The following is a 57,671-nucleotide window of genomic DNA, read 5'->3' as shown; positions in this document are numbered from 1 at the left end:
AAAGGGAAAGGGTATTTTACCATCGCCATAGAAGATCGATTGTTTCTTTACGGAACCTGTTCTCCTTACAAACGTTTCGAGTTACCAAACACAAATAAGGAAATCCAAACCATCCTCTTTGAATCCGAATCGTGTTTGCAAACCGTTCTCCGACTGAAAAAAAAACAAAATCTCCCAAACATTGTCTGGTTTGATCAAAACAACTCACCCTTTCAGAAATCCATGTTTATGGATGGAATCCAAATCCAAACTTCCGAGCGTTTGGGGCAAGAAATCAAAAAAGAGTTTAGCTTGTTTCGGTTTGACGGCAATCCAAAGGGAATTCCTTCTTTATTACGATCGCTTAAGGAAACAGAACAAAAGAAAATCAGAGAAACTTGGAAAGGATTTCTCATTTTGGATTTTCCCCTTTGGAAAAAAAAGGAAGCGAAAGAATGGATCGCCTACCAAAAACTACTTGGGATTTCTAACGCATGGAAAATCCTCATCGTTGAGGATCAATTTGAAATCCCCCTACTCCACGATCTCACAAATCCAAACCTTCTTTGAACAAAAAGGTATCCGTGCCCAAAAGAAATTTGGTCAAAATTTCCTCATTGATGGGAACATTGTGGAGTACATTGTCAATGTCGCAAAACCTTTGTTTGTGGAAGAGGATATATCCTTGGCCGAAATTGGGATTGGCCTGGGAACCCTTACCTACCCCATCCTGAGTTTGCAAAAACAAACCGATCTCTTTGAAATTGATTTTGCCTATATTCAATTGGCACAGGAAGAAATTTTACCTAAATTCCCAAAAGCAAATTTGTATGCGGGAGACGCCTTAGAAAATTTATTCCATATCTTCCCGAAACGAGTGTTTGTATTTGGCAATTTGCCCTACCACCTAACAACGGAAATCATCAATACACTCATCATCCATTGCCGTAAGTTCCAAGGTGGGATCTTTATGGTGCAAAAGGAATTTGCGGAACGACTTGTGAAAGAAACATCTTCCCTTTCCATCTTTTTGTCCGCATTTTGTGATGTGAAATACCTAAAAACGGTTCACAAAAACTGTTTTTTTCCTATCCCCAAAATCCATTCCGCTTTGATTTTACTCACTCCGAAATCAAAAGTTGGGAAAGAAGATTGGTCACCGAAAACGGAAGAGGAAGTGGCTCTTTGGTCTCGGATGTTACGCACCCTTTTTTGGGGAAAACGAAAACAAATCCAAGTGAGTTTACGAGAGTCCCCGTTTTCCGAGGATCCTAAATTTCGAGAAGCCTTGGGCCAGGCACTGGTGCAATCCGGCATCCCTCCGACCAAACGCCCGGAAGAATTGAACCATGAACAATTTCTGAATCTTGGTCAACATTTGCTTGACATTTTGTCAAAATGATGTCAAATCTATTCCGCTATGTTCGAGAATTTCCAAGCTCCTCAAATTGTTACCTTTGCCATCCCCGTTTTTTTCCTTTTGATTGGGATTGAGGTATATATCGGTTACCGTAAAAACAAAGACTTGTACCGGCTCAATGATTCCATTGCTGACTTAAGCACGGGGATTATCTCCCAGATCTGGGGACTTTTCCAAAAGGGAGTTGGTCTTTATGCTTATTTTTACATCTACGAACACTTTCGTTTTTTTGAATTCGCCATGACCAACCCTTGGGCTTGGGTGCTCTGCATCGTTGGCCAAGACTTTTGTTATTACTGGTCTCACAGGTTAGCCCATGAAGTGAATTTCCTTTGGGCGGGACATGTCATCCACCACCACAGTGAAGAATACAATCTTGTGGTTGCCCTAAGACAAACGGGACTCGGTGGACTTGTATCTTGGATTTTTTATGTTCCCCTCGCTCTCATTGGGTTTCACCCATGGATGTATTTGGCAAGTGGACAAATCAATTTGATTTATCAATTTTGGGTTCATACCAAAGCCGTCGGAAAAATTGGAAAGATTGGGGAATACATTCTTTCCACTCCTTCTCACCACAGAGTGCACCATGCAATCAATCCGATCTATATCGACAAAAATCATGGTGGGATCTTTATCATCTTTGATCGCATGTTTGGGACCTTCCGAGAAGAAACGGAACCCTGTGTGTATGGAACGGTAAAACCACTGAAGAGTTTTAACCCCGTTTATGCCAATTTCCATTATTATTGGGAACTCATCAAACAAGCCTTCCAAGCGGAGTATTTTTTAGATAAAATTTTGGTCTTTTTGAAACCTCCCGGTTGGATCCCAAGGCAAGGAAACAAACCGGCTGGATTTTTACCCATCCCAGAGGTGAGTCCCAAAACCTTCCAAAAGTATGATCCGAAACCAGCAGGCGAAGTGAAGACCTATACGACCACTTGGTTTGTTCTCGTATTACTCCTTTCCTTTGCCTTTTTATTGTTTGTTCCCAAATTCAGTTTAGTTTCCCAAATCCTCGTCACGATTTGGGTCACGCTGTCTCTTGTGTCCATCAATGCGCTCATTGAAAACAAAACTTGGGCAGGAGCTCTGGAGATAACGAGACTACTCTTTGGATTTTTAGTCCTCGGATACTTTGATGTGGGTTGGGCTTACTATGCAATTGGCATCGTTTGTCTTATCGTGGCAGGCATTTACCTCTACAGAACGGGACAACAAAAGACCCAAGCTGTGTAACTCTCTCCGTCCCACTAAAAAAGAGGGGGCACCCCAAGGAACTCGGGAACCTTACCCCTCTTTTTTCTAAAGAACAGGATCACAAAAACCGTGTTCCTGTTTTCTTCCTGCTTTTGAAAACCCTTCCGAAAGAAAACTGATCCCAATCCCAATCGAGATTCCGCCGATTCATGGCAGAACCATCGTTTTCACGGAATTTCTCCCTCGGAAAAGGAAATGACAGCAAACGGAATCACTTTCTTATGTCACATAAAAGCCATGATTGAGGCAAGTTGCCGACCTCTTCGCCTTGACCCGACGAGGGGTCGTGAGAATTTGGCATTGCACCATAGTTTTTGAGGCGAAATGAGATGAAGCGAAACCGCAGTTACTATATCATACTGGTCCTAATCCTCTTTGTCGTGACCTACTCGGCCTATGCGGCATACCAAAAACAAAAAAACGGTCCTGTTTTTTTAGACAACCATGTCTTCCAACGCTACAACGACCAATGGGGACTTTGGGTAGACCTGAATGTCGAGAAAAAAAGCCTTCTCGAGAAAGCATCCGAGTTCGGAATTCTTGCTAGCGAAGTGATGGAGATCAACCACCTCACAGAAGCGGAACTCAATCGTTTGAAACGATCTATTTTTTTCCCATACTCTGCGGAATACATGAGAAACCTCCAAGAAAAGGAACTCTTCCGCGAAACCATTGAATCTCCGATTGACCAATTCATATGGCCTGTTTTACCCAATAACAAATCAAGGATCTCTTCCCGGATTGGAAGGCGATGGAATACCTGGCATACAGGTCTCGACATTGCCATTCCTAAAAACTCCATCGTCCTAGCTGCGGCAGATGGTGTGGTGGAAGAAGCAGGACGTGGTGGCGATTACGGCCTTGCCGTCAAAATTTACCACCATGACATGAACCATTTCCACACCGTTTATGGCCACAACCAAGAGTTACTCGTAAAACCAGGTGATATTGTCAAAAAAGGACAAATCATTGCCTTCTCTGGAAATACGGGAAAGTCAACGGGACCACATGTCCACTTCGAAGTTCGATTTCATAATGTGTATTTGAATCCAGAAAACTTTCTCACTCCTTTTGAAGAAGGGATTGCCACAAACCTAGTTGGCTACGCAGACTAAGTTTTGTGACAAACCTTACCAAGAATAGTTGGACAGACGAAGTTTATGATCGTCTGACAACTCTTATCCCGAAAAAAACAGGCATTGTCTGTTTTGATTTTGATCATACTCTCATTCGAAATGATTTTGGCGAAAAAATCATGGACCAACTCATCATGGAAGGTCTTTCGTTTTTACCCAAAGATCTTTCTCCTTTTTTTCGTGACCAAACACTTTGGAAAGACCATACCAAACTCAGTCTCGCTGAAAAAGAACATTTGGTTTGGGAAGAATACACTTACCAATTAAAAGAATTTGGAATCGAACGAGGATACCGTTGGACTTGTTTTTTATTCCAAGGTCTTACCCACAAAGATTATTATGATGTGTCTCGCCGTGCCTGGGAACGGGTGAACCAACCTCACGAAGAGTCAGGTGTTTTCCCACAAGTAGAGATGAAAGACCTCATCCAGTATTTGAACCACCACAATTGGAAGGTGTTTATTGTCACTGCCTCTCCAGAACCAGGAATTGCGGCCATTGCTCATCATTTTCCTGTTTTAGAATCTCATGTGATTGGCATGAAACAAGTATTAGATGAAAACGGAAAATACACTCATGAACTCATAGAACCCTATACCTATGGAGAAGGGAAAGTGAGAGCCATTGAAGAACGAATTGGCGTTTATCCCGATTTGGTTTTTGGTGATTCCTTTAATGACTATCCAATGTTATGCAAAGCAAAAGAATTTGCTGTCGCCATCGACAAAGGAGATCCGAATTTTGTAAAAGCATGTTCGGAAAAAGGAATCCTCATCCAACCGTATTTTAATTTTCCAACACTCACCAAATGAATCGACTGTATTTAGTATCCAATTCCATCGGAAATGATTTAGACATTCCACCTCGCACCAAACAATTGCTAGAAGAAGCAGATTGGATTTTAGGGGAAGAACAAAGAACCACCTCTACCCTTCTCAAAAAACTAGGGATCACAAAACCCTTTGACCTTTTAAATGAACATACCTCTCGGACGGAGATGGATGAGATTGGAATGAAGCTGGCCATGACCAAAAAAACCTGTCTCATCTCCGATTCTGGCAGTCCAGGCCTCGAAGACCCTGGCAAATGGCTTGTTCCCCTAGCTTGGGAAATGGGTGTGGAAGTGCGTTCTGCTCCAGGGCCCACTGCCCTTGTTTCTGCTCTGACAAGCTCTGGGTTTGCGACCTCTCCATTTTTATTCCTTGGATTTTTACCGAGAGAGGAAAAAGAAAGAGAGAGAACCTTAAAACAATACCTGGGTCTTGGCATCACGCTTGCCTTTTATGAAACGCCCTACAGAGCCAAACATTGTTTGGAAACTTTGGCAAAAGTCCTACCCCATGATCGTCGGATTTTCCTTGCCCTAGGAATCTCTTTCGCACACGAAACTTCTTACCGAGGCAGTGCCAAAGAAGTCCAAAAAAAATTCCCCCAAGGAATGAAGTTACCTCCAGTATTTATCATCGAAGAGAAAAAAGAAAGACCCAAACGTTAGTTTCTTGACAGTACCTCTGTTATATTGGACGCTTGGACAATGGTTAGTAAAGTAGAACAAAGTAGTGACGGATTAGATCCACTCATTTCAGAATCAGGCGACTATATAACAGACGTCGTCAAAGAAAACCTGAAACTCATCCGCCACACCAAAGGATTTTCCTTGGACAAACTCGCAAACCGATGTGGTGTGAGCCGAGCGATGTTGTCCCAAATTGAACAAGGGAAATCAGTTCCAACCATTTCCGTTTTGTGGAAAATTGCAAACGGACTCAATGTTCCTTTTTCGGAACTCTTAAAAGAAAAAAACCAAGACGGTATCCATATTCTAAAAGCCGAAAACTCCAAAGTTCTCTATTCTAACTCAAAAGTTTTTGCGAGTCGTGCCCTATTTCCTTTTCTAGGTAATCGCAAAACAGAATTTTATGAACTCATTTTGAAACCGGGTGGCCATGAAGTGGCGGAACCACATAAAACAGGAACCACAGAAAACCTCGTCGTAGTTTCGGGAAAACTCCGTTTGCGAGTGGGCGAAAAGGTAGTGGAACTCGAACCAAAAGATTCTGTGTTTTTTAAAGCAGATGTTTCTCATGAATATTCCAATCCAACCGACCAAGAAACCTTAATGTATTTGGTCATGGATTATACGGATGAAATAGGTTAAGTTTGGAATACCGAGAACTCAAAGTTAATTTACCCAAAGAACTCTCTGATTCGTTTTACGAACTCTTAGATTCTTTACAATGTGTAGGTTATTACGAAATTCTTTTTGATGGAGAAGCTCCAAAAGAAAAAGACCAAGGTCTTATTCGCGACAATACCAATATTCGTATTTACTTACAAACGGATGAGGTAGAAAAAGAATTAAAAATTATAATTTTTTTAAAACTTTACGCACCTAACAATTCCAATTCGGAATCTCGAATCATTGAAACAAGGGATTACGAAGAAGCATATAAAGAATATTATAAACCGTTCCCAATTGGAAATAAACTTTGGGTGATCCCTACTTGGGAAAAAAACGAACCAAACACCATTGCTCTTTGGAAACCAACAGGAGGAATTCCTTTATTTATCAATCCAGGTGTTGCTTTCGGAACAGGTCACCACGAAACAACAAAACTCATTTTAGAACATTTGGATTCTCTTTATGCGGAAGGTAAGTTTTCTTTTTTATCTGCTTGTGATGTAGGAACTGGATCTGGAATTTTATCCATAGGCCTTGCCAAGTTTGGAGTGAATAAAATTTTTGCTTTGGACATCGATCCCAATGCCGTGAAAGCAGCTTGGTCAAACTGGACAGAAAACGAATACCCCAAAGGGTTTCAATTCAGCGTAGAAGAGTCTGGCATTGATAATCCAAAATTATCAAACCAGTCCTATAACTTGGCAATTGCAAATATCACATTTGCTGTGCTTTCACAAAACATCCGTCATCTGGCAAAAATCAATGCACCTCGAATCATTTTTTCAGGTATCATCACCGAAAAAAAAGATGAATTTTTAAGTTTATTACAAAGCCACTTACCAGGCAAACTTCTCTACTCCAAAGAATGGAATGAGTGGTGGGTCCTAGATTGGCAAAGAAATTAATCTCGGTTTAAAAACTTAATCAAACTGACTTGATTGCCTTTTTCGTTGTATTCAATCCGATCGAATACAGATTTTGTCATTAGAATCCCACGACCATGTTGGACATGAGCTTCGTTCATTTCATCAATGGATTTATCCATATGTTTTTTATGATCGAATCCTCGTCCTTCATCCGTGATTCGATAAGCCACATATTCATGGCTAAAGGAATATTCAATTTTCACTTTTTTATGGCGGTATCTTGGGTCTTCCTGGCGTTTTTGTAAAAACTCCAAATAATTTCCTTCCATCAGAGCATGGGATTTTTCATCAAAACTAATGTTTAAATTCCCATGTTCTACGGCATTGATGATGATCTCTCTCACAGAAGATCGAATTTCCGTTTGTTCAATTGTGGTAAGGTATTTGGAAAGTTGCGCTGTAATTTTTTGAGAAACAAGCTCTGCATTTCGCAAATAATTGTTCATCGAAATTTCAATTTTTTCTGATTCAATGAGTTGGATGATGGTGTCTTCATATTCAGGAGACAATGTCATTAACACTTCCCTCGTTTCTTCAAAATCAATGTATTGGATCCGACAAACCATTTCTTTTGGTTCTTTTACATACTTTTGAGAGAGTTCGGTTTTAAAATTGATCGCAGATCCTGTCATTTTCAAATCTGTCAGTTTATCATTCACAAACATGACATTGTAGTCGGATTTTTGATCACGGCCTGTATAGAGGATTTCCGTGATTTTTTTATCACGAAGGTCATCCAATCGATACCCAAGATGTTTTGACAAAGATCGATTGGCATTGATGATTTCAAAATTTTCATTCATCATCAAAATCACTTCGTCTGAACCTTGGAAAATTTCTCGGAATCGTTTTTCTGATTCTTCGATTTTGATTTTAGCATGAGATAAATCTCTTAGGTTTTCTCTGAGGCTTCTGGTTAAAAAATTAATCCTATCAGCAAGTCCAAGTGATAACAAAATGGTTTGTAAGGCTGTTCCCATTTGGATGGTCCAACGAGTGATATGGTTGTCTGATAAAAATCCCAAACTTTTTAAGGAATAAAGCAACACACCTAACAAAAAGAAAGCCCATGAAATCAAATAATAACGAGCCGTGCGAACATTTGCAAGATAGGTAAAAGTTCCACTATAAACCAGTAATAATGCTGTAGGAACCGTGAGTAATATGGACGTAACCATAGCAATGCGGTAACTTAATAAAAAGGTAACCGCAGAAAAAATGACTAATATTCCAACCCAAACCCAAATTAACTTAGATACTTTCGGTAAATATTTTTTTAAGCTCAGATAATTGTTCGTGAAGATGACACCCGTGATACAAGACAAACAAATGAAAAACGGTAAGGAATAATTTGCCCAAAACACCCAATTCGGCCAAATGTATTGAAAGGCAAAACCATTGTTCACCAAGTGAAAGAAAAAAATGGAACTTATAAAAAAGAGATAGAGTAAGTAACTTTTTTCATATGTGAAGATATAAATGAAAAAATTATAAGCAATCATCACAAACAAAATCCCATAAAAAATACCAAAGATCATTTGTTCTTTGTTTAGTTTTTCATAAAATTCCTTTTCCGTCCAAACTTGGAGAGTGAGTGGGATGGTGGATTCCGATTGGATCTTCAGGTAATAAACAGATTTTCCATTGGGTGGAGTCTCCAAAGGGAAAACCGGATTACGGTAGTCCACATTCCTTTCTGAAAACGCAAACGTATCACCGAGAGTTCGTTTGGAATCTTTTGGAAATGGTTCACCAAAAATTTGGATTTCATCCAGTAAGGGAAAATCAAATAATAGATTCCAACGCAGTAAGGTGTTAGTGGGGTTAAACACTTCCATTCGCACCCAAAAGATGGACTTGGAAAATCCTAAATTAGGAGAGTCTAGAATCTTAAACTCTTGGTCCTTGGCACCTGAGAGAATCTCTTCGTTTGTTAGGGAATGGGTTGGATCTTCGAATACCTGCACCTCTTTCCAAATGGACTCTCCAAACATTTCTGTTTTCAATTGGATGACAGGACTTGCGTGACTCCCCCTCGGCAAAAAGAGGAAACCGAAAATGATACAAACGAAGAATGGAATGGAGGATCGGGAGAAGGTTCTTGTATTTCGCATAAAAAGCCAAAATCAATAGATTCTATTTTAGTAATTTTTCTAGCCTTTTTTGTTTTGAGTGCTAAAATAGGGGAAAGTTCTATGAATCGAAAAACCTTCCTCAAAAATTTGACTATTACTGCCGCTGGAGTGAACCTCCTCTTTCCCAAGAAAAGCTTCGGACAATCCACAGGAGTTGTGACTGCAGAGACAAAACCTAGAACGAGTGGTTCCAAACGTGCCATCATTCTCGGTGGTGGACTTTCCGGCCTCTATTCCGCTTATTTACTCAAACAAACTGGATATGAAGTTATAGTGGTCGAACGAGGAGACTCGTTTGGCGGAAGAATCGCGACATATACCAATCCCGAATTGGGAATTCTACAAGACTTAGGTGGAGAATGGATTAGCGAGAACCAAACAGATATCAAAAGTTTGGTAAAACAATTGGGACTGGAACTTGTATCCTCTAGTATTGCAGAACGATTTTCATTAACAAAATCGAATCAAGAATTCCTTAAAATCTCAACTTCCTCCATCGACACTTTAGACAAAGTCATCGACTTACACAAGTCACTTGGGGCAAACCAAAAACAAGGTTTAGACAAAATCAATTTTTCTTCTTATGCTCGTTACCAAGGTCTCACAGAAGAAGAGATTCAATCCATGAATGATTTATACCGAGTGATTTTGGGAGCAGATTTAAACCAAATCTCAAGTGAGTCAGTTTTGGACGACCTCTCAGCCCTGCAATCTGCTCTGAAACCTAAATACCAAGTCAAAGCAGGTGCTTATCAAATCATTCAGTCCTTAGTCTCTCAATTAAAAGGTCAGGAACTTCTGACAGGAGAAATTGCGGTAAAAGTTTCCCAACAAAAAAACCAAGTTTCTGTGGAACTTCAGTCAGGAAGAACGATTAAAGGGAATTTAGTTGTTTGTACATTACCCGCCTCTTCTTTGTTAGATATCAAATGGACACCTACTCTACCGAAAGATTTCATTTATTCAGCACTCCGGATGCAAACAGGTAAAATTTCCAAAAATCTATGTTTTGTGAAATCAAATGCCAATCTTTCCAACTACTTTCAAACCACTGCCACTGCCGCAGAAACATTATATGTCTCTGATTTAGCAATTGGTCAAAATATAACTGCCGTTACCTCCATTTCCACAGGAGACAAGGCCTCCTTATTTGAAAAAGGAACTGATCGCCAGAAAAAAAATCTAATGACATCTGCATTGGAAGAAGTGGGAAATTTGAACTTACATGTAGAGAATCCGTTTCACTTTCATAGTTTTCAAAAAACAACAGGTAGGCCAGGATTTGTTTCCCTTTTCCCACCTGGAAGTTATGGAATCAAAGATGTATGGAATGAACCTTTCGAAAGAGTATTTTTTGCAGGGGAACATCTCGCATTACATACAGGAAGTATGGATTCGGCTGTTGCCTCCGCCATTCAGGCCATTAGCAAAACTTAACCCAGTTTCAATCCAAACAAAAAACGTAATGGTTTGGTCCTTTGGATGAAAAACTCATAGAGGATAAAACTTAGGCTTAAAACTACTAAATTGTGAAGGATAAATTTTTCCCAAACTGGGAGAGAGGACTCCTTCACAAAATAAGCAAACACAAGTGAGATGGGATGGTGGACAAGGTAAATTGGCAAACTTGCTTCAATGATATAACGTCCGAGTTTCCCATCTTGGTTTCCAAAACGAACAAAAACATCCACAAAAAACAAAGTCCAAATATAAGGCGATGCCACCCATAAAAAAATATGGAAAGAGCGATACCATGGGTTTGCATAAGAGAAGTAAATCCAAAGTGGATCATTGATTTCATACTCCATGAGTAAAAGAGAAAATACCAATGCCCAAAGAAACAAGGCAAATGGTTTGTAACGAGAAGAGGAAGTTTGGATTAAAATTCCTTTCCATTCATAACAAAACACCCCTGCGATAAAAAAAGAAAACTGATACGTAAAGGTAAGTTTAAAAATTCCGAAATAGGATTCTCCTTTTCCAAATTGGGTATGTGCACCTAACACGAAGAGAAAACAGATCACAAAAAGAATATAGAATCGGTAAGTAAAATTATGAACAAAATTTCCTTTTGCTAATTGAGAGATCCATTTGTGAAGAACTAGGTAAATCATACTAAAACAAAATAGATCCACTAAAAACCAAATGTGTGAATGTTGGAATTTTTCTTTCGTAAAAAATTGAATCAAAAAATCAACAAGGTCGAGACTTGGTATTTTGGATTTCTCCATTAGAAAATATTGGATTGGTGCCAAAAACAAAAGGCCAAACAATGTGGGAACAAGGACTCTTCGCAACCTACCGTCTAAATAAAATTTATTTCCCTTTTTTTGGACAACCATTGCGGAAAAAAATCCAGAGATCATATAAAACATGGGCATCCGAAAACTGTGGATCCAATAACAAAAATAGGATAAAATCGAACTCCTCTCTTGTGTTTGGATCGCATATTGGATGTCTGCGGCATACACAATGGCCGAGTGGAAAACAATTCCAAGTAATAACGCAAAAGAACGTAAATTGTCTAGGTAGATGAGTCGTCCCATTCCTCCATCTTTTTCTTGACGAAGAGAAAAAAACAGATTTTTTTAAATCATGACAGAACCTCCACTCGAGCCATTTTTCTCTGACATCGACGATGAAGAGATCAGGCGAGAACGAAAAAAAGCAAAAGATCTAAAAAACACTGCTTGGTGGAAAAACAAACGTTCTTCAGGGATTTGTCATTATTGTGGAAAAAAATTCAAAGTAGATGAGTTAACTATGGACCATCTAATTCCTCTTATACGAGGAGGAAAGTCTGTAAAAGCAAATTTGGTTCCTGCTTGCAAAGAATGTAATTTTAAAAAGAAACATAGCCTACCGTTTGAAAAGGAATTTTTCACGTAATGGAAACAAACAATTTTGGATTCCAAGCGGATGATTTTTTACCGAATCGAACCACAGAAGAAATCGATTTGGTGGATGAAAACGGGAATAGTTACCAATGGGAAGTATTTTATTCTTTTTCCTTAATGGGAAATGACTACTTGGTCTTTTTACCAACAACAGAACAAGAATATCAATTTGTGAACGTTGAAATGGATGATCCTGATTCAGATGTGCCAGGTTACATTGTGATGCGACTTGGCCAAGATGAAGCAGGAGAAGAAATCTTAGAAGAAATATTGGATTTCGATGAACTCGAAGAAATCCGCGAATTTGTAGAAGACGAAATTGGACTGGTTGGACAATTCCTCAACCGGGAGGAATGACTAAGGTTTCCCCTTTACTGACAACTTCTCCTTTTTGATTGCTCCATACAATTTTCATTTTCACTGCTTTCAGGCGTTCCATTTTTGCAGTCACTTCCACGAGGCATGTGATTGTATCTCCAAAATAAACTGGTTTCCGAAACTTGGTTGTGGTTTCTAAGGCAACTGTTCCAAGACCAGGTAACTTCATTCCAAGCACGGGAGCAAGTAAAGAAGCAGCAAGTCCTCCATGAGCAATCCTTGTACCAAAACTAGTTGTTTTAGCATACTCTTCATCTACATGTAATGGATTAAAGTCTCCACTGATCCCTGCAAAAAGATACACATCAGTTTCTGATATTGTTTTCGTAAACGATGCTCTCTCTCCAATTTGAATTTCTGAAAAACTTTTACCTTTCGCGTACATAAAACCTACAATGATGAATTAGATTTTGAATTCATTTTTTTGGGTGAAAATGAAAAATGATAAAAAACACCTTGGTTAGGACTAGAGATACAACTCACTTCTTTTCCGTTTAATTGACTTGATAACGAAAAAATCACGGACAATCCGATCGTTTCTGCTTTATGATAATCAAACCCTTCTGGAAATCCGATTCCATTGTCTCTGTATTTCAGTTCAAATTGATGATTTTCGCCCACTATAAATTCAATTTGAATCCTCGCATCTGGTTTTGCCACCTTGAAAGCATGACGAAAACTATTGGTTAACATTTCAGTGATCATAAGACCCATAGGGATCGCATCAATGATGTTAAACTCCATTTTTTGAATGTCGAGTTCAATCGAAATATCAGCTCTCATATACATGAGTTTGATATTTTCAACAAGACTTGTGATATAATCTACCGAACTCAGGCCCGATAAGTTTTTACCACTGTATAATTTTTCGTGAACCAGTGCAATGGCTTTGATGCGAACAATACTTTGTTCTAAGATATCAGCAGTTTCTCTAGGAGAAGAATACACCTGCAATTGCAAAAAAGAAATGATCACTGCTAAATTGTTTTTCACACGATGGTGAACTTCGGTAAGAAGTGTTTCATTTTCTTTTAAGGATTGTTCCAATTTCGTTTGGTTTTCCATGTAACTTGTCATATCGGAAATGACAGCTACTGCTTTGTTTGGACTCCCATCTTTAGAAGGAATGAACAGACGATGTTCCAAGGCCCATTTGATTTTTCCGTCGCTCATTTGGATGCGATACAGTAAACCTGTGTGGTTTTCTTTTAATTGGTTCATCCAAATATGAGACATACGAGCACGGTCTGCTTCAAACACACGATCGATCAAAAGTTGTGGATTTGCGATGATCTCTTTTGTTTTGAGATCAAATAAACGAGAAACTTGTTCACTTAGAAAATCAATTTTCCAAGTATCTAAATTGAAAACGATAACAGCGTCTTCAATCCTTTCTAAAATCACTTGGAATAGTTGGTCCGATTCAAATTTTTCGGATAATACTTTTTTTTGATTTTTTAATTCGCGAACAAGTAAAACATAAATCACAAATGCGGAGAGAGCAACGAATCCCCAACCTTTGAAACTTTGAATTTCTCTCGTGTCTTCTGCCGATTGGAAAAAAAGAGAGATGGCATAATCTGAAAAGTAAATCCAGAGAAACCCGAAAAACAAATAAAATATCGCAATTCGGGCTGCTGCTTTCACAATTTAGGCCAACTCCTGCAAGGTTGAAAAACGACTATGAACTGTTTCCTCAATCTTAGATCCCATTTCTCTGTAGAGAGCCCAGAGTTCCGTTAACTCATTTGGGACATATGGATTCAGGCGACTCATAGACATCAAATACTTACCCACAAGATAATACGAAAGTAAGTTCCGATCTATCATTTTTTCTTGCTTCGAATAAGATTCTGTCTTTTTATGAGTATCAATCTCAGATAAAAACAAGATCACAAATACAGATAATACATCTGCAAAGGCAAATTCAATGGATTGTTGTTTTTTACAATTCGATTCCCCATCCATTTTCAGAATGATTTCAAACAATAGGTTTTGAATGGAATCCGCTTGGTTTTTAGGAGATTCGATTCTCACAAATTCCTTTTGGAATTTTTCTTTCCCTGAATACAATGAGGAAATAATGGATCGTTGGATTTCACTCGTGCCTCCACCGATCGTCCCAAGTTTTACATCTCGGTAAAATCGTTCCACTGCGTATTCTTTCATGTAACCATATCCACCAAACAATTGTACGGTGTCTTTTGCTACATCTTCCGCAAGTTCCGAAGAAATCAATTTTCCCAAACTACTTTCTAAGGGAGATGGAATTCCTCTATCTTTTCGTTCTGCTACCCAATAGATCAATCTTCTGGCGGCTTGGATATAAACCCAATTGCGAACGAGGATATCTCTCATTCCATAAAAACTAGAAATGGACTTACCAAATTGGACTCGTTCATTTGCGTAACGGATCCCTTTGCGAAAACAAAACTCCATGGCTCCGGCAAGACCTGCCACAAACACAGTTCTTTCCCATTCCAAAGTTTCCTTTCCAATTCGCATAAAACCAGTGTTTAACGGTCCAAGCAAATTTTCTTTTGGGATCACCATATCTTCAAACACCAACTCTGCTGTCATAGATGTGTGATGACCAAGTTTTTTTAGGACTTTACTGACCTTAAAACCAGGTGTATGACTTTCCACAAGGAAAGCACTAATCCCCATTGGCCCTCTTCCTTTTTCGGAAGTCCTAGCCATCACCACAAACACTTGTCCGACGGGACCATTGGTGATAAAGGTTTTAGATCCATTTAGTTTCCAACCACCTTCCACTTCTTCCGCTCTGGTCAGAAGAGATGCAGCATCCGAACCAGATGCTGGTTCTGTCAGAGCAAATCCAGCCATCCACTCACCAGTCGCAAGTTTTGTTAGGTATTTGGTTTTTTGTTCTTCTGTTCCTTGGAAAACGATAGGCATGGTTCCGATCACCAAATGTGCTACCCAAGACAAACCAATTCCGCCATCAAGAGATCCTGAGGCAAAGGCATCCGTAGCGATAGAACATAACAAACAACTGGCTCCTTCTCCTCCATATTCTGTAGGAATAGTAAGTCCTGTTAAACCGGCTTTCGAAAACTCTTTCCAGAGTTCGTCCGACCAAATTTCTTTTTCATCTCTTTCTTCAGAAGAGGGAAATACTTTCTCTTCCGAAAATTGAAACACTGTATTGTAAAAACTTCGTTCCTCATCATTTAGATAAGGATTTAGTTTTGGGTTAATCATTGGTAAATTCCTTCAATTTGTTTTGAAAATACATCCGAAATGATGTTTCGTTTCATTTTAAGAGTTCGTGTCATTTCTACATCTGGATCAAAAGGTCTTGGAACCACATAGAAATTGTTAGCTGGAATCATTTCAAAGGACTTAAATCCATTTTCTCGTGAAATGATTTTAGAGATTTCAGAACGGAACAATTCTCTCACTTTTGCATTTGTATTCCATTCGATTGCTTTCTCTTTAGAGATTCCTTGCACTTTGGCTTCTACTGCTTCAAAATTAGGAACAATGAGTGCAGCGAGTGTTTTTTTGTCATGTCCTACTACCATCACTTGGTCAATGTAAGGGGATGTAAGTAATTTATCTTCGATTGGGATGGGTTCTACGTTTTCACCACCAATGAGAGCGATGGTATCTTTAGAACGACCAGCAAACACTAGTTCGTTTCGATGAGAAATCATCATCAAATCTCCCGTATCAAAAAAACCATCTGCATCAAACACAACTTGGTTGAGTTCAGGTCGTTTATAATATCCTTTGAGGATTTGTTTGGATTTAATCCAAAGTGTTCCTTTTTCACCAGTTTTAGTAAGGATTTTACCTGTTTCGTCTTTTAATCGAATGGAATATCCATCAATGGGAATTCCCACTGTTCCTTTTGTTGGTTTGGAATTGGAACGAATGGAAACCACAGCCGAGGTTTCTGTCATTCCATACCCTTCTAAAACTTTTAACCCAATGGCAGATAAAAATCCATCTACAACACTTGGTAATGCAGAACCTGCCGAAATACAGATACGAATCCTTCCACCGAGTGCTTTATGAATGGTGGAAAAAATTTTGATGCTAAGTAACTTAAACGGGGAAAGTAAAATCAAAATCAAAAAAGCATAACTTCGTTTGCAAAAGGAAACTAAAAAATTTGGTTTTTGAATTTCAAATTCAAATCCTTTAAACATCGCATAATACTTTGCCCAAGTTGCACCGACACCTAAAAAGAAATGGAATAATTTTTCTTTAAAACCACCTTCTTTGGCGACCTTAGCCATGATTCCATTATAAACAGATTCCCAAATTCGGGGAACAGAAGGAAATATAGTTGGACGAAAGTCTCGAAGATCATCCTTGAGACTTGTCATATTGGAAATTAAAAAATCCAAACCAAGAAAGATTCCTGCGTATTCAATCGCTCTTTCAAACGCATGCCAAGGTGGTAATAAACTGACTGCATTGTCATTGGAATTCATATCCAAACGAGCAATGGTATTTTGAATGGCAGTGATCCAACCTTTTTGGGATAACATCACTCCTTTCGGATTTCCTGTTGTGCCTGAAGTATAAATCAAAGTGGCAAGTGCATCAGGATCAATTTGTTTGAGCCTATCCTCTAAGTTTTGTTTTCCATTTTCCTTCCAAAGAGTTTTCCCCTTTTCTACGAGAGATACAATAGAATCCGAACCAGAAAGTAATTCCCCTTGTTCATTTTCTAATACAAAAATTTGTTTGAGATGAGGAAGTTCACCTAACAAGTCTTCGATTCTTTTTTTGTCTTTAGGTTTTTGAACCACAAGAAATTTGGCTTCAGAATGGTTGAGGATATATAAAATTTCTTCGCGGACAATGTCTGTTCCTCTAGGAACCACAACGGCTCCTGCAGAGAGAATCGATAGGTCGGTCCGAAGCCAATTGACGGATGCGTCACAAAAAAAACCAATTCGGTCTCCAACAGCAACACCAAGGTCGATGAAACCGAGAGTCAAGTGGTCGACAAACTCCTTCAATTCTCCAAAACTGATCCCAGGGAATTCAGTAGCGGACTTCCGTTTCCGAAACGAGATTTTGTTTGGGAAGGTAGCGGCGACGGTTTCCAATGCTTGGTAGAGATTTTGGTAGTTCTGGTTCATGGTTTTGCCTTTTTCAGTTCGTTCTTTTTACAGGAAATGTAGGATGGATAAAAAACCACTGTTCGTTTTTTGCAAGTTTTTTCTTATTTTTGACAAACTTTTCAGAAAGGTAGGGCATAATTATGTTCTTTTGGATCCATGACGGCCGAATTTCCCCAAATCCACCCTTAACGCAGACCGATCGTGTCCTAAAAGTCCACCCATCGGGAAAATCGAACCCAACTGAAATTGGTGACGGAGAACCTGGAACGACGCCCACGGGATCCTTTCTCCACCAAAACCCAAGGGATGCGTACAAAGAAGCCTCCCTTCCCACAGAAAAACCGGTCTTTTTCCTCCACGAAATCATGACGAGTCCCGTTTTTACCAAAGGGGAAGAGGAAACCATCGACCACTGTCTCGAGTTCATGTTTGAAAAAGGAATTCGTCATTTGCCGATCACAAACCACTTGGGGCAACTCGTAGGATTTGTTTCTGATAGAGATTTGCTAGAGAAAACAAAATCATACGAAAAGGAAATGCCAGTTTCAGATGCGATGATCAAACGAGTATTAGTTGGCTCTCCAGGTGCAGAAATTAGACAAGTGACAAAGGTTTTACTCGAAGAAAGAATTGGTTGTTTACCGATCGTAAATGACGATAATTACCCTATTGGAATCATCACTAGATCCGATTTACTTCGCCTTCTTTTGAAATATCCCAATTTGAGTTTGATGGTTTAAAAAGAAGAAAAGGATTTATATGATTTGGGATCTCATTGTTTTAGTTTTTTATTTTTTAGTAGTCTTTTATTTTGGCTTTCACTTTGCGAAAAACACACAAAAGGAAGATGATTTTTATCTAGCAAAAAAAGAAATCCATTGGGTCTTTTTAATGATCTCACTGGTAGCAACGGAAACATCAAGTTTAACGTTTTTAAGTATCCCTTCTTTATCTTACAAAGGTGACTTTCGATTTTTAGAAATTGCCATCGGTTATATTTTTGGTCGCACCATAGTCGCTTTATTTCTTTTGCCTTCCTACTTTTCCGGGAACACTATCTCTGTCTATGAATATGTAGGAAATCGATTTGGAACTTCCCCACAAAAAACGATTTCTTTTGTTTTTACCATTTCACGTCTATTAGGTGACGGGATTCGTTTGTATGTGAGTTCCCTACCTATTGCGTTTCTTTTGGAACGGATGGGTTTTCCTATCTCACCCGAAGGGTTAGGAATGATAGCGCTTACGATTTTGAGTGTTGTCACCATTATTTATTCTGTGTTTGGTGGCTTTCGCGCGATTGTATTTACAGATGTTTTACAATGGGTGATTTATCTTTTAGGTGGGATCTTTGCTCTCGGACTCATCTTAACGCAAATGGGAGAAACTACAATTATAAATAAAATCCAAACCCTCGATGCACTAGGGAAATGGAAGGTGTTTGTATTTGATTACAATCTAACAGGTGATAATAGTTATTTTATACTTTTTGCCATCTTGGGTGGTGCTTTTATTTCCATCGGTTCTCATGGAACCGATTTGATGCTCGTACAAAGAGTGATTGCGACAAAAAACTTACTCTCTGGCCAGAAGGTATTGATTGGAAGTGGAATTGTTGTTTTCTTTCAATTTTTAATCTTTTTGTGTATCGGTAGCCTTCTCTATGTTTTTTATGAAGGGAAATCAATTCCACCTGACAAAGTGTTTAGCCATTTTATCATTAACGAAGTTCCTTCTCCCTTTCTTGGGATTTTGGTTGCTGCCATCTTAGCCAGTGCCATGTCTACACTCAGTTCCACCATCAATTCCTTATCACTCACTTGGGCCAGGGACTGGGGAATGGACAAATGGTTTAGTCCAAGGATTTTGTCTTTGTTCTTTGGAGTTCTTTTATTTTTCGCAAGTCTGATTCCGTACTTCCTTGTGGAGACTTGGGAAAAAGGAATCTTAGAGATGGGGCTCACCATCTTTTCTTACACACTTGGTCCCTCCATTGCCGTTTTCTTCCTTGCAAAAGGGAAAAGGGATCTGCCTATTTCAGGATTTGTTTTCTCCCTACTTTTCCTTTTCAGCATTCTCCTTACCGTAGCCGTGGGCATCGGTTGGAAACTTTCCTTTACTTTGCTCGTTCCCATTGGGTTTTGTCTCTTGTTTGGATTTGTCAGTTTGGGTCGTTTATTAAAAAAAGTTTGACAGAGAATGAGTTTTCCCTTCGTCTAAAAGATAACAATGAAATCATTCGCACACATTGCCCTTCTCCTCCTCCTCGAAATCTTATAATTCGAGGGAGAGAGAGCTATGTGACAAAGCCCACTCCCAACCGGGAAGTGGGCTTTTTTATTTTTGGGTCCCCCGGTCGGAAGTGAGACGCGGATTGGGAGGAACCATGAAACCAAAAACCATTCACATCCAAGACGTTACCTTGCGGGACGGAAACCAAGCGTTAAAAAGACCATGGACCATCGATGAAAAAATCGAAGTTTTCGACTTACTTGTAGGTTTAAACGTAGACGGCATTGAAGTTGGATTCCCTTCTTCGAATGAAACGGAATTTTTTACCTGCCAAGTATTAGCAAAACGTGCGCCTAAAGGGAAACCAATTGCTGCTTTGTCGAGAGCCAATGAAAAAGAAATCACTGTCACCTGGGAAGCCATTCAAAAAGCAGACAAACCGAGAATGCACATTGTGTATCCTGTGAGTGACTTTTCCATTAAACACGTATTAAAGATTTCAGAAAAAGAAGTTCTTGAAAAAATAAAATCTTCGATTTCGTTTGCGCGAAAGATTGTAGGGCCAAATGTAGAAATCCAATTTTCTGGAGAACATTTTGGAGATGCGATCGAAAACTTCCACTTCACAAAAGATGCGTTTTTGACTGCCATTGAAGCTGGTGCCAATATCATCAATTTACCCAATACCGTGGAACGGTATCGACCTATGATTTTTGTGAATATGGTAAAAGAAATAAAAGAAACCATTGGAGATAGAGCCATCATCTCCATTCATACACATAATGATTTGGGAATGGCAACGGCAACGTCTGTGGAATCAGTGTATGTTGGCGCCGAACAAATAGAAGTTGCCCTAAACGGTCTTGGGGAACGTGCGGGAAATACCAATTTGTATGAAACGGCAATCGCCTTACACCAAAATGGTGAATCTTTAAACCTTAACTTCCAACGAATTTATCCCACGGCAAAACGAATCTCTGAATTAACTGGGATTCCGATTGGCGAAAAAACTCCGATTATCGGGGAAGATATTTTTTCCCATAGATCAGGAATTCACCAGGACGGTGTGACAAAAACGTTACACCAGTCCAAAGGCGCCTATCGAACATTTTCTCCTGAATTTGTAGGACGTGGGGACAAAGAAACCATCTCCTTCACGAACCAATCTGGTCATAAAGCGATCGAGTTTTTGTTGGAACAAAAAGGAATCCAAGTTTCCAAAGAAGAAATTCACCATTTGTTTTCACTCGCTAAATCGATTTCTTCTAGGGAGAATAATCGCGAAATCACCGAAGCAGAGTTAGTGGAACTTAGTCATTCGGTTCTTGCGGTTCAGTGAACAAAGAAGGGTTTTGTCCAGAGAAACTTAAGGCAACTCTTAGGGAATCATTGACAAATCTTTGTCAATCTGCCATAATTTCGTTTGGTTTTTCTGGAGGTATCATGGCAGAGACTCTTATCAAACAGGCACGAATTTTTGATGGCAGCACCAATCCATCGTTCATTGGGGATGTGCGGATCAAAAACGGTATCATTGAGACAATTTCGAAAACGGAATTGAGCCCAAACCCTGGAGAAACTGTCATCGATGCAAAAAACCAATGGCTAACCCCTGGTTTCATTGATTTCCATACCCATTATGATGCTGAGATTGAAGTAGCACCTGATTTATCCGAATCAGTGAGGCATGGGATCACTACGATTTCATTAGGGAGTTGTTCTTTAAGTTTGGCGTTAGGTGATCCGACTGATCTTGCGGATATGTTTAGTCGTGTGGAAGCAATTCCTAGAAAAAACGTATTATCAATTTTACAGAGTAAAAAAAATTGGAACTCTGCCATTGAATATAAAAAACACTTAAACGAATTGCCCTTAGGTCCCAATGTCACTTCATTTGCGGGTCACTCTGCCATCCGTGCCCATGTAATGGGATTGGAACGATCCTTAACCAAAGGAGAAAAACCAACCAAAGGGGAGTTAGATCAAATGAACCAACATCTAGAAGAAGCATTGGATGCTGGTTTTATGGGACTCTCCATCAATACACTTGTTTGGGACAAAATGGATGGATCTCGGTTTCGATCAAGACCACTCCCCTCTACCTTTGCCAATTGGAGTGAATACGAATTTTTAAATAAAACACTTCGAAAACGTGGAAAAATTTTCCAAGGTGTTCCCAATGTTTCCACCAAAATCAACGTATTGATGTTTTTAAAAGAAGCTTTTGGTCTTTTTAGAAAACCACTCAAAACAACCATCATTTCTCTTATGGATGTAAAGTTTGATCCAGGATTGTACAAACTGTTAGGTGTGATTGGTCGAATCACCAATACAATTTTCCGTTCTGATTTCAGGTTCCAAGCGTTACCAGAACCATTTGATTTGTATGCCGATGGAATGGATGTTGTTGTGTTTGAAGAATTTGCTGCCGGTGCAAAAGCCAATCATATTGAAGATGAATTGGAACGAAAACAACTGATGAAAGATCCAAGTTATCGATCTTGGTTCAAACGACAATGGACCAATTGGTTTTTACCTCGAGTGTTCCATCGTAACTTTCGAGAAACCAAAATCGTAGATGCCCCAGACAAATCACTCATCGGAAAATCAATTGATGATGTAGCAAAAGAAAGAGGAGTTCATTCCGTGACCGCCTTCTTAGATTTAGTCGCAGAACATGGAAACGATGTTCGCTGGTATACCGTCATGGCAAATCATAGAAAGGAACCATTACAAAAAATTGTTTCTTATCCAGATATCCTCATTGGTTTCTCCGATGCTGGTGCCCATTTGCGTGGGATGGCACATTATAATTTCCCACTCCGCATGTTAAAACTGGTTCGGGATGCAGAACTTGAAAACAAACCATTTATGACGATGGAAAAAGCGGTTCATCGTTTGACGGGAGAAATTGGAGACTGGTTTGGAATTGATGCGGGATATATCAAAGAAGGCAAACGTGCTGATTTGGTATTGATTGATCCGACGAAACTGGACGACTCTCTTGCGAAAGATGTAGAAGCTCCAATGCCGTTTATGGAAAATTTCAAAAGATGGGTGAGACGTAATGATGAAACGATCAAAAAAGTATTCATCAATGGAAAACTGGCCGTAGATTCTGGGAAACCGGTTACTTCTCTTGGGAAAGAAAAAGGATATGGAAGATTTTTAGAATCCCAAATTGGTGTGTAAAAAAGGTTTGAAGTTGGGTGCTGAATCGAATACATTCAGTATCCAACAAAAACCATGAAGACAAAATCCTTTCTCTCTCTCCCATTCCTTTTCTTTTTTTGCCTATTGATTCACGTTCAATGTTCTAGTATGAACCGAATGGATCGAGACGTTTCCCCTTCTCGGAACATGTCTGATGATTATGAAGAAGCAAAAATGTCTTCTGGTGTGTCTCCCTCACCTAAATCTGAATCCAAACCACAAGAAACAAAGTCTCCCAAACGATTGATGGTCTACACTGTGGTTGTCAATTTACAGTCCAAAGAAATTGAACCCAAGGTCACAGAGATCATCAAACTTGCAGAATCGTTTGGTGGATATGCTCTCCAATACAGTTCTCAAGGAACCATCCAACTGAAAATTCCACAGGAACATTTAAAAAACTTTTTACAGACCTTAAAAAAAGAATCTCATAATTATACAGAAGATGTTTCCGCAAAAGATGTAACCAAAGAGTATTTAGATACAGAAATTCGATTGGAAAATGCACAAAAGATGCGAACACGACTACTCGAAATTTTAAAGACTGCGAAAACCTTAGAAGAAACATTGAAGGTGGAAGCAGAACTGAATAAAGTATCTGAATCCATAGAACGATGGGAAGGAAAACTCAAATACCTTTCCTCCGCGGTCCAACTATCATCTGTTACCGTTCATGTCCGACAAAAATGGGAACCTGTTGTGCAAAAAGAATACAAACCAGGTCCACTTGGGTATCCCATTTATTATTTATACTTGGGTCTTGGAAAAGTCAAAGATGGAATCATTTGGCTCTTTGTACAAGAAATCCCAAAAGAAAAATAATCCTAATATTTAAATGAAACGAATTTTGATTTTTCATTTATTTCTTTTCTTTACTACCTGCCAACAAGGAAATGAAACCTATCCGAAACTCACTGGACCTGTGGTGGATCCCAGTGGGTATCTTCCCTTGGAAACCAAAGTCAAATTAGAGAACCTACTTCTCACAGAAGAAAAAATCACAACAAACCAAGTTGTGGTTTATATCACGGAAAAACTAAAAGAAGCCAGTATTGAAACAGAAGCCACTGCTGTTTTTGAACAATGGAAATTGGGCCAAAAGGATAAGGACAATGGTATTCTATTACTTTTAGCTCCGAATGACCGAAAGGTGAGAATTGAAGTGGGTTACGGATTGGAAGGAATCCTCACCGACTTAGTCGCCAAACGAATCATAGACGAGATAATTGTTCCCAATATGAAGATGGGAAATCCTTCTTTAGCCATGTTATCTGGCACGAGTGCCATCCTCGAGCAACTTCGAGTTGGTTCTCCCAAACTTTTCACTGATTTATGTCCAAACTCATTTAATGATCTGGCATCCGATTTACATCCAGACACAATTCCTTTCCTCAAAAAAGAAGTGAAACCTTTAAAAACTGTAAATTTTTATTTCTGCGTGGTGCCTGTGGAAAACCAAATAGGATTGGAAGCTGCGGCAAATCAATTATTTCTCAAAAGTCAAACAAAAGATCCAGAGAAAAAAACTATTGTTTTTGTTACATCACCTAACAACAACTTCATAGGTCATATCATCACAAGTCCTGAATTTCATTGGTCTCTGAGCCAAGCGAAAGTAAGAAGCATATTCTATAGTAAATATGAGGAAAGAAGAACTTCTGATTTTACGAATTTTACTTATCGTGCTTTTTTAGAACTGATAGAGCGTATCAAACACAATCAAAAAATTGTTTTGGATAAAGGGACTGGTATTTATGATCCGTATAATGTTTTGGCAAGTTATTCCTATAATAAAGCGGGAGAGATCATTCGAAGTTTAGAAACCCAATTTCATGTGGGGATTCAAATTTTATTTTTAGATACAAAATCAGATATTTCCCTCGAAGCAAAAAAATTCCACACAATCGCCTTTGGCAATAACTCAGGAATCACCCTACTCTATTCCTTAAACCAAAAACAGGTTTTTGTTTATACGAATACAAATTCGGTGATTCAAAATCCAAACAAAAACGAAAACCCAAAACCAATCGACAACCAATCCTTATCACAATCTGTATCCGATGCGATCGCACCCCATCTTAAAATGGAAGACATCGATTGGATGTGTATTCGCAGTGCAGAAGCCATTGATTACTATTTACATATGCTTCTCACTCAACCGAATAAAAACAAGGCAAATCATGAATCGGCGAGTGGATCACCTCCGCTCGGGATCGACAATGGTAAAGAACCACATGTGGTTTTTCAATGGTTTATGATTCTTATGTTTCTCGTACTCCTTGTAGGAATGATGGCTGGAGAAGGTTATATCTTCTTTTATGGAGTGTTTTATCTCGGAAGTGTGATCCTTCGTGCTAAGTATTCTCTCCTTCCAGAATCACCAAATCTTTACTCCATCGTATCTGTTTTTTTGGTTCTCCTTCCCACAACGATTGTTGTTTATATCTTTCGAAAAATTGGTTGGTCCGACTCAGTGAGTTCCTATTCCCAAGATTTCTTTTCCGGATCCTCGGGAGGAAGTTCTAGTTCAGGCTCCAGTTACCGCTCCTCAAGTAGCTCATATTCAGGAGGGGGAGGTAGTTCTGGAGGTGGTGGTGCGAGTGGAAGTTGGTGAATTTGTAACTTTTAGGATTTGATGAGACGCTGGGCCGATTGAATCATTTGTGCCTTCATTCTTTCGATGACTTTGCGGTCTTTCGTCAAAGCATACAAACGTAATCCACCCAAATAACTCATATACAATTCATAACTTAGTGATTTTACAAGATCTGCACGAAGATTGGGTTCAAACTTCAAAATACAAACTTCCACAGTCTCTAACACATGTTGTACGGCTCGATTTCTGTACGAGTCAAATTGATTCAAATGGGATATCTCCCCAGAGAATAAAGCAATGGGACAGTCTTTACGAGAAGTATTTCTTTGGTTACGAACAATGAAATTCACCCATTTGTCGATGAAATCAGACATATCATTTGCTTTACTTAATACTTTTAACATCACAATTCTTTGTTGTTCTGATAAATAATTTAAGTATTCAAATCCAATATCATCTTTTGACTTAAAATGATCATATAGAGTTTTTTTATAGGCTCCAGCTCGTTCTAATATTTCGGCAATTCCAGTCGCCTGGAAACCTTTCTCGCGAAACAAAGCAAAGGAACTTTCTAAGATTTTATCTTTTGGTTTCAAAATAGGTTCTCCAAGTTATTATTTCTCGACGTTTGGTAAATTTGTTTCTTCCGATGGCAATGGATATTCCATTACAACATTTCCCTTCAAATCAACAATTGATGATTTCCAATATAAGGAATTTTGTTTCCAAAAAATTTCTAAGGAACCAAAGTTTTCCTTTTGATAAGACTTTCCCAATTTCCATTCGGATTCATATTCTAATTGCAAAAATGGGAGGGGAAGGTTAAAAGAACTCGAAGTGATTTCCACTAACGTCCGTTCGCTCCCCGTCTTCAATTCATGGATCTCAGCAATATGGCGATCTCCCGATAAAATCACGAGGTCTTTTGTATTCGCCTTTTGTAAGGTTTGAATCAATTTTTCTCTTTCGTGTGGAAAATTATTCCATTTTTCAAAAGGTTGTTCGATTGGAATCACTTGGATACTCGAAACAAAAACAAGTAAATCGGAGGCCATAGCCAACTCCTTCTCTAACCAATTCCATTGTTCTTCCCCTAACAGAGAACGACTTGTATCGGAAGAAGGACGGTAATGACTTTTGCCCGTTAGATAAGAAAGATAACTTCTTTGTAAAGGAGACCGAAAGTATCTTGTGTCAGGAACAACGACATGAATTTTTTTACCATGAAAGGAAATCCAATAGGAATAAAAAATCCCTTTTTTGTTTTTGGTTCCTAACTGGATGTTTTTTGGCAAAAGCGGTTTAACATACGATAAAAAGATTGATTGCGATAATTCCCGATCTGGGTATTCAGCACCACTGTCGTTGATTCCATAATCATGGTCATCCCATGTGAACAAAAATTGGGAATGTTGCCGTAGAGACTTCCACTCTGGTCTTTTAAACTGTTTGTCGTAAGCAGGGATTTTGTCTTTTGCCGAAAGATGATCCGCATAAACAATATCACCGAGAAAAATCAGGTAATCAAATTTCTTCTCTAATATGGTTTTGAAAATAGGATTTTCTTTGTCTTGGTGCAAACAAGAACCAAAACCGATGGTTAAATTGTCTTTCTCTTTCGCAACAAGGGGACCAACTAAAAATAACACACTGAGCATTCCCACAAAAAGGGAAAATCGATTCGAGAATTTTATCATGGCAACGAAAACAAAACGGGATCTCACCCCTTGTATCTAAAGCCATCACTCACAAACGTCAATCGGAAATCATCACCTACCGAGACGGGAATAACCACCATAATAACTTCGATAGTACCTGGATGTTTGGCCCCAACCTCCCATATATGGTGTATAATGATAGTGACTCCTTGTGGGAGAATAGCCGTCAAAAGTTAGGCTACGAAAAAAAGACCCACGGTATAAAATTTCATTTTGGTAATAGGTTTCGTTCACAAAGGGAGAATACACAACACCCGTGATCTGCCATTCAAATTGTGATCCTTCTCCACTCACCGTAACTTCTGTTTCCTTATACATGCTCTTAGCAGACCGAAAATCTCCCACGGTACAGGGCTCCATTCGGCTAGGGACTGGACCCTCCATTAACACCAAACATTCAGAATTGGTTCCATACCTTTTGGAAAACCCAACGTCACTGACTCGCATTGGTTCTGCCGCCTCTTCCAGGATCGTATGTTTCGTATAGGTTTGCCTCCCAACACAGGAGAAACAAAAGAGACAAATCACCGTTATGTTCCGAATCATAGAATATTGAAACCACCTCAAAGATGGACTAAAATATACCCTGCTAACGAAGAAAAAGCGATGGTGGATATCCGCAATTGCGGATACTACCTATGAGATGACTCATGGAATCCCATCCAACCTTCTCATTTGAAAACAAAACCATTTTGCCACACAAGGTTCATTAGAGTTTTCGGAAATTCAAACGGTATGCTGATACAGAAGAAGATACCGCTCTTCCCTGGCACTGGTACAAACTTGGGTCCACAAGTCCTGAGGGAACGAGGGAATAGGTTTTCCCTTCCTCCAAGACCAGATTTTGAGACAAACTTGTTTTGGAGGAAAAAGCTTCCGTTGTATCATCCTTCACTGCAATATGAAAATCAAATCGAGTGGAACTACAATTGGATGAAGATAAGGTTTGTTTACCGACACTGGCTGTGACCTCGTATGTTCCAGAACTTTGCACTCGCATGGAACCATTCACTTGCACAGTGCTACAAACAGAAAAACTTCCCTCTCCCAAAAGCAAAACCTGGTTGGCATTTTCATTGGTAATGAAATGACATGGTGAATTCGTTAAGGCTGCAAATAACAGTGCATCTGTGAGAACATTCCCTGTGATCTTCAGGCCAGGGATTAATCCTTTATCCTCATCTTGCGAACACTGCAATATAACGAGTAGGAGAATCAAAAAAATGGGAAACTTACGCATTGGATACCTTCTTTTTACACTCAATCTAGGTAAAACAAAGGGAAGTTGGTTCCCATTTTTTTAAATAAAACCATTTCATCGCCTTCAAAGACCGCAGCGTAGGTCCAAAACACAGGACAATTGGCCAGAAAAACAGAGATTTGCCTTAGAACAAGTATAAGGTGACGGAAATCGACAAGTAGATGTGGACGAAATCGAACGGCATTTTCGATTTTCTCGTTCTTCGGGTGTGAGGACAATGAGTGACAAATGAGATTTGATATAAATACTTGGGTCTTCTTTTAATCGGGCAGTGATCTGGAAGGTTTTGAATTCGTCATTTGTTGTTTCCGTGGGAGTTCCAAATACGGCACCAGTGATTTGATTCAATCCTAATCCCAAAGGCAAAGTTGGTTCTATCGCAAATTCGATTTCACCTAATGCACGTAAGGAATCAATATACTGATTTGGCTCTAGGGGAGAAACGGGTTCTATTGTTTCCATCCAATTTAAGACCAAATTCCTCAAAGGATAGCGAAAGTTACCAAAACAAGGCAAAACAATCTTTTCTTTGACCTCTGGATCATTTGATTTCAGAAAAATCAATTCTGATTTGGGACAAAACTGCAAATGGAGAAGGATTTGAGAATCCGATTGTTCCAAAATATGTGCATACTTGTAACCACCCTCCCCTAACAATTGGATTGCGGATAGGGATCCTAACAATTTTCCTTCCAAAACAAAATTGGTATTTTCCATCAGGACTTTCGGTGTGACAGAATTGATTGTATAAAAAAGGGAAGGATTGTCCTCAGATTCTTCTTTATCATTCGATCCTTGCCCCACTTGTTCCGCATACAAAATTAAGTTTGTGAGTATTTGGGAGGCACGAGGTGGATGTTCTGAAGAACAGAAAAGTGAAATTCCACTTAACATCAAAATAAAAACCAAGCGAAAGAGACGAATGAAAAACATGTTAGCAATCATAAGAGATACCACCTTCCAAGGAAGGAGGTCAAAGATCAGACAAATGGTTTCAAAAAATCATTCGAACCACAAAACAATGATTTTATCTGATCATTACGAAAGAAAGAACGTGGGAGAACAAAATGTATCTTTCAGAATTTGAGAAAAAACAAAACCAATCGGACAATTTCCGAATCACTAATTTTTGATTGACCCAAGTTTCATTTCGGCCTAGGCTTTTTCCTATGCCAAACGAAATCACAATTCAAACAAATATCGCTTCTGATATATCCAATGTATGGAAGATGTATACTTCCGCCGAACACATCACAGGTTGGAATTTTGCCGATCCTTCTTGGCATTGCCCTTCTGCTTCCGTCGACCTAAAGAAAGGTGGATTGTACAAAGCGCGAATGGAAGCAAAAGATGGAAGTTTTGGTTTCGATTTTAAAGCAGTCATCGACGAAGTCAATGAACCTCATTTTTTATCCTATACCTTGACGGACAATCGAACTGTCAAAATTGATCTAAAAGAAACAAACAAATCTACAGAAGTTGTCGTGCGTTTTGAAGCAGAAAATGAAAATCCAATCGAGATGCAACGCGATGGTTGGCAGTCTATCTTAAATCAATTCAAAACATATGTAGAAGGAAAAACAAAATAAAATCCATAATCAATGTTTGGCGGTCTATTGTTCATATTTTTTCCAAGGTCGCCTTCAGGGATTTATAATAATTCCTACCCATTTTCAGTTTGATTCCCGTAACAAGTTCTACTTGGTAAAATCCGCCACTTCCCGTTTCGATCGACTTAATTTGTTTTCGGTTGACGATATAGGAGCGATGGATTCGTAAAAAATGGTTTGGTAAAATTTTGGAAATGGAATCCAAACTTTTATTGTGGACAAACTTTTCTCCATTTTTTTTAAACACTTTGATTTGTTTGTCAAAGGATTGGATATATAAGATCTCTTTTGTGGCCACCAATTGTAATTGATTTTCTTGTTTGATCCCAATGTATTTGGTTTTCGATTTTCCTGAATTTGACTGATACTTTTCCAGCGCCAACTTCACTCGTTCTTTCGTGATGGGTTTAGGAACAAAATCGAGGACCCCATATTCAAACGCGTGAATGGCTTCTGCGACATTCCCCGAAGTGATGATGGTAAGAAATGAAGCTGCAGCCATTTCCTTTAACAAATCAAATCCAATGTCGCCATCTAAATTGAGATCTAAGAACAAAAGATCAACTGGGTTTTCTTTCACAAAACATTGAGATCCAAGTAAAGTTTTTTCGATGTGTAGAGATGAAATCTTGGAACCGAGAAGTTCACGAACCATTCGTTCGAGTCCTCTAGCCGCCACAGTTTCATCTTCTACAATCAGAATTCGCAAATTTTCTACCTTAGTATTGTTCTAGTTTGTATTGGACATTCGATAAGTTCACAAACACACCCACCATTGCTTGGTAGGAATTTAAGGTCCGCATCGAAAACTGATCTGATTTTAAAAATTCACGGTAATAGTCTACCTCAGCTTTGATCCCAAAATACCGACCCAAATAGATATTCAAACCACCACCAACTCCCACAATCCCTCCGATTCCACTGGTAATTTGGTTACTATATACAAATCGATCATGTGTGATTCCTGAGTGAGCTTCTCCCGTAAAGGATACAACTCCAGCTCTTGCCGTTAAGTAAGGATCAAAAAAATTCCTAGGGATGGGATGGTAAGTTGCAAGAAAACTCATGGAGTTTCCGCGATAAATGGTTCGTTCCCTTGGAAATGGATCCACAAACTCTTTGTAATACGAGATTCCAGGGATGACATCTTGCCTTTTTGCTTTCATAGAATTTTGCATCACTGTAAATCCTAAACCAATTTTTTCTTTCCATCCATATTCAAAGTCAAATTGAGATGCCACTCCTGGCGTATAGGTTGGTTTGAAATACAAACCATTTTCTTCGTTTCGAATATTCCCTTGGTTATAATAATCTTGGCTTACCTCTTTATTGACAACCTTGTATTGTAATACATTATCATAATTTTTTTCATGACTGATAAAAGATCCACTCGGAGCAAGTGTGCCACCTCCCATAAAACTAATGAGAAACGCACCTTCATAAAAACCAGGTGGGTATTTGAGTTTCGCATAATATTTTTCCAATTCCGCATTACTTTTTTGAATCTCCTCTTGGCTTTGGTTAGCCGGTGTGGGAGAAGATTGCGGGACAGAAGTTTGTTTATCTTCTTTTTTTACATTCCCCTGTGCTTGTAACGTTTGAAGGGAAACTAATACCAAAAGTAATATGATCCATTTTGAATTTCTTTTCATCTTGTTATCCTTAGGGAACACAAGATATCAGATAAAACAAAGTAAACGTTCAAAAAAGTGCGAATGGCACTTATATTACGCCAGTGGCATCTATTCCAAAACGGTAATGGTGTTTTCCCAACCTCCCAAAACCAATCGAGAAGTAAATTCCCACTTATTGGGGAATGCTTCTTGTAATCTTGATTTGATGTATTTGATACCGGTTCCTAAGGAATCTGATTTGGTAGTAGGAAGTCCATCATTGAATAAAATATATCTGGTTTTGTTTTTTTCCTTTTTTTTCTTTAAAACAAAACTTCCCGCATTTTTTCCTTGGTAACCATGAGTGACCCCATTTTCCACCAGTGTTAATAAAACAATGGGTGGAATGATATCTTTTAACCCAATGCCTTCCGTTAAAAACTCAAACTTTGTTTCTTTTCGCAAACTCATGATTTCTAAATATCGTTTGCAAATTTCCACCTCTTCCTTGATAGGAATTGTTTTTTTATTGGATAATTTTAAAATCGCTCTTAATTCATCCGACAAAGAAGATAATAGTTGTTTGGCCGTTTCAGGATCTTCATCTAACCAAATGATGGTGGAGTTGATCGAATTGAGTAAAAAATGGGGATGGATGTTATTTTTTAATAGTTCCACTTCCAAACGACTCGAAACGAGTTTTGCCTCTTGGAGTTTGGATTTGTAAGCCACCATTCTTCTTTCGGCTTTGTTTTTGTCCGAATTGACCAACTTGATTTTGTAAGCAAGTCCCAAAGAAAGTAAACACATCTCAATAGCAGATCCCGCTTGTAATCCATATTCAGTGACAATGTTGGCTGGTAAAATGCCAAATCCTTTTAAGGAATAAATTCCGACTCCAAATAACAAAGCAACCCAAGCGATTAAAAAGTATCTTGCTGGTTTGTATCCTTTATCCCAACACACAACTGCGACCAAGAACACGACGATGGCAAATAACATCACGAGTGATGCTAACAAATAGATATTGATATAATAAGAAAATACGAACGAGGACAACATGAGAAGTAACATGAGACCCATTAAACTCAAAATGATTTTGTCCCAAGTAGGTGTATTTTTTTTTGTGTTTAAGAAACTTCGCGTAAATTGTAATCCCCAAAACAAAGAAAACCCACCCACAAAAGGCAAACTGATATTGGCCCAATGAGGGGAATTTGGCCAAAAGATTTGAAAGGCTAATCCATTCAAAACAGACTGAGACAAACCATAAAAACTAATGTATAACAAATAATACAAATAACCTAAATCTTTTAACATAAATAGAAGTATAAGATTATAAATCACTAATACGAATAATATTCCGTAATAGATTCCCAGAGAAAGATTTTCCTTCTCTTTTAATTTGAGAAATCGTTCATGTGAATATACGGTGATTGGAAATTGGACTGTACCTTCACTCTCAAAGCGAAAATAATAAAGATTTGTTTTTTTGGGACTCAGTTTGATCGGAAAAATAAAACTTTTTTCTTCTAAAGGGCGTTTTTCAAAGGGATAGGAATCTCCTGTCGCAATATGATTCCAATCTTTTTCTTTTGCCTCATAAAAATCTATTTTATCGAGTAACGGATAAGATACGTGAATGAACCAATCCCTTTCTTGTGAAGTGTTTTTCAGCTCAAAACGAACCCAATATACATTTTTCGTGAAACCAAAGTTTGGTGAAATCGTTCGACTTTCGTAAAAGTTTGGTGATTTTTGGACTTCCTGGAAACTCAAATCTTTGGAGGGAGGAAGTTCCAAAATTTCCATATGGAAACCAAGGGGATATTCACCTAAATCATTTTTTAGAATCGTTGAAAATCGAGACGTATTAGGATTTGCGAAAATGGAGAACGAGAAGAAGAAAAAAACAAACGTAAGGCGAAGGAGGTCCATTCCCCGAAAACCGTAAACGAGACCTGAAAAAATGTAAAGTAAAAGTTTAAAATCTGATCTCAATTCGATGCAAAAGCTAACAGTTTGTGGGCACAACGGAATGGAACTATGCCCCAAGTGAGCTCCCGTTTACTTACCTTTTTCTTCTTTGACTTTTATCCCATAAAAGCCTTCTTTTCGACCGAGCCAATACACACGATCCAACTGATCTTCCGCCATAAACCGTTTCAAAAAGGTTTCTGCATAAAAGTCCCATTCGGTATTCCCAACGTAGTCCTTTGGCCAATCTTTCCTTCGTGAATAGGGATGGTCATTTTTAGGAAATTTCGATTGATGATAGGCCCACTCTAACACATGAAACAGTTCATGATAAATAAAAATGGGATGGTTCGCATGATTCCCATCGGCAATTTTTTTATTAGAATCAGATAGAATCGTGAGTCTCACTTCGGGATTCGTTGCCGTACCATAATTCCATTCCGTTCCTCCACCATTGGTGATAAGAACACCTTCTGGTTGTTTGGTTCCAGGCCAAACCAGAATCACACCATCACTGGCTTTGATTTTTTCCAAAACATCCGATGATAATTGTGGTTGAATGGATTCAAAGGAAGGTTGCATCACAAAACGAAACGACTGGTCAGTGAAGTTTGTTGATTGGATTTCCGAATTGGTATGAATGACTTCATGTTCCCAATGGATCCCATCAGTGATGGATTCAAATGAATCTCGAAAGTATTGAAAACTTAATAAAAGATCATTGAGTGCCTTCTCAGTTAAATCTGCATCCAAAGATTCATAACGTTTTAAGGCAGAAGGCAGTGGTTGTTTGAATCTTGTTTTGGGAACCACTAAAAAGACCATCTTTAGGTTCCTACGAGGTTCTGTTTTTAATTTTTTCGTTTTAAACTGAAGTGCTTTGTATTTAATCAAAAGTTGGTCTCTTAAAAAATTCCAATACGAAGCCACATGAGGATCCATTTCCGGATATAAAAGAGAAATGGTATCAAAAGCAAAATTGTATTTTCCTCGGCTTACATATTCATCCGTCAGTAACGATGTATTCCAAGCGATCGAGGGAATCAGCGGATTGGAAAGTTTCTCGGGAAACAAATTCTTTTGAAACAATTCATGCCAACGTTCTCGTTCTGATAGTGAGATATCTTCATCATAAAATAGTTCGCCAACATTATAACCTGTATGCATCACCTCTTCTTTTCCAGATAGTTGGGAGATTCCTGTAAATAAGATTTCTCTCGCCATTTTTCTTTCATTTAACTTCAAATAAGCGACTGTGATCACATTGATGAGAAGTCCATAATTCCCATCACCGATTTTTTCTTTTGCTTGTGGGATGACTTTTGGAACTAGGGATACAATCTCTGCATAATGACTGCCATGGTTCAAACACCAGATAGCAGTGACAAAACTTGTTACCTCTTCTTCGGGTAGAAGATTGACAAGTTCTTTTGCACTCTGATTACACATGAGTGGCCACTTTCCTTTTTGACTGGCAAGACCAGTCGAGGAGTTGAATCGCAAACGCAGTCCATAAATATCTTTTGGATCTGACTTCAGGATCGATTCAGAAATGCGAAAGGCTCCTAAATAATCTTTTTTGTTGTATAAAGTTTCTGCTTTGGATTTTGTTCCTTCGTCGACGGCTTCCAAAGAATGAAATAGCAAAAGAAAAGAAAACAGGAAAACTATAAATCTGTTCATCACATTGCCTCCAGAAACGTTACAAAAAAAATATGGATCCTATCCATCAATTTCCAACCATCCAAGATTTTGTTTGCTAAAAAAACAAATGATCAATTCAAAAAAAAAATAACTTGTCAAAAACAAAAAAAATAGAATCCCTTTCCCCCGAGGTAACGATGAAAAAACTAACCCTACTCTTTTCTCTTTTTCTTTTCACAGGTATTTTGATTCCATTGTCTGCTAAATGTTTTGGATTTAGCAAAAACAAAGAAATCACTGTTTGTATCGACGGAAACAACAACGCTGCAAGACAACAAGCTCAAAGCATTTGTAAGGCAAACTCAGGAAATGATTGTGGCAACATCACAGGATACTCAGGTAACTGCAGTGCCTCCGGTAAGAAAAAATGTTTAGATGCAAGCGGATCCGAAAAAAAATCGCTAAAAGCAGATTAATATCATCGTAAACATTTTCATCGACCATCACTCTGTTTGAATGTAGTTATTAGAACCACAAATTAAATACAAACATTGTGATGGCATTTGATTCTTCTCAAAATTACGGATAAGTTCTAATGAAACATTCCATTCTCTTTTTCAATACATTTTGAAAAAGGAATTTCACTCGAGAATTTCTATGACTGTCTAACCTTTGGTTATATGAAATCATTCCTCTCTTTTGCATTTGTTTGGTTCCTTTTTCTCACGTTGACTGCTTGCAAACCACCAAGTCTGAATAATGGTTGTGACCCAAGTTCCCGATCGTTCTTCGAATTACTCGTTGTGAAAAATGCAATCAACGATCGTTCCCCCAGTTGTATTCCCTACCTAGATCGAATCCAAACAAGTTTTTTAAATTACGGTGTCTTTGATGCCGGTTCCTCCTCAGGAATTTTCTCCGCTGCCATTCACCAAGGAAAGATGATCATCGCGGGAACATTTACACAACTTGCAGTCGCAACTGGTGGAGGAGCCTTTGTTTGGAAAGATTCAGCCAAACCAATTGGTTCTACCTATTGTCCACAGTTAGATGTATTTGATGATTCTTCCAATACAGCAGGCTCCATCAATCATGCCGTCAAAGATCCGGACGGAAATTTATTCATCTTGGGAAATTTCTCACATATCCAAGGAGTTTCCAGACGTTATCTTGCCAAAATCAATCCAAACTGCCAACTCGATCAAAATTTTAATGCCAATTTAAACAATATAGGAGCATTCTATTATGATATACTGTATCTTGAAGGCAGGATTTTTATTTCAGGAAGTTTTCAATCAGCCTTAGGACCTATTACCAATGTGCCAGTTGCCACAAACAGAAGCCATGTTGCCTCGTTTAATGCTGTGACTGGACAATTGGATGACTGGAATCCAAATATTTCAGGAAGTAATGTCAAATCAATAGTGACAGACGGAACTTTCATTTATATCGGTGGAGATTTTACCGCAGTTAACGCCAATGGAGCTGGTAATTTAGGCAAACTCCACAAAGACAATGGTACCACTTTTTATCCTACAATGAATACAAACGGAGGTGTTAATGCGTTAGCGATTCACAATGGAGTTTTATACTTTGGCGGTTATTTTTCAACTGCGGGATTAGACAGTAGATCAAGACTCGCTGCCATAAATCTTTCCGATAATACTCTTCTCCCTTACTTTAATACGTTGGGCATCGTTGGATTTTCAGTTGAAGATTTAGTAATTTACAATGATCAATTAATTGTCGCAGGTGAAATCAGCAGCCCACGTCTCGGTATGTTGAAAACAGATCTGACTGGAAATCTTTTGGATTCCGATTATTCGATAGGAGGAGGTGTTCAAGCTGTATACAAATTGTCAGTCATTGATGACAAACTTTTTGCTTTTGGTTTCTTTGAAACGGTTCGATCGATCTCTAGAAATCATTTTTTCCAATTGGACTTAATCACCGATGAAGTGACTTCGTTTGATCCTAAATTTTTAAATACCAACACATCAGCACTAGGGGTAGCCATCCCCTTCAAAGACAATGTCATCTTTTTAGGAGGTGGTTTTGGTGCGATTGATACACAAAATAAAAAATATTTAGCAGAAATTGATTTAGAAACAGGAATCCCCACTCCTTGGGATCCAAATCCTGATTCTGTTGTAAACAAATTAACCATTCATAATGCGACACTCTATCTAACAGGGACTTTCACGACCATTCTCGGAACAACTCGAAACTCAAGTGCTGCTATCGATTTAAATACCTATTCCCTGTTAGATTGGAATCCCGTATTCTCAAATGGATCCGTCGAAACGATGTTAGTTGTGGATCAATCGATCTATGTAGGGGGAACATTCCAGAATATCAATACTATCCCCTATAACCGGTTAGCAAAAATCGATGCCATTACAGGAGCACCTGATTCCAGTTTTCTTCCCAATCCAAGTGGAGAGGTACGTTCGCTTCAGTTCTATAACAATGAACTGTATGCAATAGGTCAGTTTACCTCTATCCCCAATGCTGCAACGTACCTAGCGAGCCTAAATCCCATCACTGGTGGATTCATTCGAACTCATACTGACACATTTGATAATAACTTTTCGGCCTATTCTGGCTTTATCTCTGACAATCGTTTGATAATGACAGGCCAATATTCAACAACAGCGCCTTATATAGCGAATGGATTTTCAATTTATAACATCCCAGATCTCACTTCCGTTACTCCCTCTGGAAGTTTTTCCAATAACGGTCAATTTATGCGTTCGGCAGTTCAAAACGAAAAACAAATATTCTTTGGTGGAAATATCGAAAACTTCGGTGGACTCAGTCGCGTTGGAATCATGAGTATCAATCGAAGTACTTTCGCATTAACTGCTTGGGATCCAAAGTTGAGCTCTGGAACCAATGTGTATGAAGTGATGCTAAAAGACCAAGCCATATATGTAGTAGGATCAATTCCTGGAGTAGCAAATCGTTACCGTTCAGGGATAGTCAAACTGGACTTAGAAACGGGTGCCAGTTATTGATGTGAACACATTACTCTCGATTCCATTCACATGTAATTGTAAGTCGTGAGAGCAAATTCGATTTTAGAATGTTTGGCTCACTCCAATTCCAATCCAAAATAAATTTCGGGGAATCCTCTGACTTTGGATTTTAGTTTTGGCCCAATCTTGAATCAATTCAGAAGAATCGAATTGGTCGATCATTCGACTTTTCCATTCATTGGAAATTCCATACAATAAAGAAGGATCAGTGATGACGCCATCCCTTTCGGAAAGGTTAGTCACTCTACTGTTTGTTTCAGAATTTAAAAAATAAATTTTATCATTATCGTATAAATCAATCTCAGGTCTATGAGCATGATTGAAAGATAGGAAGTATTGATTCCATAAGAACTTGATTGTTGATGTTATATCGTTTAAACCTGATTTCTGTGAATCAAGATTATTCACCCATACATAGCCGATGTTAGAAGTCCATTCAATGGAAAATTCCTTTTCTTTTAAAAAATGATGACCTATCGAAAAAGAAGAGTATTGGTTTGAATACCCTGCTTTTCTGTTTGCAGATGTTTGTTTGAACGATTGTATTGTCGGATTTAAAATTTGTTTGAACCAAGGTAACTCCCACCAAATAAAATATTCATTCCATGTATTTTGAGCCGAACTATCTTTTTTAAAGTACTACCATGATCCTACTGTGAAGGTTCCAAAGCGTTTGGTTTCCATTTCATAAGCAAATGTTGTAAAAAGACCATCGGTTCGTGCCATTCCATTTCTTTCTGCATATGTTTTGATTTGTGTTGGATTGATGGCACATGGATTCAAAAACGAATCATTCGGAGAAGATGGATCACATTTTTCCGAATAAACAGAGTTAGCTGGATCATAAAAATTGGACTTATCTACCGGATTTTCCAAAAATTGACTTGTCCATCGATTTATATCTATCGCATTTCCGCCAGGATAAGATTGAATTCTTTGGTCAGAATCACGATCAGATCGGCCTTTAAGAGCGATATTAGCTTCTAACTCAAAGAAAAAACCGTTCTTATGACTGACTCTTGCAACAGGAACATATGTATATGCTTTTGAAAAACTTTTATAAGGAAGATTGTCTCTTCTCGATATATAATCTCCGGAAAAACTCTGGCCTCGCCAAACAAAATCATTGGATATCTCGTGTGTGATTTCAATGGAAATCTCATCTTCGGTAATTTCATCCAATGTTTCTTCCTTTATAGATTTCTCATTTTTCATCGAACTCCTTCCCTTTTCTTGCGATTCAATTGGTAGAGAAATGAGAAAAAGGAGTATCGTAATCAAAAACAGTAAATCAAAAGCTTTGGATGAGATGAATCGGATCATACATATGGGCTCATTCTAAAAAGAAACCATCCATTGAAGATCAGACATATACGAAGTTTTTTTCGTTCATTTTCTTTTGAAAAAATTTTCTCTTTTTCTACCTTTTAGATAGCAGGTGGTACAAAAAAATTTGTAGGTTCTTACACGGAGAGAAACGTTTTATTTCGTGAAAGGATCTACTGGATTTCTTGACTTTTCTCTGACTTTCTGATTCTTTTTTCCCAACATGATCCAATTTTTAACCTTTGTTCGCTCCTTATTTCAGGCACCAGACGGTGTGGAGCTTCGATACCAAAGGTATTTTGTCGCAACTAATTCCATTTATGTGTTAGCTGGACTCATCCACTTTACCTTTATATTTTTCTTTTGGATCGTGGGAGCACCAGAAATGGCATGGTTTAACCTAGGAAGTGTACTATGGTTTGCCTTCACCATTTGGATCAATCGTAAGAAGTATTTATTCACTTCTTTGTATTTATGTTTTCTCGAGGTATTTTTACACGCTCTCACCGCAACGTACTTTTTTGGCTGGGGTGCTGGTTACCAGTATTACATGATGTTATTTGCAACAGGGATTTTCCTTTTGCCTCCAGGGAAAACCTTCCTGAAATTTGGGAGCATTGTCATTGGATGTTTACTCTTTGCTGCTACCTATTTTGATTCCATGACCCACCCTCCTATCTATGTTTGGGGAGAAGATTTTCTTGCCTTCATCAATGTTTCCAATATTATTTTTTCCACTCTCTTTCACGCAGGTTTTGCTTATTACTTTACGTTGGCTGCCAATAGTGCCGAAGATTCGTTAGAACGAGAGAACAAAGCGCAAACTGCTTTTTTTCAAAACATATCTCACGAACTCCGAACCCCGTTAACGTTAATTTCAGGGCCATCCGAATCTGCCTTACTACGAAAAGAAGGCTTAAATCCATCAGAAGTCAAAGTCATAGTCAACCAAGGACGTAGACTTACACGTTTAGTGAACCAACTCCTAGACTTACAAAAAATCACTTCTGGTCGAATGGAACTGAAAAGAACTCCCCTTCCTTTGGGTGAGTTTCTTTCCCTCGTCGCAGAAAATTTTACAGCCTATGTAAAAAGAAAGAACATCCACTTTGAAGTAGTCATAGAAGACAAACCGATCTATGTGAATGCTGATCCAGAACAATTGGACAAATGTATTTTTAATTACTTATCCAATTCCATCAAGTTCACCGATGTCGGAGGAACAATCCGTTTGGTTTTGCAGACAAAAGACAAGGAAGCAGTTGTTTCCATTTTCGATACCGGAATCGGAATGCAGGAAAGCCAAATGAAACGATTGTTTTCTCGATTTGGAATCAGTGAAGCGTCCCTAACCCGTGAACAAGAAGGGACAGGACTCGGTCTTGCCCTTGTCAAAGAGTTAGTAGAACTTCACGGTGGTAAGGTAGGTGTCGAAAGTGAATCTGGTAAGGGTTCTCATTTTTTCTTCACTCTTCCCATCCTTACCGAAATTCCGCTAGCGGATACATCAGAATGGAAGGAGAAAAAAAATCTTTTATTCCAACATGAATACATTCCAGATGATGCAGAAAAACAAATCCCTCTGTTAGAAAAGGATATCCCAACACACAACTATAAAGTCTTAGTCGTTGAAGACAACCCAGATTTACGATCCTATTTAGGAGCCATCCTTACCAGAGAGGGTTATCATGTGTTAGTTTCCGAAGATGGACAAGCGGGACTAGATGCCGTTTTAAAGGAAGAGCCCGATTTAGTGATAACTGACCTCATGATGCCAAAACTCAGTGGTCTTGATTTGATTCAGGAGATTCGAAAACGAGAACAATTTCACTCTACACCCGTGATCTTACTGACCGCAAAAGCCGATGCGACCACAAGACAAACATTACATGGGGAAGGAGCAGATTTTTATTTAGCAAAACCATTTTTAGAATCAGAACTCTTAAGTGTGATCCGTAATGCATTTCGTTTAGTGGAAAAAGAGTTTTATTTAAAAGAAGAATTAGCGAGAGGGATTCGCATCCAAAAAAAATTGATTCCCGATCCAAATTACAACTCAGATAAGATCAAGTTGGAATTGGAATTCATTCCGAGTGATGGTATTGCAGGGGATTATTATATAATCCAAACTTTACCAGACAACAAAACATTTTTCTTTTTGGCGGATGTTTCTGGTCATGGATTTGCAGCGGGAATGGTAGCTGCCATCTTACATTTTGTATTACAATTGCCAAACCTAACCAAAACAAATCCATCCCTTTGTTTACAAGAAATCAATTCTTATCTGTATGGAAATACAGCCGGTTTATTTGTGACCGCAGTGGTCGCCATCGCAGATCACAACCAAAAGACGGTCCATTATGCAAAGGCTGGTCACGAAGATATTTATTTAGGATCTCAATCAGAATTGAAACATTTGACTGGATCAGGAAAACCTTTGGGGATTCTTTCAGATTGGGAAGGTAGTAGCGAAAGCCTAACCTTTCGAAAGGGTGATAAACTCTTTTTGTTTACAGATGGACTCTTTGATGTTCGTTCGAAAGACCAAACTTTATTTCGCGATTCGGGTTTCTCCCTTTGGGCAAAGGATAAAGAACTTTGGAAAAAGGAAACTGCCTTAAAAGAACTTCTCGAAATGGCCAAAGAACACCAATCTTCTGAGAAATTTGAAGACGATGTCACATTGCTCTCCATTGAATTTTTAGAGTAACATTCTTTAAACGCCAATTTTCTGATATCGCAATCGAAAAAATTGTCTAAATCCTTGGAGAAAAAAAATGCAAACAAATCGATTACAAAACGTATTCAGAATCATTTTGGGTCTATTTATGACACTGGCGGGAATTGGCCACCTAACATTCCAAAGACAAGAATTTTTAGCTCAGGTTCCTAGATGGTTACCTCAAGATCCTATGTTTATGGATTTTGTGGTTTTGTCTTCGGGTATCGTCGAAATTGCATTTGGACTTTCCCTTTTATTTTGGGCAAAAGAAAGAATCAAAGTGGGTCTCCTACTCGCTCTTTTTTTCATTTTAATTTTCCCTGGGAATATTTCTCAATACACAAATGGTATCAGTGCTTTTGGTCTAGATACAGATGAGAAGAGACTCATTCGTTTATTTTTCCAACCAGTTTTGATTTTATGGGCTCTTTGGTCCACGGGAGCACTTCGTACTCTTTTAGATCGAAACAAAAAATCTTAGATTGATTTTAAAGAACAAAACCAGATTTACAAATATTTCTTTCCGAATCCTCAGAAATTTTGTAAGTTTGGTCAAATTCTACCATCTAGAGGTTTTTATGACCAAAACATCACAAACGTTAGCACTTGTTACGATCCTTTTGTCACTTGGGTATTGTAACAAACTGACACAATCACCAGAAGCGAAACTCAAAGAACTAGTTCCACAATTCCAAAAGACAATGTGTTCCAAAACAATCGAATGCACAAAGGATGAGTTTGCAAAAATTCCTCCTGCTTACCGCAATATGATTCCTCCCTTTATGCAATCCGAAGAAAGTTGCATCACATTCTTTGATGAGAAAATGAAAGAAGCAGAAAAAAAACGAATCGAAGAAAAACGGGAAGTGACAGCGGAACAAGTGGAAGCATTTGAAAAATGTATCAGTGCCTTTGGAAAACTGACTTGTGATACATTCAAAGGAGCCAAAGAAAAAGTCTCCATCCCGGAATGTGAAGAAGCTCAAAAACTTTCAGGAAATTAATCTCTTCGGTTGTTGCTATCATCAGGCAACAACCAGCACCTCCGACTCAATTTTCAATCAAGTTTAATTTCTTTTAAATCGATCCAAGCTGTTGAATCGATAGATTTCAATTCTCTAGTTTCACTTGCGTTCCACTAAAATTTTCAGTGTCTCGAAAGTATGGATGGCATAATCCGATATGCAACAGGGCAACAAAAATTGCACCAGGAAGTAAGTTCATTGCAACGAAATGAAAGTTTTGATGTGCAACTTGGATTTCTGTGATTTGAAATGATAGGGAACCATCTTGTTTCGAGATTAAATATAATAAAAACATTGATGTATGAAGCGAGGTTAGTGTCACATGCAAAATATATTCTAAGGAACTCAATCCTCCAAATCGAGTTCTTGCATTCTTTTCTTCCCACATATCTAAAATCTGAATGATCCAATCCAAAGAACCTAACAGCACTACAATTAAATACAATAATCCAGTTAATTCATATTGAAAAAATCCAATAAGAATGATCGGAAAAATAATTGCCCTAACAGTATGCAATTTGTGCTCATAAATGGTATCTTTGAATCGGTAAAGTTTATATTTCCAAAGATGCAAAACGATTCCATCAAAAAAAGCAAACACAGCAAACAATACCAAAAACACCAAACTTAAGTCCCTTAAATCCATACTCAACACTCCCTTCCTTCGTGTGCATATTTGCACATCAATGCACATATAATTCTTGTAATGAATATGTCCAGTAAAAAAAAGAAAAAGACTAGACCCTTTTTTTTCGCAATTTAGCTTTGAAGGATGGTGGCGAAACATCGAGTGCAATCGGAGAAAAAAAAAGAGTCAGCGATCGAAACACTCAATTTTGTTTTAGACTCAAAATTTTTATCAGCATTAGCAGAGCCGAGTCGTATAGAGGTCTTAAAACAAGTGATTCGCTCTGGAAAGGCAGACATTTCCGAATTAACAAAGAATTTAACAATTGATCGATCTGTCATTTCGAGACATCTTTCAATTTTACAAGAAGTTGGAATTTTAGAACGGGAAAAATCTGGAAAACACGTATATTACGAACTAAATCCCAGAGTGGCGATTCAAAAGTTCAGAAACATTTTAGAACATTTAGAAGAATTGGTGGCCATTTGTTGTCCACCGATTGAGTCAGAGCAGTCTTCCAAGAAATAAAAATCGAAAGGTTTACGCCTCAAAACTTAAAAATAAATTTACAAAATCTTAATCCTTGTTATGTTGAATTTCGACTGACGAGGCAGATAGAAGAAAGTTCTTTCTTGCGAATGACAATGGTAATCTCACACTCTTAACCCACCAAATCCCAAACACTTGTTCTAATTCAATTACGAACAATCTTTATTTAATTCTTATCAGGTGATTTATGAGAGAGATACATTATTACGTAGCCACTTCCATCAATGGTTATATCGATAGCCATCGTACAAACACAGACCTCTTTATCGCAGAAGGTGATCATGCCACTGCGTATGCAAAGGGTTTACTCCAATATTCAGATGTTCTAATGGGTAAAAATACCTATGAATGTGGATTTCAATTTGGTCTTGTCCCAGGAAAAAAAGCATACCCTTGGATGGATCATTACCTAGTGAGTGATAGCCTAGAAAAAAACCATTATGGAGAAGAGATTCATATCCTACGGACAAGGGAAATATTGGACACCTTACAGGAGTTACGTGCCAAAAACGATACTAAGCATATTTATTTATGCGGAGGAGGAAAACTAGCAGGATTTCTTTGGGAGAAAAATGAAATTGATCGCATTTTCCTTAAGGTAAATCCGATGGTGATTGCATGTGGTGTTCCTTTATTCGAATCAATTCAAAGTGACCAAAGATTGGAACTTGTATATTGCAAAGAATATGAATCTAAAGTATTGTTATTGGAATATCAAAAGATGTAACAATGATCGTTTCGGGAACAAAAATGGAAACAATCGTTTTTGTTCCCGATTGAAATCTAATCCAAAGCTCTCTGCATGGTTTCCAAGTTGTCGGTACCTAGATAAAGTAAGAAACTGTGATCAAATGAATCCTTGGTATCGATTCTTCCAAGTTTTTGTTGGCATTCCACTCGGCGTTGCCTATTCGTGAACCACAAATCCACTTCCACCCACGATCTCAAATCGAAGGGTTGTAAACTCAAAATGAAAATCCTTTTTGCTTCTTTCCTCCATTGCTTCTTTATGTTCGGATCCATCTCGATTGGGATTTTTTCCCTGAACCATCTGAATCATGTCAGCTTCTGTATCCCAAACACTAAAGGTTAAAAAATGGCGCGGAGGGCGAAAGGCTGCAAACGCCTTTTGTTTTCCAGGATGATTTCGCACTTGTGTTTCGACTGGTTTTCCCCACTTTGTAAAACGAAACAATTCTTTGAGTTTTAAACGAGCAAGAGTAATTGCAACGGTAGTGGAATCGGGCTTGGAGATGCGATCAATCACTCTTGCCAAACTGAATTCACTGATCGATCCCCACCTTCTATACATTCGCAAACGAAGATGCCAACCTTTCTTGATCTGGCCTTGTTTGTGTTTTTCTAGAAAATCATTTAAATCTTTTTCAGAGTTCCATAAAGCAAACACAACGACTTCCTGAATCCGGTATCGTTTCCAAGAAAACAAAGATTCACCTAACAACATGGGAATCAAACATTCCGAATGAATTAACCCTCTACTTTTACGAAAAAATCGATTTCCAAACAAATACCAAGGGATTTGATACAATGGCACGGGAAAAGAATGAAAACTAAATATTTCTTGTGTTTGGTCTGCCATCTGATTCCTAAAGGATAGATTCTATGGAAACAAACCATTTTTTATCCATTGTCATTTGTTTTGGTTATATAATTGCTCCGCTGTTAAGCAATCATTTCTTTTTGAAAAATTCAAAATCATATCAGTGGATCCATATCCTCTCTTTTACCTCTGTTCTGATTTCCATCTCAGGTTTCCAAAGAATGTTTTCCATTGTATGGTTTTTCTTTTGTGGATATGGCCTCTATTTGTATCTTCATCTCCACAAAACTGACCTTTTCCAAAACAAACATTGGTTAGGAACGATTCCATTTTTCTTTAGTTTGGTCTCAGCGACATGGATTGTCTCTGGAACGAATGATTTTCGTTTATTGGGATATGATGAAACTTGGAGTTATTATGCAGCCATTCATGGATGTTTTATTGGATGGTACCTCTTATCAGGTCTTTGTTATTTAGCGATCAAACACAATCACATGAATCTACTCATTGTATTTATTGGAATGATTGTATCTCTCTTTTTTTTCATCGCCATTGGGATTTACCAATTCGGATTGTTCAAAAAAATCGGAGTGATTGGATATGTTGTCTTATTTCCAACTCTAGTCCTTTACTTATATCGAGTGATGGATCCCAAACACAATCTCTCCAAAATTTTTTTAGGTATCAGTGGATTTGCAGTTTTGATTTCTCTTGGACTTGCTTTTGGAAACGAGTTTTTCCCCTCGGCACCAATCTACCACATTCACCAATCAAACATGGTCTTTGTACACGGCGGAATCAATGCATTTCTTGTGATCCCTCTATTGTTAGGAGCCATCCTTAACGAAGAAAGGAATCGGATCGATTCCTAAGTTTTCGAAAAGGAAGTATCGATCCAAGATCTCGATTCAGAGAGATCCTTCTTCCTTTTTTGATTCTACAAAATTGGGACCTGGATTTTGTTGTGGTTCCTGTTGTGGTTGCGATTTTCCATTCACGAACGTAGCTTTGACACGTTTGGATACAAACATATAGGGAATCCAAATCAAAGCAGCCACAACAGATCGCGCTAATTCCTTTAAGGATGCTGGGTCCAACGCATCTTCTCCCATTGGAATCAGGGAAGCAAGCCAAAGGTCCAAAGGCAAAATGAGAAGAGGTAAAAATAAAAATATTACATACCCTTTCGGGAAAAAATGGTGTTTGGCAAAGAACAAATACAGTAAAAACAAACTACCAATAAATAGAAGAGCATTGTAAGAGGCTTCAAAGAGTAAAAGTGGTTTCCATAGTGGGTGGTACGATTCTGTACCTGGAGTTGTTAAATATTCAAAACTTCCATCGGTAAACATATTGTAAAACAAAGGTACAGATTGTTGTGCCAAACGTGCAGGGAAAATAATAAGCCCTATTCCCACAAGGACCAACCACCCTTTTAAACCTTTCCAATTCTCTTCATTACTCATTTTGAATCCCCTAACAGCCTTTAAAAATATATACTATGTTAAATGGTCAATCATTAGATTTTTCTTGCAAGAAAATCGTAACACGGAACATTTTTAAATTCTCAATGGTTTCCTCTTCCAGACAATTTCAAATCTTCCTTTTATGTTTGTCAGTATTGCAGCTACACTGCAATACATTCTTGGCTTTATTCTCAGAACCTTTTCCTGTGCTCGAATACCATTTAGAAAACGGATTGTCCGTTTATTTAAGCCAAAATCCCAAAGAATCTACCATCAAAACTTCCATCCTTGTCAATGTAGGATCTGCAGATGATCCAGAAGATGCAACAGGACTTGCTCATTATTTAGAACATTTGATGTTTAAGGGAACGAAGAACATTGGAACTATCGATTATGCAAACGAAAAACCATTCTTAGATCAAATCGAAACTTTGTATGAAACATACAGACAAACCAAAGGAGAAGGCAAACGCAAAACAATTTATGAAAAGATAGATCAACTTTCATTGGAAGCGAGTCGATTTGTGATTCCCAATGAGTTTTCGAGAATCCAAGGCAAAATGGGCATCACCGAATCCAATGCCTTTACTTCCCATGACAGAACTTACTATGTAGCAACAGTTCCATCGAACCAAATTAAAAATTATATCCAATTGGAATGGGAACGATTCCGCGAACCGATATTCCGCACCTTTCATACAGAACTGGAATCCGTGTTTGAGGAACGAAATCTTCGTGTCACTGACTTCCGCTCGAATTTGTTCAAACAATACTATCAGATCATGTTTCCAAATCATCCCTATGGAACCAAAACTCCCATTGGAACTGATGAAGATTTAAAAAACCCATCGATCAAAAAAATTCATGAATTTTTCCAAAAACATTACGTTCCGAATCAAATCGCCATTTGTATGTCAGGGAATTTGAATCCAGACGAAGTGATAGAAGAAATCAAAAGAACATTTGGAACGATGCCAAAAAAAGAACAAAAAACTAATTTTGAAATTCCAAAACACATACCACTCGAAATGACAAAAGAGATTTTGGTTCCTTCAAAAAAGAAAATTTATTTATTTGGAATCAAACTTCCAAAAACTTCGCCAAAAACTGTTGCCGAATTAAATGTTTTTTCACTTCTTCTTTCGAATCGATACAATGGTTTGTTAGACGAAAGTTTATACTATTCACAAAAAGCAAGTTCTGTATCCACCTCAATCACAGAATGGAAAGACTATTTACTATTAAACATTTGGATCGAACCAACAAAAACCACTTCCTTGAGTGAAACAAAATCAGAAATTCTTTCTGCCATTCAAAAAATTGGAAACAAAGAATTCACCGATGAATTACTCCAATCCATTCAAAAAAATGAAAAAATAAACACGATCAAATACAAAGACGACAATGATTTTCGATTAAATGAAATCTCAGAAATGTTTTTGGCAAATTGGGATTTCAAAAAGTTACAAGAGAAATTCCAATTCATCAATCAAATCTCAAAAGAGGATTTAAGTGAATTTGTCAAAACGTATGTTAAGGGAAATCTTGTATCCTTCGCAACCAAACAAGGAAATGCAAATTATACGTTCATTACAAAACCAATCATTTCCAAATTAGAGTTTAGCAAAGAAGAAGAATCAAAATTCAAAAAAGAATTTTCTACAGAACCTTCTGAATTACTGACACCTACATTTGCGGATTTCGATCAATTACAGTCGAAACAGTATACAAATGGAAACCAGTTCATCTACCAAAAGAATAAGGAAAATTCATTATTCAAATTTAAGATGATCATCGAAAATGGAGCATGGATCAGCCCTTATTTAGACATTTCCATCGATTATTGGAAACACCTTGGCACCGATTTATACACGGCCAATGCACTCTCCACTAAATTTTATCTCTTAGGAAGTTCTCTTTCCATCCAAACCAATGGGGAAGCACTCGAAATCAGTATGGAAGGTGAAGACGAACAATTCATTGCTTCCTTTCGCTTATTGGAACACTCAATTAAGTCCGTAAATTCTTCGAAAGAAGTTTGGGAAAATTTAGTGAATGATTATCTCCTTCGTTTAGAAAACAAAAAAGAAGATGAATTGTCTTTAGACTTGGCATTACATCAATATGCTTTATTTGGGAAAAATAGCCTTCGTTTTTATTACGCAAATCCAACTGACATCAAAACTTTTAAATCCTCGCAAGCAATCGACTTGTTAGGTGACTTACTCAAATACAAGTCAAAAATTACTTATTATGGCAATATCGATTTTAAAACATTAGAAACAAATGTATTTAATGAATATTTAAATCGAACTAATCCAATTGACACAAACTCGTTTTCTAAAAAGAAATATAGACCCAATCACGAAACTAATTTTTTTGTACTCGATCGCAAAAGACCACATGCAGAACTAAACTTTTTTGCCACAGTTGATCACAAAGATCATAAAATATACCCATATGTCAGCATTTACAACTTTTTATACGATGGACTCTCATCACCCTTTTTTATGGCAATGAGAGAACAAACGGGAAATGCGTATGCGGCCGATGTGTATCTAAATTATCCAGAATGGAAAGAGGATCCTATCCTTTGGATGGTCAATCTATCTTGCCAAGCAGACAAACTCAAAAACTGTTTGTCTGATGCAAAATCGAGTCTTACGTCTCAAAACATTACGGAAAGCAGATTTGAGGAAGCGAAAGTATCCGCAATCAATGTTACCAATACAATTTCAAAATCCAATCGATACTTAATTGATGAATTCATTCGTTCAGAACGACTAGGAATCAAAGAAGATTTAGATTTTTTGATTTACGATTCCATTAGAGAAACAAACTGGAAGGACTTCATTCATTTTATCAAAAAAATCAATGAAACTGGAGCGTTTCAAATTTCGTTGATTGGCGATACGAAAAAAGTGAATCGCCAAACTTTAAAATCCTTAGGGAAAGTAGAAGAAGTGAGTGCACAATCCATCATAGGAAATTAGGAGATACGAATGAAACTTGGACTTAGAATTCTTAGCAAAGATTATAAACACATCCGCATTCTTTTTTTAGAGGCGATATTTGCCTTCCTTTTGGTATTTTTGAATCTTGGTAATTTAGATTTAAAACATTCCTTCGGAGTATTCGATAAAATTGGATGGGCCAAAGATTTGGGATTACTCATTCAAAAAAAATCATATGAATCCAAACTACTAAAACAAATCGAAGTGACTCCAAGTTTGGTGAGAGAAAATTGGGAACTCGGACTTTTTTATTTAGAGTTCGAAAAAAATCCTGAGTTAGCGATTCAATATTTTACCAAAGGTTTTGAAAACGACGTTACAGGAAACTTTGCATTCCAAAACAAAATATTTGAATCTCATGTCCGTATGGGTCTTGAATTGTTTCAATTGGATGAAATGATTTTTAAGTTTTGGGAAAATGATTACAATTTATATTCCAAAATTTGGAACGAAAAATATGATAAAGCCCTCAGTTATTATAATATTGCCATTGGTATGGAAAGTTCATCCTTTAATTCAGATCCAAGGACTGCTGAATTTTTCATTTTAGAAGGTAATTTACGATTGTATGCAAATGATTTTGCAAACGCAGAAGAATCATATAAAACTTGTATTTCGATTCAATCGGATCGCGAAGAATGTTTCATTGGACTTGCACTTGTAAAATTAAGGAACTCATCTAATTTTCCTGATTCAAAATATGCAATGGATAGCGAAGCATACACCTTAATCCAAAGAAGTTTAGAAACCCACGAAAAAGGAGACAACCTACTTTCCAAACATAGTTTATTTGAATATTGGGTACATTCACCTTCTTATCGAAAAGACCAACTTAAACGAATTGAAACACTTAGAACTGAGTTAGCACAAAAGAAAAACGACATAGGTTTATACGATTACGTTTTGGGTTTAAGTTATTATGACCAATGGAAAGAAAGTTTAACTCCTAAGATGCTAAAAAGTTTTGAATTGGCTGCCGAAAAAGAACCAGATAGCATCGATTATTGTATCGAATACGGTTTTAATTACGCATATTACGAAGACTCCGTCAAGGGAACCAAACTTTTAGAAAATTGCAAAGAAAAGTTTACTCCTACATATCGCCTCTTATCCTATTTAGGTGATAGTTACTTGCTTGCTGGAAATTATGAGAAGGCAAGGCAATATCATTTGGAAGCAGAAAACAGTGAAGTTTATGCAGAACAAAAGGATATGGTTGTATCCCACCAAAATTCTTATTCGATTGGAAGAGCAAACTTATTATTAGGTGATCGAAATGAAGGAATCAAATATTTAGACTTAGCATGTAATAATGGCCAAGGACTTGTCCAAGCTTGCAAAAGATTAGAAAAGGAAAAGGAATAATGGAACAACAAACATCTGAAAGCAACATCAACCGGATTCTAAATAAACTCTCAAATCGCATGAGTTTGTTTGGAAAAATTTTAGTGATCCTAGGTGTCATTTACCTCATTGGTGGTTTAATCACGATCCAAGACAATTATGGAAATATATTTGAAGGTTTGTTACAAATCTTTTTGGGTTATATTACGATTCGTGTTTCCATCCTTTTTAAAACAGCGTCCGAAAAGGATATCCTCACGATCGATGATTTAACCATTGCATTTGAAGGAATCATTCGAGTATATACATTCCAAATCTATTTTTATGGATTCATCTTCTTCCTCGCACTTTTCACTTTAATTTCCCTTGCGTGGACCAATTTATCATGACATCGTTTAAAAAATTAATATCCTCCAACAGATTCCAACTTATATTTTTAATTTTAGTTTTGATTGTTGGGAGTTATATCTCGAGTGTTAGATATTTCATAAAAGACAAATCTGATTTCGCTTCTTTCACTGATGTTGACATCGATCACGTCAAAACATCCGTCATCCATGCAGATGTAAGATCGATTGAAATTGACAAAAGAGAAGCAAAAGTAGAACTCAGAATCTATTTAGCAGAAGACTTAAGTTTAAATCGAAGATCCGATACACCAAAGGAAGATCTTAGATTAATTTCTTATAGTAGTAACGAAGAATTTAGTTTCAAAGCAAAACAACCGATTCGCAAAATTTTAATCACGTTACCATTGGTAGGTACTGTCACTGACTATCCTTTTGATCAGTTTCAATCCACTCTCAGTTTAGGTTTCTTAAAGAAGGTTTCCGATTTAGAATTCACTGGCATACCCATTGTATTAAATATGCAATCACCGATCGCAAGTTACAAACTGGAGTTTTTCGATAAATCCGTTGAAGACTTTTGGACTGACCGAAATACAGGAAATGTAGATCGACTCATCCAAGTAGAGAGAACCAAAAGCAATCAATTTGTCTCCGTATTTATAATGGTCACTATGTTTTGCATTGGCCTTACCACAATTTTAATCACCACCTGAATTCTCTTATACCAGAAAGAAATCCATGTCTCCGAGTTATTTTTGTTCGCCTTACTGATATTAGTTTTACCTGCGATTCGAAATGCACAACCGGGAATTCCTGGTTTTGGAGTGCTCTCCGACTATCTTTCTTTTTTCTGGGCACTCGGACTGACGATTGTTTCCTTATTAGTGCTGATCATCGATTGGCATTTTTTTAGAAATACAATTCGAGAGAGAACATAGAGTATAGAATCTTAAGAAAAGAGATTATTATTGAATTGCTGTAAGAATGTTAGTTCTGGATCTAAAGGGGACGATCGAATCCTATCTAAAAAGTTTACTCAAAACCAGAAGGATGCGCATTATCCCTTTTACGAAAACAAATTAAACCTGTGTCACCTAACACGGAAGAACGGTCAAGTCGCGGTGTCCCTTTTTTTTATGATTCAGGGAAAATGGTAGTCGGATATCGTTTTTCAAAAGAACTTCTCCCTTTCTTCATTATGAAAGGGAATGTATTAATGAATTTAAACCATCATTTAAAAGATCACAGTGCTTCCTCTACCGTCACTCATTTTGATGGGTATCGCGGCTGGCATTCCAAGTTTAGAATTTATTTCATTGACGGAATCAAATTTTCTGATTTCTGTATTTTCCAGGAATGATTCGAAATCTGTTCTCGGAACCCTTAACTGGACAGTCGAAATTCCATTCGGATGAATCCTCAAAATGATACAGAATCTAAACTGGTCTTCACATCATTTCCATGAACAAAAATAAAGAACACCTTCCACTGACTACCAACGTAAAATCTATCTCCGTCCCATCCGAGCCCGAAAAATTCCAAACCGCCAATTTAGCACGTTGTGTTTACACTCTCGTGATGGTTGTGATTTTTTATCAATTTCAACTCCCTTGGATTGTTGCCATTGGAATGGTTCACCTCTTATTTGCGATTACATGGTTTCTACTCATTCATTTTGAAATTTTAATAGAAAAGGATCTTTGGTGGAGTGGATACATACCTGCAACCTTTGATTTGATTTGGTTAACAGTTCTTGCTTATGGCACAGGTCATATCACATCTTTTTTTATCTTAGGTTATTTAGGTTCGATTGCTTTGAGTAGCATGTCTCTTGATCGAAATTACGGAATTTATAATGCGTTTTTAGCATCCGTATTATTCAGTGCCATGGGCTTCTTGGTATATTATGAAGTGTTACCTTTGGTAAATATCATTATGCCAGCCGTGAAACCAACTCTACTCAGTATATTCATCTCTTCCCTTTTGCTCGGTGGAAGTGCATTTATCGTAAATCAAATTGTTTCTAAATTATTTTTCTCACTTACGAATTTAAATGAAAAATTATTAGCAATTGCGATGACAGATCCATTGACAGGAATATCCAATCGACGCTCATTTTTTACCAATTTAGAAATTGAAATCGCAAGACAACATCGCAGTCAGAGCCCTTATCCCATTGCATTTCTATTATTTGATTTAGATCTTTTTAAATCAATCAACGACAATTATGGGCACGAAATTGGTGATCTTGTTTTAGTTGAATTTGCGGGTGTCTTAAAAACTTCGCTTCGCAAACAAGATTTTCCAGCAAGATGGGGAGGAGAAGAATTCCTTGTCCTTTTACCCAATACGGAACTTGATGGAGCCATCGTCGTTGCTGAAAAAATTCGCACTACCTTCCAATCCCTTTCCTTTGCCATCAAAGGGAAACAATTACAATGTTCCACAAGTGTTGGAATCTCCCTCCTAAAATCTCCAGACGAGAATCCAGAAACTGTCATCAATAAAGCAGATGAGTATTTATATATCGCAAAAGAAAGAGGACGAAACCAAGTTGTTTCAGACAAAAATCGATTTTGAGTTCATTCTCCTGGGCAACACTCCATCTAACAAATAATAGGATAAATCTATTGATATTTTCATTGACGATTTAACCTTGATTAGTTTCCTTTAATCCAAATTCAAATTCACAGGAAAGAAATGAGAATATTTATTACCCTCGCCCTCGCAGTTACCCTATTCAATTGTCGTTCGAAACCAGAAATTTTACCTAATTATCCGAATAAATCTTCGGCAATTGTATTTGAAATGGGAATTCCGAAACTTCTATTTGGAGATCAAAGTGCCCAAAGAGTTTGGCTTGTGAAACTTGATAAAACCAAAAAGAAAATCAGTGAACTCCAATTAATGGAATCTAATTTTGCATCTCAAACAAGATTATATTATTTGAATATTGAGCCAGGCGAATATGCATTCGTTGGTGCCCACATCCACCAAAAAGGAAACCAAAACCAACCAGAAGCGAATTTCTATCATGTGTTCGATCGGGCAAATCTTGAAAAATCCAAATTCACTGTGAAACCAAATCAAGTATTGGTTTTAGGAAAGTATCGAATTGCATACAACGGTACTCCTTTAGAACAAGATCCAGACATGGACAATGTAGGAGAATCTATCGTGGGAAGTTTTAAAACGAGCCTCGGTATTAAAGTAGCAGGAGCGATCGCATCCGCATTACTAGGTGGTGGAGTGCCAGATACTTCTGGATATTCCGGGTTTCAAGAAATTGTACAAACACCAGAGTTGAAAGCAGAAATTGAAAAAGAAACTAAATTGGATTTAGAAGGAACAGAATGGTTTACCATTCCCATCGCTAAATAAATATTTTGAATTCAAGATTGGATTCTATTGATTCAAACACAGAGAAGTCTAATGGAAACATCCATTAGACTTCTTTTACGATTTTATTTTTCTTTTACAAATCTCTCTAAATTCGCTTTGTAAAATTTTGATTGTTCAAACCGTAATAACTTAGCACCAGCAGGAACGGAAAAAATCGCACGGATTGTACCTTTTCCGCCATTTTGTCCGATCCATCCTGTAGTTGTTTCCCCAGCATCAGTATCTCTAGACATAGGAATCCCGTAATGACATGCAGTCATCGCAGCAGCATATACATTTCCATTTACTTTCGGGAATACAGGTTTTCCTGCATACATCGCATTTGCTACATTGTTTGGATCAGAAACTTCAACGAGTAACTTCATGTCAGGAAATCCCGAAACAAAATCAGCCTTTTCAAATCTCGCAGGTGAAGTTTCAAAATGCCTTCCAAAATTTGATTTTCTTGCGGAGTATTCAAAATAGGATTCAGGAAGTTTTTCATCGCATATATTAAAAAAACGGAAATTTTTACTCAGATTGGTAACCTCGAAATTAGCCACATAAAAATCTTCTCCCCACCAATCTGCACCGACTTTTCGATAAAAACCTAATTCGACTAAATTGATTTTAAAATCGGCTGAAAGGTTCTCCTGGCTAGGTGAGTTAAAAAAAGGATCTTTGGTTTCGAGCGAACGGCATTGGCTCATAAAAAGGAACAAAAGGAAAATCGAGATAAACTTAATTTGGAACATACCGGGCAACCTAACATGCATAGTTGGTTCCTGTAAATTCAAATTTCAATAGAAATCCCTCCCCTCTGATCTTGGAATCATTCAAATTTTCCTACGAAAAAAAAATATTGACTCTTCCCAATCAAACGAATAGAACACGATCCAAAAAAACAAAGGGTATACTCTATGAAACAACTCAAAAAAATTTCCTATTATTTATTCTGTTCCGTGATCATTAGCGGAATGGTCTTCTGTAAATCAGCTGGCGAAAAAAGGGAGGCTGAGTATCGAGACACTCAATTCAACCAATATGTATATGAAAAAACCTGCGTCAAAATTTGGCCAGAAGTGAAATCTTACATGAATCGGGAAAAATTCTTTTTGCCAGATTCTCCTAGCGGCCAAACCTCCTTTACTGTCAATTCCGAGTGGAGAGATGATTCCTTTGGATCCAGCCGAGTGAAAAAAAGTCTTACCATAGTCGCACAGGAAGTAGAAAAAAAAGGATGTACTCTAAACATTACACTGAATGAAGAGGACACGTCAGGGGGACAAATGACCCAAAGATTTAAAAATCGAAATACCTATTACGAACGTGAATTGATCGCAAAAATAGAACCCAAACGATATGAAAAAATCATTAAAGAAGGGGAAAGAATCAAAGGCGAATTAGATCATCAGAAAAAATAGATCAATAGTACCTTCCGTTTCATTGGAGGAGATTTACATTAAAAAAAATCTCCTCCAATGAAACCATTGATCCTAAAAGGCATTTGGAATTCCATGTAGTAACTTGTAATTTCCAATCCATTCATGGAATCAATGTTTCTAACTGAAAAGCTAAACCACGGCTCTTGAAACAATTTCTAACCTTAATCGAAACTGTGAACTTTTTCCAAAGGATTTTTTGTGATTCTGGGAAGGTTCTTTCCGAAAGAAAGGTTTTGTGTTAGAGGGGAAAGTGCCACTTGCCCACGAGCCACTCCCCGCATGGCCTAACTCAGGTGGGGGTTTGTGAATTCACGCACGCAATATGTCGCATAATTGTTTCTCTTTCCAACTACCCACAAGAACCCCATCCTCACCGACAAAGGCCGTAGTCGTTACCAAAACAAACCAATTACAGGGTATAAAAAAACCCCACCAAACACTGGCGAGGTTCATAATCTTGGACCCTGAGTAACGAAGTGTACCGAAGGGAACTTTTACAATATACAACGTAGCGTGACAACAATCCTAACGAAAGGT

54 protein-coding genes and 1 pseudogene (1 of these 55 running past the window's edge) are annotated in these 57,671 nt (G+C 37.8%); 34 read left to right on the top strand and 21 right to left on the bottom strand.

Annotation, left to right across the window (positions count from 1 at the left end):
- The 8 genes from EHQ59_RS07865 to EHQ59_RS07830 all read left to right on the top strand — a co-directional run.
- Window positions 1–549, top strand: the end of a protein-coding gene (locus EHQ59_RS07865; protein ID WP_244245442.1) for a ComEC/Rec2 family competence protein. 1,275 nt of this gene lie to the left of the window's left edge; only the last 549 of its 1,824 coding nucleotides appear in the window; its start codon lies beyond the left edge, outside the window; its stop codon occupies window positions 547–549.
- Window positions 503–1,381: a 16S rRNA (adenine(1518)-N(6)/adenine(1519)-N(6))-dimethyltransferase RsmA gene (gene rsmA / locus EHQ59_RS07860; RefSeq protein ID WP_135619027.1), complete on the top strand. Its 879-nt coding sequence runs from the start codon at window positions 503–505 to the stop codon at window positions 1,379–1,381. The genes EHQ59_RS07865 and rsmA overlap by 47 nt, the downstream gene beginning before the upstream one ends.
- Window positions 1,382–1,399: 18 nt before the next feature.
- A complete protein-coding gene (locus tag EHQ59_RS07855) occupies window positions 1,400–2,641 on the top strand; it encodes a sterol desaturase family protein (RefSeq protein WP_135619025.1) in 1,242 nt (413 codons plus the stop codon).
- 350 nt (window positions 2,642–2,991) lie between these two features.
- Window positions 2,992–3,777 carry a M23 family metallopeptidase gene (locus EHQ59_RS07850; RefSeq protein ID WP_135619023.1) on the top strand — a complete coding sequence of 262 codons (786 nt, stop codon included), beginning with the start codon at window positions 2,992–2,994 and terminating at the stop codon, window positions 3,775–3,777.
- 5 nt (window positions 3,778–3,782) lie between these two features.
- On the top strand, window positions 3,783–4,610 hold the full coding sequence (locus EHQ59_RS07845) for an HAD family hydrolase (protein WP_135619021.1): 828 nt from the start codon (window positions 3,783–3,785) through the stop codon (window positions 4,608–4,610).
- Window positions 4,607–5,293 carry a 16S rRNA (cytidine(1402)-2'-O)-methyltransferase gene (gene rsmI, locus EHQ59_RS07840; RefSeq protein WP_135619019.1) on the top strand — a complete coding sequence of 229 codons (687 nt, stop codon included), beginning with the start codon at window positions 4,607–4,609 and terminating at the stop codon, window positions 5,291–5,293. The genes EHQ59_RS07845 and rsmI overlap by 4 nt, the downstream gene beginning before the upstream one ends.
- A 39-nt stretch (window positions 5,294–5,332) precedes the next feature.
- Window positions 5,333–5,956, top strand: coding sequence for a helix-turn-helix domain-containing protein (locus EHQ59_RS07835; RefSeq protein ID WP_012388122.1), 624 nt, complete (start codon window positions 5,333–5,335; stop codon window positions 5,954–5,956).
- A 2-nt stretch (window positions 5,957–5,958) separates the two neighbouring features.
- Complete coding sequence (locus EHQ59_RS07830; RefSeq protein ID WP_135619017.1) at window positions 5,959–6,885, top strand: 50S ribosomal protein L11 methyltransferase; 927 nt, start codon at window positions 5,959–5,961, stop codon at window positions 6,883–6,885.
- On the opposite strand, the gene EHQ59_RS07825 is transcribed toward EHQ59_RS07830, so the two are convergent.
- Window positions 6,882–8,912: a 7TM diverse intracellular signaling domain-containing protein gene (locus EHQ59_RS07825; RefSeq protein ID WP_244245441.1), complete on the bottom strand. Its 2,031-nt coding sequence runs from the start codon at window positions 8,910–8,912 to the stop codon at window positions 6,882–6,884. The genes EHQ59_RS07830 and EHQ59_RS07825 overlap by 4 nt on opposite strands.
- A gap of 189 nt (window positions 8,913–9,101) precedes the next feature.
- On the opposite strand from EHQ59_RS07825, the gene EHQ59_RS07820 reads away from it, so the two are divergent.
- On the top strand, window positions 9,102–10,478 hold the full coding sequence (locus tag EHQ59_RS07820; RefSeq protein ID WP_135619013.1) for a flavin monoamine oxidase family protein: 1,377 nt from the start codon (window positions 9,102–9,104) through the stop codon (window positions 10,476–10,478).
- Here the strand turns inward: EHQ59_RS07820 and EHQ59_RS07815 are convergent.
- Window positions 10,475–11,587 carry an acyltransferase family protein gene (locus tag EHQ59_RS07815; RefSeq protein ID WP_135619011.1) on the bottom strand — a complete coding sequence of 371 codons (1,113 nt, stop codon included), beginning with the start codon at window positions 11,585–11,587 and terminating at the stop codon, window positions 10,475–10,477. The genes EHQ59_RS07820 and EHQ59_RS07815 overlap by 4 nt on opposite strands.
- 49 nt (window positions 11,588–11,636) lie before the next feature.
- Here EHQ59_RS07815 and EHQ59_RS07810 point away from each other — a divergent pair, with 49 nt between their 5' ends.
- Window positions 11,637–11,930 (top strand): HNH endonuclease, encoded by a 294-nt coding sequence (locus EHQ59_RS07810; protein ID WP_135619009.1) that lies wholly within the window; start codon window positions 11,637–11,639, stop codon window positions 11,928–11,930.
- Window positions 11,930–12,295, top strand: coding sequence for a DUF1292 domain-containing protein (locus EHQ59_RS07805; RefSeq protein ID WP_135619007.1), 366 nt, complete (start codon window positions 11,930–11,932; stop codon window positions 12,293–12,295). Before EHQ59_RS07810 ends, EHQ59_RS07805 begins: the two co-directional genes overlap by 1 nt.
- On the opposite strand, the gene EHQ59_RS07800 is transcribed toward EHQ59_RS07805, so the two are convergent.
- The 4 genes from EHQ59_RS07800 to EHQ59_RS07785 are packed head-to-tail and all read right to left on the bottom strand — an operon-like array spanning window position 12,279 to window position 17,439.
- Window positions 12,279–12,701, bottom strand: coding sequence for a MaoC family dehydratase (locus EHQ59_RS07800; protein ID WP_135619005.1), 423 nt, complete (start codon window positions 12,699–12,701; stop codon window positions 12,279–12,281). The genes EHQ59_RS07805 and EHQ59_RS07800 overlap by 17 nt on opposite strands.
- Window positions 12,702–12,706: 5 nt before the next feature.
- Window positions 12,707–13,963 carry a sensor histidine kinase gene (locus EHQ59_RS07795; RefSeq protein WP_135619003.1) on the bottom strand — a complete coding sequence of 419 codons (1,257 nt, stop codon included), beginning with the start codon at window positions 13,961–13,963 and terminating at the stop codon, window positions 12,707–12,709.
- Window positions 13,964–13,966: 3 nt separating this feature from the next.
- Window positions 13,967–15,541, bottom strand: a complete 1,575-nt coding sequence (locus EHQ59_RS07790; protein ID WP_135619001.1) for an acyl-CoA dehydrogenase family protein — start codon at window positions 15,539–15,541, stop codon at window positions 13,967–13,969.
- Complete coding sequence (locus EHQ59_RS07785; protein ID WP_135618999.1) at window positions 15,538–17,439, bottom strand: AMP-dependent synthetase/ligase; 1,902 nt, start codon at window positions 17,437–17,439, stop codon at window positions 15,538–15,540. The genes EHQ59_RS07790 and EHQ59_RS07785 overlap by 4 nt, the downstream gene beginning before the upstream one ends.
- 122 nt (window positions 17,440–17,561) lie before the next feature.
- Here EHQ59_RS07785 and EHQ59_RS07780 point away from each other — a divergent pair, with 122 nt between their 5' ends.
- The 6 genes from EHQ59_RS07780 (at window position 17,562) to EHQ59_RS07755 (ending at window position 25,480) form a co-directional block, all read left to right on the top strand.
- The gene (locus EHQ59_RS07780; RefSeq protein WP_135618997.1) at window positions 17,562–18,161 is read left to right on the top strand and encodes a CBS domain-containing protein; all 600 of its coding nucleotides are present in this window, start codon (window positions 17,562–17,564) and stop codon (window positions 18,159–18,161) included.
- Between the two features lie 19 nt (window positions 18,162–18,180).
- On the top strand, window positions 18,181–19,614 hold the full coding sequence (locus EHQ59_RS07775) for a sodium:solute symporter (RefSeq protein ID WP_135618995.1): 1,434 nt from the start codon (window positions 18,181–18,183) through the stop codon (window positions 19,612–19,614).
- A gap of 193 nt (window positions 19,615–19,807) precedes the next feature.
- The gene (gene leuA2 / locus EHQ59_RS07770; RefSeq protein WP_135618993.1) at window positions 19,808–20,992 is read left to right on the top strand and encodes a 2-isopropylmalate synthase LeuA2; all 1,185 of its coding nucleotides are present in this window, start codon (window positions 19,808–19,810) and stop codon (window positions 20,990–20,992) included.
- Between the two features lie 104 nt (window positions 20,993–21,096).
- Window positions 21,097–22,845 carry an N-acyl-D-amino-acid deacylase family protein gene (locus EHQ59_RS07765; protein WP_135618991.1) on the top strand — a complete coding sequence of 583 codons (1,749 nt, stop codon included), beginning with the start codon at window positions 21,097–21,099 and terminating at the stop codon, window positions 22,843–22,845.
- Between the two features lie 168 nt (window positions 22,846–23,013).
- Window positions 23,014–23,688: a DUF4349 domain-containing protein gene (locus EHQ59_RS07760; RefSeq protein ID WP_244245444.1), complete on the top strand. Its 675-nt coding sequence runs from the start codon at window positions 23,014–23,016 to the stop codon at window positions 23,686–23,688.
- A 13-nt stretch (window positions 23,689–23,701) separates the two neighbouring features.
- Window positions 23,702–25,480: a TPM domain-containing protein gene (locus EHQ59_RS07755; protein WP_135618987.1), complete on the top strand. Its 1,779-nt coding sequence runs from the start codon at window positions 23,702–23,704 to the stop codon at window positions 25,478–25,480.
- Between the two features lie 11 nt (window positions 25,481–25,491).
- Here EHQ59_RS07755 and EHQ59_RS07750 read toward each other — a convergent pair whose 3' ends face one another.
- The 5 genes from EHQ59_RS07750 to EHQ59_RS07730 form a co-directional block, all read right to left on the bottom strand.
- Window positions 25,492–26,058, bottom strand: a complete 567-nt coding sequence (locus tag EHQ59_RS07750) for a TetR/AcrR family transcriptional regulator (protein WP_135618985.1) — start codon at window positions 26,056–26,058, stop codon at window positions 25,492–25,494.
- Between the two features lie 18 nt (window positions 26,059–26,076).
- Entirely contained in the window at window positions 26,077–27,159 is a 1,083-nt protein-coding gene (locus EHQ59_RS07745) for an alkaline phosphatase D family protein (RefSeq protein ID WP_135618983.1), read from the bottom strand.
- Window positions 27,160–27,231: 72 nt separating this feature from the next.
- The gene (locus tag EHQ59_RS07740) at window positions 27,232–27,726 is read right to left on the bottom strand and encodes a hypothetical protein (protein ID WP_135618981.1); all 495 of its coding nucleotides are present in this window, start codon (window positions 27,724–27,726) and stop codon (window positions 27,232–27,234) included.
- A 163-nt stretch (window positions 27,727–27,889) separates the two neighbouring features.
- Window positions 27,890–28,420, bottom strand: coding sequence for a hypothetical protein (locus tag EHQ59_RS07735; protein ID WP_135618979.1), 531 nt, complete (start codon window positions 28,418–28,420; stop codon window positions 27,890–27,892).
- Window positions 28,421–28,504: 84 nt separating this feature from the next.
- Window positions 28,505–29,386 carry an Ig domain-containing protein gene (locus tag EHQ59_RS07730; protein ID WP_135618977.1) on the bottom strand — a complete coding sequence of 294 codons (882 nt, stop codon included), beginning with the start codon at window positions 29,384–29,386 and terminating at the stop codon, window positions 28,505–28,507.
- A gap of 224 nt (window positions 29,387–29,610) precedes the next feature.
- Between EHQ59_RS07730 and EHQ59_RS07725 the strand changes: the two genes are divergently transcribed.
- On the top strand, window positions 29,611–30,030 hold the full coding sequence (locus EHQ59_RS07725) for an SRPBCC domain-containing protein (protein WP_135618975.1): 420 nt from the start codon (window positions 29,611–29,613) through the stop codon (window positions 30,028–30,030).
- A gap of 31 nt (window positions 30,031–30,061) precedes the next feature.
- Here the strand turns inward: EHQ59_RS07725 and EHQ59_RS07720 are convergent, their stop codons facing one another.
- The 4 genes from EHQ59_RS07720 to EHQ59_RS07705 all read right to left on the bottom strand — a co-directional run bounded on the left by EHQ59_RS07720 (window position 30,062) and on the right by EHQ59_RS07705 (window position 35,324).
- Window positions 30,062–30,760, bottom strand: coding sequence for a LytR/AlgR family response regulator transcription factor (locus EHQ59_RS07720; protein WP_135618972.1), 699 nt, complete (start codon window positions 30,758–30,760; stop codon window positions 30,062–30,064).
- A gap of 10 nt (window positions 30,761–30,770) precedes the next feature.
- The gene (locus EHQ59_RS07715; RefSeq protein ID WP_135618970.1) at window positions 30,771–31,703 is read right to left on the bottom strand and encodes a hypothetical protein; all 933 of its coding nucleotides are present in this window, start codon (window positions 31,701–31,703) and stop codon (window positions 30,771–30,773) included.
- 90 nt (window positions 31,704–31,793) lie between these two features.
- Entirely contained in the window at window positions 31,794–33,476 is a 1,683-nt protein-coding gene (locus EHQ59_RS07710) for a 7TM diverse intracellular signaling domain-containing protein (protein WP_244245440.1), read from the bottom strand.
- Between the two features lie 255 nt (window positions 33,477–33,731).
- Window positions 33,732–35,324, bottom strand: coding sequence for a hypothetical protein (locus tag EHQ59_RS07705; RefSeq protein WP_135618966.1), 1,593 nt, complete (start codon window positions 35,322–35,324; stop codon window positions 33,732–33,734).
- A 158-nt stretch (window positions 35,325–35,482) separates the two neighbouring features.
- Here EHQ59_RS07705 and EHQ59_RS07700 point away from each other — a divergent pair, with 158 nt between their 5' ends.
- Both EHQ59_RS07700 and EHQ59_RS07695 read left to right on the top strand, forming a co-directional pair.
- Window positions 35,483–35,761 carry a hypothetical protein gene (locus EHQ59_RS07700; RefSeq protein WP_135618963.1) on the top strand — a complete coding sequence of 93 codons (279 nt, stop codon included), beginning with the start codon at window positions 35,483–35,485 and terminating at the stop codon, window positions 35,759–35,761.
- A 204-nt stretch (window positions 35,762–35,965) separates the two neighbouring features.
- Window positions 35,966–38,302: a delta-60 repeat domain-containing protein gene (locus EHQ59_RS07695; protein ID WP_135618961.1), complete on the top strand. Its 2,337-nt coding sequence runs from the start codon at window positions 35,966–35,968 to the stop codon at window positions 38,300–38,302.
- Window positions 38,303–38,365: 63 nt separating this feature from the next.
- Here EHQ59_RS07695 and EHQ59_RS07690 read toward each other — a convergent pair whose 3' ends face one another.
- Both EHQ59_RS07690 and EHQ59_RS07685 read right to left on the bottom strand, forming a co-directional pair.
- Entirely contained in the window at window positions 38,366–38,731 is a 366-nt protein-coding gene (locus EHQ59_RS07690; RefSeq protein ID WP_135618959.1) for a hypothetical protein, read from the bottom strand.
- Window positions 38,732–38,962: 231 nt separating this feature from the next.
- Window positions 38,963–39,538, bottom strand: coding sequence for a hypothetical protein (locus EHQ59_RS07685; protein WP_135618957.1), 576 nt, complete (start codon window positions 39,536–39,538; stop codon window positions 38,963–38,965).
- 334 nt (window positions 39,539–39,872) lie between these two features.
- Here EHQ59_RS07685 and EHQ59_RS07680 point away from each other — a divergent pair, with 334 nt between their 5' ends.
- The 3 genes from EHQ59_RS07680 (at window position 39,873) to EHQ59_RS07670 (ending at window position 43,375) form a co-directional block, all read left to right on the top strand.
- Window positions 39,873–42,359 carry a SpoIIE family protein phosphatase gene (locus tag EHQ59_RS07680; RefSeq protein WP_135618954.1) on the top strand — a complete coding sequence of 829 codons (2,487 nt, stop codon included), beginning with the start codon at window positions 39,873–39,875 and terminating at the stop codon, window positions 42,357–42,359.
- Between the two features lie 67 nt (window positions 42,360–42,426).
- A complete protein-coding gene (locus tag EHQ59_RS07675; RefSeq protein ID WP_135618952.1) occupies window positions 42,427–42,852 on the top strand; it encodes a DoxX family protein in 426 nt (141 codons plus the stop codon).
- Window positions 42,853–42,856: 4 nt separating this feature from the next.
- Complete coding sequence (locus EHQ59_RS07670; RefSeq protein ID WP_425270133.1) at window positions 42,857–43,375, top strand: LA_2478/LA_2722/LA_4182 family protein; 519 nt, start codon at window positions 42,857–42,859, stop codon at window positions 43,373–43,375.
- A 106-nt stretch (window positions 43,376–43,481) separates the two neighbouring features.
- On the opposite strand, the gene EHQ59_RS07665 is transcribed toward EHQ59_RS07670, so the two are convergent.
- Window positions 43,482–44,042, bottom strand: a complete 561-nt coding sequence (locus EHQ59_RS07665; protein WP_135618947.1) for a hypothetical protein — start codon at window positions 44,040–44,042, stop codon at window positions 43,482–43,484.
- 129 nt (window positions 44,043–44,171) lie between these two features.
- On the opposite strand from EHQ59_RS07665, the gene EHQ59_RS07660 reads away from it, so the two are divergent.
- On the top strand, window positions 44,172–44,552 hold the full coding sequence (locus EHQ59_RS07660; protein ID WP_244245439.1) for an ArsR/SmtB family transcription factor: 381 nt from the start codon (window positions 44,172–44,174) through the stop codon (window positions 44,550–44,552).
- Between the two features lie 208 nt (window positions 44,553–44,760).
- Complete coding sequence (locus EHQ59_RS07655) at window positions 44,761–45,300, top strand: dihydrofolate reductase family protein (RefSeq protein WP_135618943.1); 540 nt, start codon at window positions 44,761–44,763, stop codon at window positions 45,298–45,300.
- Between the two features lie 180 nt (window positions 45,301–45,480).
- On the opposite strand, the gene EHQ59_RS07650 is transcribed toward EHQ59_RS07655, so the two are convergent.
- Complete coding sequence (locus EHQ59_RS07650; protein WP_135618941.1) at window positions 45,481–46,173, bottom strand: hypothetical protein; 693 nt, start codon at window positions 46,171–46,173, stop codon at window positions 45,481–45,483.
- Window positions 46,174–46,196: 23 nt separating this feature from the next.
- Here EHQ59_RS07650 and EHQ59_RS07645 point away from each other — a divergent pair, with 23 nt between their 5' ends.
- Complete coding sequence (locus EHQ59_RS07645) at window positions 46,197–47,006, top strand: hypothetical protein (protein ID WP_135618939.1); 810 nt, start codon at window positions 46,197–46,199, stop codon at window positions 47,004–47,006.
- A gap of 36 nt (window positions 47,007–47,042) precedes the next feature.
- Here EHQ59_RS07645 and EHQ59_RS07640 read toward each other — a convergent pair whose 3' ends face one another.
- Window positions 47,043–47,600 carry a DUF2569 domain-containing protein gene (locus tag EHQ59_RS07640; protein WP_135618937.1) on the bottom strand — a complete coding sequence of 186 codons (558 nt, stop codon included), beginning with the start codon at window positions 47,598–47,600 and terminating at the stop codon, window positions 47,043–47,045.
- Window positions 47,601–47,779: 179 nt separating this feature from the next.
- Here EHQ59_RS07640 and EHQ59_RS07635 point away from each other — a divergent pair, with 179 nt between their 5' ends.
- From EHQ59_RS07635 to EHQ59_RS07605, 7 genes and pseudogenes are all read left to right on the top strand, one after another.
- Window positions 47,780–50,593, top strand: coding sequence for a M16 family metallopeptidase (locus EHQ59_RS07635; RefSeq protein WP_244245438.1), 2,814 nt, complete (start codon window positions 47,780–47,782; stop codon window positions 50,591–50,593).
- 9 nt (window positions 50,594–50,602) lie between these two features.
- Window positions 50,603–51,979, top strand: a complete 1,377-nt coding sequence (locus tag EHQ59_RS07630; RefSeq protein ID WP_135618933.1) for a tetratricopeptide repeat protein — start codon at window positions 50,603–50,605, stop codon at window positions 51,977–51,979.
- Window positions 51,979–52,347, top strand: coding sequence for a hypothetical protein (locus EHQ59_RS07625; protein WP_135618931.1), 369 nt, complete (start codon window positions 51,979–51,981; stop codon window positions 52,345–52,347). The genes EHQ59_RS07630 and EHQ59_RS07625 overlap by 1 nt, the downstream gene beginning before the upstream one ends.
- Window positions 52,344–53,246: pseudogene (locus EHQ59_RS07620) on the top strand (DUF4436 family protein). The gene EHQ59_RS07625 and the pseudogene EHQ59_RS07620 overlap by 4 nt, the downstream one beginning before the upstream one ends.
- A 149-nt stretch (window positions 53,247–53,395) precedes the next feature.
- On the top strand, window positions 53,396–53,668 hold the full coding sequence (locus tag EHQ59_RS07615) for a hypothetical protein (protein ID WP_135618929.1): 273 nt from the start codon (window positions 53,396–53,398) through the stop codon (window positions 53,666–53,668).
- 101 nt (window positions 53,669–53,769) lie between these two features.
- A complete protein-coding gene (locus EHQ59_RS07610) occupies window positions 53,770–54,888 on the top strand; it encodes a GGDEF domain-containing protein (protein WP_244245437.1) in 1,119 nt (372 codons plus the stop codon).
- A 120-nt stretch (window positions 54,889–55,008) separates the two neighbouring features.
- Window positions 55,009–55,689 carry a hypothetical protein gene (locus EHQ59_RS07605; protein ID WP_135618927.1) on the top strand — a complete coding sequence of 227 codons (681 nt, stop codon included), beginning with the start codon at window positions 55,009–55,011 and terminating at the stop codon, window positions 55,687–55,689.
- An 83-nt stretch (window positions 55,690–55,772) separates the two neighbouring features.
- Here EHQ59_RS07605 and EHQ59_RS07600 read toward each other — a convergent pair whose 3' ends face one another.
- A complete protein-coding gene (locus tag EHQ59_RS07600; protein WP_135618925.1) occupies window positions 55,773–56,465 on the bottom strand; it encodes a hypothetical protein in 693 nt (230 codons plus the stop codon).
- Window positions 56,466–56,609: 144 nt separating this feature from the next.
- Between EHQ59_RS07600 and EHQ59_RS07595 the strand changes: the two genes are divergently transcribed.
- Window positions 56,610–57,113 carry a hypothetical protein gene (locus EHQ59_RS07595; RefSeq protein ID WP_135618923.1) on the top strand — a complete coding sequence of 168 codons (504 nt, stop codon included), beginning with the start codon at window positions 56,610–56,612 and terminating at the stop codon, window positions 57,111–57,113.
- The last annotated feature ends 558 nt before the right edge of the window (window positions 57,114–57,671 follow it).

It is taken from the genome of Leptospira kemamanensis (assembly GCF_004769665.1).
Classification (GTDB): Bacteria; Spirochaetota; Leptospiria; order Leptospirales; family Leptospiraceae; genus Leptospira_A; species Leptospira_A kemamanensis.
Note: the sequence above shows the minus strand (reverse complement) of the source record. Positions and strands in the feature narration are given on the sequence as shown.

Excerpts from the sequence above, each read along its gene's own strand:
- EHQ59_RS07665 (WP_135618947.1), bottom strand. The coding sequence starts at position 44,042 with ATGGATTTAAGGGACTTAAGTTTGGTGTTTTTGGTATTGTTTGCTGTG.
- EHQ59_RS07735 (WP_135618979.1), bottom strand. The coding sequence starts at position 28,420 with ATGCGTAAGTTTCCCATTTTTTTGATTCTCCTACTCGTTATATTGCAG.
- EHQ59_RS07790 (WP_135619001.1), bottom strand. The coding sequence starts at position 15,541 with ATGATTAACCCAAAACTAAATCCTTATCTAAATGATGAGGAACGAAGT.
- EHQ59_RS07765 (WP_135618991.1), top strand. The coding sequence starts at position 21,097 with ATGGCAGAGACTCTTATCAAACAGGCACGAATTTTTGATGGCAGCACC.
- EHQ59_RS07650 (WP_135618941.1), bottom strand. The coding sequence starts at position 46,173 with ATGGCAGACCAAACACAAGAAATATTTAGTTTTCATTCTTTTCCCGTG.
- EHQ59_RS07820 (WP_135619013.1), top strand. The coding sequence starts at position 9,102 with ATGAATCGAAAAACCTTCCTCAAAAATTTGACTATTACTGCCGCTGGA.
- EHQ59_RS07705 (WP_135618966.1), bottom strand. The coding sequence starts at position 35,324 with ATGAACAGATTTATAGTTTTCCTGTTTTCTTTTCTTTTGCTATTTCAT.
- EHQ59_RS07740 (WP_135618981.1), bottom strand. The coding sequence starts at position 27,726 with ATGATTCGGAACATAACGGTGATTTGTCTCTTTTGTTTCTCCTGTGTT.
- EHQ59_RS07810 (WP_135619009.1), top strand. The coding sequence starts at position 11,637 with ATGACAGAACCTCCACTCGAGCCATTTTTCTCTGACATCGACGATGAA.
- EHQ59_RS07780 (WP_135618997.1), top strand. The coding sequence starts at position 17,562 with ATGTTCTTTTGGATCCATGACGGCCGAATTTCCCCAAATCCACCCTTA.
- EHQ59_RS07730 (WP_135618977.1), bottom strand. The coding sequence starts at position 29,386 with ATGATTGCTAACATGTTTTTCATTCGTCTCTTTCGCTTGGTTTTTATT.
- EHQ59_RS07605 (WP_135618927.1), top strand. The coding sequence starts at position 55,009 with ATGAGAATATTTATTACCCTCGCCCTCGCAGTTACCCTATTCAATTGT.
- rsmI (WP_135619019.1), top strand. The coding sequence starts at position 4,607 with ATGAATCGACTGTATTTAGTATCCAATTCCATCGGAAATGATTTAGAC.
- EHQ59_RS07595 (WP_135618923.1), top strand. The coding sequence starts at position 56,610 with ATGAAACAACTCAAAAAAATTTCCTATTATTTATTCTGTTCCGTGATC.
- EHQ59_RS07800 (WP_135619005.1), bottom strand. The coding sequence starts at position 12,701 with ATGTACGCGAAAGGTAAAAGTTTTTCAGAAATTCAAATTGGAGAGAGA.
- EHQ59_RS07835 (WP_012388122.1), top strand. The coding sequence starts at position 5,333 with ATGGTTAGTAAAGTAGAACAAAGTAGTGACGGATTAGATCCACTCATT.
- EHQ59_RS07855 (WP_135619025.1), top strand. The coding sequence starts at position 1,400 with ATGTTCGAGAATTTCCAAGCTCCTCAAATTGTTACCTTTGCCATCCCC.
- EHQ59_RS07805 (WP_135619007.1), top strand. The coding sequence starts at position 11,930 with ATGGAAACAAACAATTTTGGATTCCAAGCGGATGATTTTTTACCGAAT.
- EHQ59_RS07675 (WP_135618952.1), top strand. The coding sequence starts at position 42,427 with ATGCAAACAAATCGATTACAAAACGTATTCAGAATCATTTTGGGTCTA.
- EHQ59_RS07775 (WP_135618995.1), top strand. The coding sequence starts at position 18,181 with ATGATTTGGGATCTCATTGTTTTAGTTTTTTATTTTTTAGTAGTCTTT.
- EHQ59_RS07710 (WP_244245440.1), bottom strand. The coding sequence starts at position 33,476 with ATGGAAATTTTGGAACTTCCTCCCTCCAAAGATTTGAGTTTCCAGGAA.
- EHQ59_RS07755 (WP_135618987.1), top strand. The coding sequence starts at position 23,702 with ATGAAACGAATTTTGATTTTTCATTTATTTCTTTTCTTTACTACCTGC.
- EHQ59_RS07630 (WP_135618933.1), top strand. The coding sequence starts at position 50,603 with ATGAAACTTGGACTTAGAATTCTTAGCAAAGATTATAAACACATCCGC.
- EHQ59_RS07850 (WP_135619023.1), top strand. The coding sequence starts at position 2,992 with ATGAAGCGAAACCGCAGTTACTATATCATACTGGTCCTAATCCTCTTT.
- EHQ59_RS07725 (WP_135618975.1), top strand. The coding sequence starts at position 29,611 with ATGCCAAACGAAATCACAATTCAAACAAATATCGCTTCTGATATATCC.
- EHQ59_RS07680 (WP_135618954.1), top strand. The coding sequence starts at position 39,873 with ATGATCCAATTTTTAACCTTTGTTCGCTCCTTATTTCAGGCACCAGAC.
- EHQ59_RS07640 (WP_135618937.1), bottom strand. The coding sequence starts at position 47,600 with ATGAGTAATGAAGAGAATTGGAAAGGTTTAAAAGGGTGGTTGGTCCTT.
- leuA2 (WP_135618993.1), top strand. The coding sequence starts at position 19,808 with ATGAAACCAAAAACCATTCACATCCAAGACGTTACCTTGCGGGACGGA.
- EHQ59_RS07760 (WP_244245444.1), top strand. The coding sequence starts at position 23,014 with ATGTCTGATGATTATGAAGAAGCAAAAATGTCTTCTGGTGTGTCTCCC.
- EHQ59_RS07695 (WP_135618961.1), top strand. The coding sequence starts at position 35,966 with ATGAAATCATTCCTCTCTTTTGCATTTGTTTGGTTCCTTTTTCTCACG.
- EHQ59_RS07600 (WP_135618925.1), bottom strand. The coding sequence starts at position 56,465 with ATGCATGTTAGGTTGCCCGGTATGTTCCAAATTAAGTTTATCTCGATT.
- EHQ59_RS07815 (WP_135619011.1), bottom strand. The coding sequence starts at position 11,587 with ATGGGACGACTCATCTACCTAGACAATTTACGTTCTTTTGCGTTATTA.
- EHQ59_RS07625 (WP_135618931.1), top strand. The coding sequence starts at position 51,979 with ATGGAACAACAAACATCTGAAAGCAACATCAACCGGATTCTAAATAAA.
- EHQ59_RS07645 (WP_135618939.1), top strand. The coding sequence starts at position 46,197 with ATGGAAACAAACCATTTTTTATCCATTGTCATTTGTTTTGGTTATATA.
- EHQ59_RS07715 (WP_135618970.1), bottom strand. The coding sequence starts at position 31,703 with ATGAAAAGAAATTCAAAATGGATCATATTACTTTTGGTATTAGTTTCC.
- EHQ59_RS07610 (WP_244245437.1), top strand. The coding sequence starts at position 53,770 with ATGAACAAAAATAAAGAACACCTTCCACTGACTACCAACGTAAAATCT.
- EHQ59_RS07745 (WP_135618983.1), bottom strand. The coding sequence starts at position 27,159 with ATGATAAAATTCTCGAATCGATTTTCCCTTTTTGTGGGAATGCTCAGT.
- EHQ59_RS07700 (WP_135618963.1), top strand. The coding sequence starts at position 35,483 with ATGAAAAAACTAACCCTACTCTTTTCTCTTTTTCTTTTCACAGGTATT.
- EHQ59_RS07785 (WP_135618999.1), bottom strand. The coding sequence starts at position 17,439 with ATGAACCAGAACTACCAAAATCTCTACCAAGCATTGGAAACCGTCGCC.
- EHQ59_RS07655 (WP_135618943.1), top strand. The coding sequence starts at position 44,761 with ATGAGAGAGATACATTATTACGTAGCCACTTCCATCAATGGTTATATC.
- EHQ59_RS07685 (WP_135618957.1), bottom strand. The coding sequence starts at position 39,538 with ATGAAAAATGAGAAATCTATAAAGGAAGAAACATTGGATGAAATTACC.